The sequence below is a fragment of the Ensifer sp. NM-2 genome, from assembly GCF_003024455.1.
Lineage (GTDB): Bacteria > Pseudomonadota > Alphaproteobacteria > Rhizobiales > Rhizobiaceae > Ensifer > Ensifer canadensis.
In genome coordinates this window covers 1-57,671 of the sequence record NZ_PVZR01000036.1, presented here as the reverse complement: position 1 = coordinate 57,671, position 57,671 = coordinate 1, and the positions used below count along the sequence as shown (strand labels likewise).

45 protein-coding genes, 1 tRNA gene and 4 pseudogenes (1 of these 50 running past the window's edge) are annotated in these 57,671 nt (G+C 58.4%); 20 read left to right on the top strand and 30 right to left on the bottom strand.

Going from position 1 to position 57,671, the window contains the following annotated elements:
* The 7 genes from C6558_RS36930 to C6558_RS36900 form a co-directional block, all read right to left on the bottom strand.
* Positions 1–483, bottom strand: the 5' portion of a protein-coding gene (locus C6558_RS36930; protein WP_107028689.1) for an ABC transporter ATP-binding protein. Its footprint begins 327 nt before the window's first position; the window shows 483 of its 810 coding nt (coding positions 1–483); its start codon is at positions 481–483; its stop codon lies beyond the left edge, outside the window.
* Between the two features lie 22 nt (positions 484–505).
* Complete coding sequence (locus C6558_RS36925; protein ID WP_107028688.1) at positions 506–1,198, bottom strand: ABC transporter permease; 693 nt, start codon at positions 1,196–1,198, stop codon at positions 506–508.
* Between the two features lie 2 nt (positions 1,199–1,200).
* Complete coding sequence (locus tag C6558_RS36920) at positions 1,201–1,914, bottom strand: ABC transporter permease (RefSeq protein WP_107028687.1); 714 nt, start codon at positions 1,912–1,914, stop codon at positions 1,201–1,203.
* A complete protein-coding gene (locus C6558_RS36915) occupies positions 1,911–3,077 on the bottom strand; it encodes an FAD-binding oxidoreductase (RefSeq protein ID WP_107028686.1) in 1,167 nt (388 codons plus the stop codon). The genes C6558_RS36920 and C6558_RS36915 overlap by 4 nt, the downstream gene beginning before the upstream one ends.
* Positions 3,070–4,557, bottom strand: a complete 1,488-nt coding sequence (locus C6558_RS36910; protein ID WP_107028685.1) for an NAD(P)/FAD-dependent oxidoreductase — start codon at positions 4,555–4,557, stop codon at positions 3,070–3,072. The genes C6558_RS36915 and C6558_RS36910 overlap by 8 nt, the downstream gene beginning before the upstream one ends.
* Before the next feature lie 38 nt (positions 4,558–4,595).
* Positions 4,596–4,901 (bottom strand): (2Fe-2S)-binding protein, encoded by a 306-nt coding sequence (locus C6558_RS36905; RefSeq protein WP_107028684.1) that lies wholly within the window; start codon positions 4,899–4,901, stop codon positions 4,596–4,598.
* Positions 4,902–4,993: 92 nt separating this feature from the next.
* A complete protein-coding gene (locus tag C6558_RS36900) occupies positions 4,994–5,845 on the bottom strand; it encodes a transporter substrate-binding domain-containing protein (RefSeq protein WP_107028683.1) in 852 nt (283 codons plus the stop codon).
* Between the two features lie 127 nt (positions 5,846–5,972).
* On the opposite strand from C6558_RS36900, the gene C6558_RS41260 reads away from it, so the two are divergent.
* Entirely contained in the window at positions 5,973–6,866 is an 894-nt protein-coding gene (locus tag C6558_RS41260; RefSeq protein WP_107028696.1) for a LysR family transcriptional regulator, read from the top strand.
* A gap of 438 nt (positions 6,867–7,304) precedes the next feature.
* On the opposite strand, the gene C6558_RS36890 is transcribed toward C6558_RS41260, so the two are convergent.
* Together C6558_RS36890 and C6558_RS36885 are read right to left on the bottom strand one after the other, a co-directional pair.
* Positions 7,305–8,039 carry a hypothetical protein gene (locus C6558_RS36890; protein WP_107028682.1) on the bottom strand — a complete coding sequence of 245 codons (735 nt, stop codon included), beginning with the start codon at positions 8,037–8,039 and terminating at the stop codon, positions 7,305–7,307.
* A 614-nt stretch (positions 8,040–8,653) separates the two neighbouring features.
* The gene (locus C6558_RS36885) at positions 8,654–10,018 is read right to left on the bottom strand and encodes a hypothetical protein (RefSeq protein ID WP_107028681.1); all 1,365 of its coding nucleotides are present in this window, start codon (positions 10,016–10,018) and stop codon (positions 8,654–8,656) included.
* 774 nt (positions 10,019–10,792) lie between these two features.
* Between C6558_RS36885 and C6558_RS36880 the strand changes: the two genes are divergently transcribed.
* Entirely contained in the window at positions 10,793–11,878 is a 1,086-nt protein-coding gene (locus C6558_RS36880; protein WP_107028680.1) for a hypothetical protein, read from the top strand.
* Between the two features lie 998 nt (positions 11,879–12,876).
* Here C6558_RS36880 and msuE read toward each other — a convergent pair.
* Positions 12,877–13,437, bottom strand: a complete 561-nt coding sequence (msuE, locus tag C6558_RS36870; RefSeq protein ID WP_107028679.1) for an FMN reductase — start codon at positions 13,435–13,437, stop codon at positions 12,877–12,879.
* A 601-nt stretch (positions 13,438–14,038) separates the two neighbouring features.
* Between msuE and C6558_RS36865 the strand changes: the two genes are divergently transcribed.
* Entirely contained in the window at positions 14,039–14,680 is a 642-nt protein-coding gene (locus tag C6558_RS36865; RefSeq protein ID WP_107028678.1) for a hydrolase, read from the top strand.
* 425 nt (positions 14,681–15,105) lie between these two features.
* Here the strand turns inward: C6558_RS36865 and C6558_RS36860 are convergent, their stop codons facing one another.
* A complete protein-coding gene (locus C6558_RS36860; RefSeq protein WP_107028677.1) occupies positions 15,106–16,005 on the bottom strand; it encodes a LysR family transcriptional regulator in 900 nt (299 codons plus the stop codon).
* Here C6558_RS36860 and C6558_RS36855 point away from each other — a divergent pair.
* The 4 genes from C6558_RS36855 to C6558_RS36840 all read left to right on the top strand — a co-directional run bounded on the left by C6558_RS36855 (position 15,952) and on the right by C6558_RS36840 (position 19,316).
* Complete coding sequence (locus tag C6558_RS36855; protein WP_245449331.1) at positions 15,952–16,848, top strand: alpha/beta fold hydrolase; 897 nt, start codon at positions 15,952–15,954, stop codon at positions 16,846–16,848. The genes C6558_RS36860 and C6558_RS36855 overlap by 54 nt on opposite strands.
* Positions 16,849–17,065: 217 nt before the next feature.
* Positions 17,066–17,141 (top strand) — tRNA-Ile (locus C6558_RS36850).
* Positions 17,142–17,322: 181 nt separating this feature from the next.
* On the top strand, positions 17,323–17,997 hold the full coding sequence (locus tag C6558_RS36845; RefSeq protein ID WP_107028676.1) for a response regulator transcription factor: 675 nt from the start codon (positions 17,323–17,325) through the stop codon (positions 17,995–17,997).
* Positions 17,997–19,316: a HAMP domain-containing sensor histidine kinase gene (locus C6558_RS36840; RefSeq protein WP_107028675.1), complete on the top strand. Its 1,320-nt coding sequence runs from the start codon at positions 17,997–17,999 to the stop codon at positions 19,314–19,316. The genes C6558_RS36845 and C6558_RS36840 overlap by 1 nt, the downstream gene beginning before the upstream one ends.
* Before the next feature lie 1,407 nt (positions 19,317–20,723).
* Here the strand turns inward: C6558_RS36840 and C6558_RS41255 are convergent.
* Positions 20,724–21,003, bottom strand: a pseudogene (locus tag C6558_RS41255) (dienelactone hydrolase-related enzyme); the annotation flags it as partial.
* A gap of 581 nt (positions 21,004–21,584) precedes the next feature.
* Here C6558_RS41255 and ssuD point away from each other — a divergent pair.
* On the top strand, positions 21,585–22,754 hold the full coding sequence (gene ssuD, locus C6558_RS36820) for an FMNH2-dependent alkanesulfonate monooxygenase (RefSeq protein WP_107028672.1): 1,170 nt from the start codon (positions 21,585–21,587) through the stop codon (positions 22,752–22,754).
* A 73-nt stretch (positions 22,755–22,827) separates the two neighbouring features.
* Here the strand turns inward: ssuD and C6558_RS36815 are convergent.
* The 10 genes and pseudogenes from C6558_RS36815 to C6558_RS36770 all read right to left on the bottom strand — a co-directional run.
* Positions 22,828–23,118: pseudogene (locus C6558_RS36815) on the bottom strand (ABC transporter permease subunit); the annotation flags it as partial.
* Positions 23,119–23,364: 246 nt separating this feature from the next.
* Entirely contained in the window at positions 23,365–24,780 is a 1,416-nt protein-coding gene (locus C6558_RS36810; RefSeq protein ID WP_107028693.1) for an FAD/NAD(P)-binding protein, read from the bottom strand.
* Positions 24,781–24,791: 11 nt separating this feature from the next.
* A complete protein-coding gene (locus C6558_RS36805) occupies positions 24,792–26,018 on the bottom strand; it encodes a monooxygenase (protein WP_107028671.1) in 1,227 nt (408 codons plus the stop codon).
* A gap of 37 nt (positions 26,019–26,055) precedes the next feature.
* Positions 26,056–26,838 (bottom strand): ABC transporter ATP-binding protein, encoded by a 783-nt coding sequence (locus tag C6558_RS36800; protein WP_107028670.1) that lies wholly within the window; start codon positions 26,836–26,838, stop codon positions 26,056–26,058.
* A gap of 58 nt (positions 26,839–26,896) precedes the next feature.
* Positions 26,897–28,243: an ABC transporter substrate-binding protein gene (locus C6558_RS36795; protein WP_107028669.1), complete on the bottom strand. Its 1,347-nt coding sequence runs from the start codon at positions 28,241–28,243 to the stop codon at positions 26,897–26,899.
* 21 nt (positions 28,244–28,264) lie between these two features.
* Complete coding sequence (locus tag C6558_RS36790; protein ID WP_107028668.1) at positions 28,265–29,593, bottom strand: ABC transporter substrate-binding protein; 1,329 nt, start codon at positions 29,591–29,593, stop codon at positions 28,265–28,267.
* Between the two features lie 35 nt (positions 29,594–29,628).
* Positions 29,629–30,675, bottom strand: a complete 1,047-nt coding sequence (locus C6558_RS36785; protein WP_107028667.1) for a branched-chain amino acid ABC transporter permease — start codon at positions 30,673–30,675, stop codon at positions 29,629–29,631.
* A gap of 3 nt (positions 30,676–30,678) precedes the next feature.
* Complete coding sequence (locus tag C6558_RS36780; protein ID WP_107028666.1) at positions 30,679–31,560, bottom strand: branched-chain amino acid ABC transporter permease; 882 nt, start codon at positions 31,558–31,560, stop codon at positions 30,679–30,681.
* Positions 31,557–32,348, bottom strand: coding sequence for an ABC transporter ATP-binding protein (locus tag C6558_RS36775; protein WP_107028665.1), 792 nt, complete (start codon positions 32,346–32,348; stop codon positions 31,557–31,559). The genes C6558_RS36780 and C6558_RS36775 overlap by 4 nt, the downstream gene beginning before the upstream one ends.
* Before the next feature lie 127 nt (positions 32,349–32,475).
* The gene (locus C6558_RS36770) at positions 32,476–33,882 is read right to left on the bottom strand and encodes an LLM class flavin-dependent oxidoreductase (protein ID WP_107028664.1); all 1,407 of its coding nucleotides are present in this window, start codon (positions 33,880–33,882) and stop codon (positions 32,476–32,478) included.
* A gap of 258 nt (positions 33,883–34,140) precedes the next feature.
* On the opposite strand from C6558_RS36770, the gene C6558_RS40475 reads away from it, so the two are divergent.
* Entirely contained in the window at positions 34,141–34,710 is a 570-nt protein-coding gene (locus tag C6558_RS40475; RefSeq protein WP_199197116.1) for a hypothetical protein, read from the top strand.
* Positions 34,711–35,255: 545 nt separating this feature from the next.
* Here the strand turns inward: C6558_RS40475 and C6558_RS36760 are convergent.
* Positions 35,256–35,966: pseudogene (locus C6558_RS36760) on the bottom strand (IS5 family transposase); the annotation flags it as partial.
* A gap of 582 nt (positions 35,967–36,548) precedes the next feature.
* Positions 36,549–37,466, bottom strand: a complete 918-nt coding sequence (locus C6558_RS36750) for an AraC family transcriptional regulator (RefSeq protein WP_107028663.1) — start codon at positions 37,464–37,466, stop codon at positions 36,549–36,551.
* Between the two features lie 96 nt (positions 37,467–37,562).
* Here C6558_RS36750 and C6558_RS36745 point away from each other — a divergent pair, with 96 nt between their 5' ends.
* The 4 genes from C6558_RS36745 to C6558_RS36725 all read left to right on the top strand — a co-directional run bounded on the left by C6558_RS36745 (position 37,563) and on the right by C6558_RS36725 (position 40,994).
* On the top strand, positions 37,563–38,318 hold the full coding sequence (locus C6558_RS36745) for an SDR family oxidoreductase (protein WP_107028662.1): 756 nt from the start codon (positions 37,563–37,565) through the stop codon (positions 38,316–38,318).
* A gap of 53 nt (positions 38,319–38,371) precedes the next feature.
* Positions 38,372–39,319 carry a dienelactone hydrolase gene (locus tag C6558_RS36740; protein WP_107028661.1) on the top strand — a complete coding sequence of 316 codons (948 nt, stop codon included), beginning with the start codon at positions 38,372–38,374 and terminating at the stop codon, positions 39,317–39,319.
* Positions 39,320–39,703: 384 nt separating this feature from the next.
* Entirely contained in the window at positions 39,704–40,297 is a 594-nt protein-coding gene (locus tag C6558_RS36730) for a TetR/AcrR family transcriptional regulator (RefSeq protein WP_107028660.1), read from the top strand.
* 295 nt (positions 40,298–40,592) lie between these two features.
* On the top strand, positions 40,593–40,994 hold the full coding sequence (locus C6558_RS36725) for a RidA family protein (RefSeq protein WP_107028659.1): 402 nt from the start codon (positions 40,593–40,595) through the stop codon (positions 40,992–40,994).
* Positions 40,995–41,359: 365 nt separating this feature from the next.
* Here C6558_RS36725 and C6558_RS36720 read toward each other — a convergent pair whose 3' ends face one another.
* A complete protein-coding gene (locus C6558_RS36720) occupies positions 41,360–41,743 on the bottom strand; it encodes a hypothetical protein (protein ID WP_107028692.1) in 384 nt (127 codons plus the stop codon).
* Between C6558_RS36720 and C6558_RS36715 the strand changes: the two are divergent.
* Positions 41,737–42,294, top strand: a pseudogene (locus C6558_RS36715) (IS110 family transposase); the annotation flags it as partial. The gene C6558_RS36720 and the pseudogene C6558_RS36715 sit on opposite strands and share 7 nt — an antisense overlap.
* Before the next feature lie 786 nt (positions 42,295–43,080).
* Positions 43,081–43,506 carry a PaaI family thioesterase gene (locus C6558_RS36710; protein ID WP_158269004.1) on the top strand — a complete coding sequence of 142 codons (426 nt, stop codon included), beginning with the start codon at positions 43,081–43,083 and terminating at the stop codon, positions 43,504–43,506.
* Here C6558_RS36710 and C6558_RS36705 read toward each other — a convergent pair.
* The 4 genes from C6558_RS36705 to C6558_RS36690 form a co-directional block, all read right to left on the bottom strand.
* Positions 43,493–44,287, bottom strand: coding sequence for a fatty acid desaturase CarF family protein (locus tag C6558_RS36705; protein WP_146160964.1), 795 nt, complete (start codon positions 44,285–44,287; stop codon positions 43,493–43,495). The genes C6558_RS36710 and C6558_RS36705 overlap by 14 nt on opposite strands.
* Positions 44,288–44,389: 102 nt before the next feature.
* Complete coding sequence (locus tag C6558_RS36700) at positions 44,390–45,637, bottom strand: hypothetical protein (RefSeq protein ID WP_107028656.1); 1,248 nt, start codon at positions 45,635–45,637, stop codon at positions 44,390–44,392.
* Positions 45,634–46,806: a caspase family protein gene (locus C6558_RS36695; protein ID WP_107028655.1), complete on the bottom strand. Its 1,173-nt coding sequence runs from the start codon at positions 46,804–46,806 to the stop codon at positions 45,634–45,636. The genes C6558_RS36700 and C6558_RS36695 overlap by 4 nt, the downstream gene beginning before the upstream one ends.
* Complete coding sequence (locus C6558_RS36690; protein ID WP_107028654.1) at positions 46,803–47,966, bottom strand: hypothetical protein; 1,164 nt, start codon at positions 47,964–47,966, stop codon at positions 46,803–46,805. The genes C6558_RS36695 and C6558_RS36690 overlap by 4 nt, the downstream gene beginning before the upstream one ends.
* A 612-nt stretch (positions 47,967–48,578) precedes the next feature.
* Between C6558_RS36690 and C6558_RS36685 the strand changes: the two genes are divergently transcribed.
* From C6558_RS36685 to C6558_RS36665, 5 genes are all read left to right on the top strand, one after another.
* Complete coding sequence (locus tag C6558_RS36685; RefSeq protein WP_146160963.1) at positions 48,579–49,205, top strand: hypothetical protein; 627 nt, start codon at positions 48,579–48,581, stop codon at positions 49,203–49,205.
* A 102-nt stretch (positions 49,206–49,307) separates the two neighbouring features.
* The gene (locus C6558_RS36680; protein WP_107028652.1) at positions 49,308–50,972 is read left to right on the top strand and encodes a DUF2272 domain-containing protein; all 1,665 of its coding nucleotides are present in this window, start codon (positions 49,308–49,310) and stop codon (positions 50,970–50,972) included.
* A gap of 103 nt (positions 50,973–51,075) precedes the next feature.
* Positions 51,076–51,537 carry a hypothetical protein gene (locus tag C6558_RS36675; RefSeq protein WP_107028691.1) on the top strand — a complete coding sequence of 154 codons (462 nt, stop codon included), beginning with the start codon at positions 51,076–51,078 and terminating at the stop codon, positions 51,535–51,537.
* 50 nt (positions 51,538–51,587) lie between these two features.
* On the top strand, positions 51,588–52,985 hold the full coding sequence (locus C6558_RS36670; protein ID WP_107028651.1) for a hypothetical protein: 1,398 nt from the start codon (positions 51,588–51,590) through the stop codon (positions 52,983–52,985).
* Positions 52,986–53,476: 491 nt separating this feature from the next.
* The gene (locus C6558_RS36665) at positions 53,477–56,953 is read left to right on the top strand and encodes a hypothetical protein (protein ID WP_107028650.1); all 3,477 of its coding nucleotides are present in this window, start codon (positions 53,477–53,479) and stop codon (positions 56,951–56,953) included.
* 404 nt (positions 56,954–57,357) lie between these two features.
* Here C6558_RS36665 and C6558_RS36660 read toward each other — a convergent pair.
* Positions 57,358–57,671, bottom strand: a 314-nt coding sequence (locus C6558_RS36660; RefSeq protein WP_371412336.1) for a LysR substrate-binding domain-containing protein, incomplete at its 5' end; no start/stop codon positions are given.

Sequence of the window (57,671 nt, the reverse complement as noted above, 5' to 3'; positions counted from 1 at the left end):
GGGATAAGCCCCCGCCCTGTCCGCCAACCCGACCCGTTCCAGCATTGCCTGCGCTTCCTCGCGCACTTCGGCGCGGTTGCGCTTTTGCACATGGACGGGTGCCTCCATCAAATTGTCCAGCACGGTCATATGGGTCCAGAGGCAGAAGTTCTGAAACACCATCGACACCTGCGTACGCAGGCGATCGACCTGTTTGCGGTCGGCAACGCGCAGCTGCCTGTTTCCGGCCCGAAGCCTGACCTCTTCGCCAAATATCCGCAGTCCGCCGGCAGACGGCAGCTCAAGAAGATTGAGGCAGCGAAGGAACGTTGACTTGCCGGAACCCGAAGCACCCAGAATGGAGATGACCTCGCCTTCCTGTGCCTGAAAATCAATGCCCTTGAGGACCTCGACGATCCCGTAATGTTTGTGAAGACCTTCGACGGCAATGGCAGGATGGGCCTGAGCACCGGGAATGCCGACTGAGCTGGGGGCGGAAGCCATGTTTTCTCCGTTCGATGTCAGGTCACGTCCGGCGATGGGCGTGATGCGCCTGCAGCCTGCGTTCCATGACGGAAAAGGCGGCGGTCAGGCAGAAGGTGAGAGCGAGATAGATCGAGCCAGTCACGATGAAGACCTCCATCACGCGATAGGTGGATGCTATCAGGTTGTGGGCAATCCCGGTCAGTTCGGTGAGGGTGATGATCGATGCCAGCGAGGTCGCCTTAATCATGAGTATGGCTTCGCTGGCATAGACCGGCAGACCCTGCCTGAGGGCGATCGGCCAGACGATCCGCCGGCGAAGCCGCAAACCAGACATGCCGCAGGCCTTGCCCGCCTCGATCTCGCCGGCCGGAACCGCCTCTATCGCACCCCTTATGATTTCCGCGGTATAGGCCGAAGTGTTGAGGGCAAGCGCCAGCACCGCACACCAATAAGGCTCCCTCAGAAGCGGCCAGAAGAACGAGTGACGAATGACACCGATCTGCCCGAGTCCGTAGTAGATGAAGAAGATCTGGACCAGCAGCGGCGTGCCTCGAAACAGCTCGACATAGCTCCCGGCCATCCAGCGCAACGGCGCGATCCGGCAGCCGGCCGCGGCGGCCACCAGGACGGCCAGAACGAATCCGATCGACAGGGACGCGGCGGCGAGCTGAAGTGTCAGCGGCAGGCCCGACAAAAGTTGACGCAGGACGTCCGTGAGAAATGGCCAATGCATGATCAGCGTCTCCAGGGCCGGGCGAGATGATATTCCATGCGTTTCAGCGCAAGGCCCGTCACGCGCCCGATGATCAGGAACATCAAGGCGGCAACGGCGTAGAAGAGCAGCGGCTGCCGGGTCGATCCGGCCGCCACGCCGGCCTGCCTCAAAAGCTCGGTCAATCCGATGACGGACAGCAACGCCGTTTCCTTCAGCGCGGACTGCCAGATATTGCCGAGGGCAGGCAGGGCGAAGCGCAGGGTCTGCGGGGCGATGATGCGCCGCAACAGCAGCATTGTCGGCATTCCGCAGGAGGCTCCGGCTTCGATCTGACCGCGATCTAGCCGCAGATAAGCGGAACGGAACGCTTCCGTCTGATAGGCACCCGAGACGATGCCGACGGCGATGACCCCGATCACGAAAGCGGGTAGCGAGTAAAAACCCGGCCAGCCGCCCAGATTCATGACACGGGTGAAAACGACGCTACCACCGAAATAGAACAGGTAGACAACCAGAATTTCCGGCACACCCCTGAACACGGTGGTGTAGAACTGGCCGACGACGCGCAGGCCCGTCCATTGCGACAGCTTTAGAAAGGCACCGCCGATGCCGAGCACGCCGCCCAAAAGAAAGCCGCACAGCGCTGCGGAGACCGTGACCCCTGCCGCACTTAGCAAGGCGAGGCCCCAGCCTTCGGGCCCCACACTCAAGAGACCCCAGATCGAAAACGTCATGACAAGGCCTCCCCGACGGGCGCGATAGGAGTGGCAAAACGATCCACCGCGAAGGGTCTAAGGGCGTCGTCCAGCTCTCCCGAAAGAATGGAGCGGGCAACCGCCTCGCCGACCGCCGGGGAAATCTGGAAGCCATGTCCGCAAAATCCGAAGACATGCCACAGGCCGGCATGACGACAGCTGGGACCGATATAGGGAACCCCGTCGAAGGTCGCGCCCTCGAGGCCTGTCCAAGTCCTGACGATCGGCACGCCGGAAAGAGATGGAAACGCCGCGATGGTCGCCCTGGCGGCGGAGGCCATGCGGTCCATCACCGTGAAGGATGTGCCTTCCTCAAGGCAGGGTTTTCCAGAAATTCCGCCGCCGATCACAAGCGAGCCGACGGCGCTCTGCTTGAAGGAGAGCGGCTGATCGATGCCGATAACGACGGGCGTCACGAAGGGTTTTACCCGCGCGGTCACCATCATCGTAAGTGCCATGACCTTGATCGGCAGGTCTTCGCCCACGAGCGCGGCGACCCTCGATCCCCATGCTCCGGCACAATTGATCACGACGTCCGCCTCCCGCCTTCCGTTATCGGTGGTGACGACCCACGGTCCGGCTTCCGTCCTGCGCAGGCCCCGCAGGGTGCAGTTCTCGACAAAACGCACCCCGGCGGTCTCGGCCGCCTTGCGGAAAGCACGGACGCTATTGGCCGGATTGGCATGTCCGTCTCCCCGCGAAATGAGGCCGCCGAGTGCCCTTGGAGCAAGGCCCGGAAGCCAGTGCTGCAGCTCTTGCGGGCCGATCAGTTCCTCGGAATGAATATTGCGCCGAGTCATGCTCCGATGTCGCTGACGAGCCCAGTCCATTTCCCCTGCATTCATCGCAAGCGCGATCTGGGCGGATCCCAGTCGAACCTCGCAGCTTAAGGCTGCGTCTTCGCCGACACAGTCGCCGAGTGTCGCCCACATCTCCATGGCGCGCTGCGACAAGGGATATTCGCGCACGTCGCGCAGGAGCAGACGAAGCCCGCCCGCATTGACACCCGATGCGTGGCGACCAGCCACAGTCTGATCAATGACCGTCACCTGCCTACCAGACCGCGCAAGGAACAAAGCAATCGAACAGCCCTGAAGGCCGCCACCGACGATTAGGACCTCATCCCCGACCGCGCTACGCATGGAGAACATCCTCGATTGCGGCGTCCGGCTTGTCCTCGAGCGAAACAACCTGAGCAAGTTCGGGATCGACGCCCGACAGATTGGCCAGCGCTATCAAGGGGAGCGGGCGGACCGGCGGTCGCGCGCGGAACGGGCCCGGCGGCATGGCGTTCTGCGGCGCCGTCTCCGCAACTAGCCGCGCCAATGTTGCAGAACAGGTCCGGCCCTGGCATGGACCCATGCCGCAGCGCGTCAATCCCCGGATGAAATTCATGTCCCTTGCGCCCGCACGGATCATCTCGCGCAAGGCGCCCGCCGAGATCTCCTCGCATCGGCAGACGATGGTGGCGTTGTCCGGCAGCCGGGCGGACAGGCCGGGCGGAAATGCCGCATCGATGAAAGGACGGGCGGCGAGACTCTTCTTCACCGCCGCCTCGGCTGTGGATGTCGCACCTGTTCCAAGCGGGAGCCGTTCCCGCTCTGCAAGGATTGCTCGCGCCGTCCGACGACCATGGGCGATGGCGGCATCCGCGCCGCCGATCAGTCGCGCATCGCCCGTGATTCGCACCCGACAGGGTCCCGATGTCAAGGCCGGACCGGCCGCAAGCCGCGCCTCACCGTCCGGGGCCGTGCTTGGACGCCAGCTTGCATCCGCTTCCACCCAGTCAAGCGCGATGCCCGCGCTATGGGCCAGATCTGTCAAGGGCACGATGCCGTCATGGACCACGAGAAGATCACAATCGAGTTCGAGTCGCTTGCCGCCCGCCGTCATACTGACGGAGGTAAGGGCTTCGGTGCCATAGGCTTGAAGGTCGGTAATGCCGCACGGCATGGGCACGCCGGCAAGGCGCAACCGGGCAAGCCATGACAGTCCCTTGAGCAGGGTGGGCAGTGCGGAGAGGCGTAGCTTTGGCAAAGCGGCGAGCTTGTCTTTCACCGTATCAGTGCGCGCGATCAGACGCGGCCTGCCCCCCAGGCGGCGCAGTTGGTCCGCCAGGAGGAAAATCAAGGGACCGGTACCGACAAGCACGACGCGGCCATCCGGTTGCAGGCGACCCGATTTGATCAGGGTCTGAACGGCGCCGGCGGTCATGACGCCCGGCAGGGTCCAGCCCGGAAACGGAACGGGCCGCTCCATCGCGCCGTTGGCGAGAATGACGTGCGGCGCACGTAGGTAGCCGGCCTGGTCCTGCTTCAACCATCCGACCGTCCCATCCGCCCTGACATCCCAAACCGTGGTACCCGGACGATAGTCGATGCCCGGCATCTGCCTGAACCGTTCGAGGAGGCGCTGACCCGCGCGATAGGTCGGGCCCAGCGCCTGAAGCAGGCCGTCCGTCCCCGGCCTGTCCGCTAAATTGGTTTCCAGCGCCCGGAAGATCTGCCCACCGGGCGTTGCCTGCATGTCGAGGACAATGACGCGCAGGCCTGCAAACGCGAGATTGATCGCCGCCGACAGGCCCGCCGGGCCTGCGCCGACGACAATCGCATCGGTATCCATCGAGGGGGGCTCCGCTTGCACAGGCATTGCCGTTGCTATCATGGCCTGACACCTTCTTCGATGGTGGCCGGGCCCCATTGCGTGCGCAGCCTCATTCCGTTTTCGACATACACCAAGCAGGCCTGACGACTGCCGACCCCCTCGATTTCGATCAGACAGTCGTAACAATGACCGATCATGCAAAAGGGCAGCCGCCTCGCGCCGCTGACGGGCGTCGTACGGAAATGCGGCACGCCCGCTCTCAGCAGACAGGCAGCAATCGTCTCGCCTGCACGCGCAGAAAGCGGCCTGCCATCGAGAAAAACAGTGATCGTCGCCTCGGCGGAACCGATAGGCCTGAACATGTCGGCACCTGTTTATGAATCCATGAACGCCGGCACCGTGATGCCGGACGGGACGGCCCCCTCCCCCAAAGGACGAAAGGGGCCGGACTGGCTTATTCGTGGATGGAAATGTCCACGCCGAACCATTTCTCCGTCAGCGCCTTGTTGGTTCCGTCGGTATTGAGGGCATCGATCGCGGTATCGAACGCCTTGCGCAGGACGTCGTCGTCCTGACGGAGAGCGACGTTGATGGTGCCTAGACCAAGAACACCGCCCGCAAAGGTCGGCCCGGTCAGAACCAGAGCGCCCTTGGCATTGGCATCGATGACCGCCTTGAACGCGGTCACGTTTGCCACGGCAAGATCGATCCGGCCGGCGGTCAGTTCCAGACCGAGCTGCTCGAAGGAGGGATAATCACGAATATCGAGATCCTTGAGATATTGCTCGGCGAATTTGGCGGCGGTGGACCCGGTCTGCACGCCGACGATCCTACCCGCCAGTTTTGCCTTCAGCTCGGCGATTGCGGCTTCCGCTTCCTTGGGAGAGGCCGCAAGATCGAAGGCCTTGCCGGTTTCCGGCAGGTCTTTCAGCTCGCCGTCGCCTGTGGCCAGAAAGCCGTTAGGCGCTTTTGCGTAAGGTTTGGAAAACGCAATGACCTTCTTGCGCTCTTCGGTTACTCCCATGGAGGCCATGATGGCGTCATATTTGCCGACCGTTAGACCGGGAATAATCCCGTTCCACTCCTGGGCAGTCACGGCACACTCGATCTTCATTCGCGTGCAGAGCGCCTGGATCAGATCGATCTCATATCCGTCGAGCCCGCCATCGGCCTTTGCAAAGTTCCAGGGCGGATAGGCACCCTCAGTCGCGATGGAGATTTTCGTTGGTAATTCCTGTGCGCCGGCCCCACCTGCGAGACATGGCGCCAGGACAAGGGCAAGCAGTATGCTGCGCATCGTTCCCATAATCGTTCCCTTTATTTTTTATGCCAGACTTTTCCTAAATCTGATGCGGCACGATGCCATCGAATGGAGATGAGGTGGATATGGTATCTTATTGATCTCAGGCTAAGCCCAACTTATGCTCGGAGTCATGAAGGCGCCTCTCATCCCCTCTCTCAACTGGCTCCGTGTCTTTGAAGCCGCCGCCCGGCATCAAAGTTTCGCGCGCGCCGGCAAGGAGCTGAACATGTCCGCGGCGGCTGTCAGCCAGCAAGTACTGGCGCTGGAAACGCATCTGCGTAGCGCCCTTTTCGAGCGTAAGGCGAACCGGATCGTGCTGACGACGGAAGGAAGCGATTTCCTTCCGACCGTTCAGGTCTCGCTGGGGGCCATCGAAACCAAGGCGGCGTCCCTGTTCGCGCTGGCTCGGGTGGAGCGGGTCTGTCTTCTCGCCAGCCAGTTGATGGCCATGAGCTGGCTCCCCCAGGTGCTGGCAGAGTTCGAGACTCGGCATCCCTCCATCCGTGTCGATCTCCTGATGGAGGGGACATTGCGCAAGACGGAATCCGACATGATGATTCGGTTCGGGGAGGAGCCGCATCTGGTCCGCCATCCCATGTGGCTCATGGGCATGTCCCACGTCGTCGTGTGCCGGGAGGAGGATCTGGCGCGCGTCGATAGTCTTGAAGCATTACTATCGTTCAAGCTGTTCGACGTGGCATCGCATGCGGTGGGGTGGAGCACACTGCTCAGACATAATTTTGGCCCGGTGGACGACCGCCGTCTGCGGCTCGAGACCGTCGATACCACGCCGCTCGCACTAACCATGGTCAGCCAGGGTCTCGGCCTGGCGATCGGCCACTTGCCGGTATGCGGCCCGCTGCTGACCGCATTGAGGCTGGCGATCTGTCCCCTCGTCCCAAGAATGGCTGGTCCGGGCCACTACTATCTCGAACGTCCCACCGGCCGGCCGCAACGCCCGGCCATCCTACATTTGGAAAAAGCGCTGCAAGAAGCAGCGCGCACATCGATGAGAATGGTGTGAAGCGCCGAACGAGGATATGCGATCTACCCGTCCGATAAAATGTCGATCCGCGAGCGTTTCGTCGGGCTCCTGTCAAATCGACCATCCGCCATCATAAATGACGAATGCATGCGATATAGCTCTTTATGAACGTGCAAATAAATAAACAAACTTATGACACCCGCCTGTATCCTGCCTCTGCCTCTGTGCCGAGACATCACGTGGCGGCCCCTTCTGCCAAAGACCCTTATGACGACGCCAAGCCTAAATTCTATTTGAACCTCGGCATCTAGATCCCTGGAACATCACATGATCACAATCGGCAGCCGGTTCATCAGCTAACACACGACATGGGCATAAGCCTGAAATTGCTCGAGCGGAAAAGGGCATGATCACGCGATGAACGTCAAAATGGAGAGACATGAGATTTGTATTGAAGAAAGATCTTAGCAACACCCATCAAAAACCAGGACGCCAAGATCCAGTGGGATTAAATCCCCGGTTCCATCCTGCAAAGCCGTTCCTGTTGCTCGGCCCGCCAAATCCCCCCCGCCTGCCTCCGCGTGCTTTGTTCCAGTTTCCACGCTGATTTCCCGACCCGCGATTGCTTTGGGAGACCTGTGCCGCGACACGATCCGCAAGCCGTTTCTCCGCCTGGTCGTGCTTCTTCTTGATCAGGAAGCGAATGGAGTTGTTGACGGATCTTGGTGAGACGGGACGGCCGAAATCCTTGGTGAATTCGGTTGCAGTTTCCGCACTCATTTCCCCTGGGAACACGTAATAGGTCGCCCCCTCCACCAAAACCTGTCCTTGAAGACTGAGGGCCATTTCCTGCTTCACCTTGGTTTTGATACTGAAGATCGGGTCGTTCAAGCCTTGGCCGCCCACTGCCTTGATTGCAGCCAAGCGCCACTCATCAGGTGACTGATCCTTCTCCCTCTCGGGCAAGTCGGGTTCGTCCTCATCGTCGTCAAGCTTGTTGGTGACGTACTTCTTCAGGGCAGGGCTATTGAAGACCTCGCCGATCTCCTTTTCGAGTGGCGAAAGAAGAGACATGATGTGAGGCACTCGGTTTGCGAATGAGACTGTGATCTGGTGTGGAAAAAAGATGGGAAGAATGACTTCCGGAATGATGAAGTTGTTTGTCGATGAAGTCAGCTTGAGCCGTCCGTGAGCCACGTTTTTATAGACCAAAACGCCTCTAGCAGGTGTGCGGTATCGGATGCCGACCTAACCGGAGCCAAGGCCTCCAAGCGCCCGTGAGGTCAGCTCCATGTTCGAATACGAGGCAGAATTTCACGCTGTTGGCTTGGCATCATCCTAAAAATCCCGCAGCTTCCCTATTGGGTGTTCAGCTCCGGCGAGGACGCTGACGTGGCATACGAGGCTGGGGCAGTGCATAACGGATGACGTGGCCGTCTCAGTTGCGCCTTCGAAAAAATGCCTCATGCCGCACTATTGGCTTGGCGAACAAGGTCACACGCATGTGACCAAAGATCATCGGCAACAGATTTGGCGCGGCCTGAAACAGCCATTCTTGAGCCATCACGCCATGGTTTCGATCACGGGACATGCCACATATCTTCAAATATCATGATTGAGACAAACAAGATTTTATTCGTCTACTTCCTATGAACGGCATAGCTAAAGGGTGTGGGGGCTGATGAGAATGTCAGCGAAGGAAAATCCCATTTTAGATGTCTCAGGTCCATCATGTGCTCATGTCAGACGGTTGAGCGGCTGACGGTTGTTTTCGTGAGGTGTTGATATCCTCAGCTTTGCCGAATGGCGGCAATGCGAGCTTCTGTTCAATGTTCGGCAAGTTCATGTTCTCCGCCCTCGACGGCCGGATGTTCCGGGCGAGGACGCAAGTGGGGAGGATCGGCCCAGCCAAGTTTCTCACAAAGGAATAACAGGAAGGGCGCAATCGCGTCCGAAATGGTCAGCACCAGAAGGGCCACCAGGGCCATCAACAACCATCGGGCGATGACGCTGTCGAAGATCAGGAATTTGGTCGAAACGAGAGCAATGGAGAAAGGAAAGTCCGTCAGGCCCGTGGCAACGACGATGGCAAAAATCTTCGCGACATCCCCGGTCGATTGGTTGGGTGAAATTGTGGGAACACCAATGCGAAGCATGCATCGCAATCCCCAGGGAATAGCACTGGCCATGACGATCTCGAAGTTAAAAAATGGCGCGATGGCGAAGGTAAGGACAAGGAGCGCCAGAAAGGCCATGGAGAGCTTGGGTCCACGGGGATATTGCCCACCAAACAGCCATTTCTTGATGGTGGACCACCAGGATGGCTTGGCCTCAACAACCGCCGGTCGCTTTGCGCGACAGCCAAGCCCGTCCTGAAGATCGCCAATATCCTCCTTGAGAAACGAATTGCGAATGGAAAGATTGGCGCTGAGCTTGCTCGGCTCCCAGATCATTTGCCAGTAGGTTGAAACGAACTGATGCCGGTCGATCAGGTTCAAGACCTTGTTGCTGGGGAAATGCAGTCGCTCATGGACCCGGGTGATCTCTGCGATGAAGTCCGTATCGTAGCGTTTCCAACGAAAGCAAAGCTTGAGCAGCGCGTTGAAGATGAGACGCCGGAGGGAAACGACGAAGACGAAAACACAGGTGGAGCCGACAATGGTCCAGGTGAACCATTTTTCCTCGTGCAGATAACGCCAATCGGGCGTTTCGTTGACCACCATATAAGTCATCGTCGGGATCCAGAGAGCGAGAAACTGGTCTTCCGTCGTCCTCATGAAGAGTTCGTTCGTCATGGCCCAGCACGAGAACAAGGCGACATAAATGCCGACGGCTCGGATGTGTGAGGGAACAAGACGCACAACAGCACCCCATTCCGGGATGCGAATGGGAACGACGAGCGATCCGACAAACAACCACAGGGCCTGGAGAGCGTGAGGAACGAACCCCCAGTGAAACCTGGTGCCGCTCTGCACAATGTCGAACTTGTGGAGGATCTTGGACGTGTACCAGTTCAGATAGAAACGGAGCGCCCAGCCGGCACGGGGGTCGCGCGCAAGAATGGCGACCTCCCCGACAAGTTCATCGCGAAGGTCCTGGCTGACACCAGCCTCCTCGTTGCGGAAGTCTCCATCCTTCGCCGTCTTGCGGTCGAAGTCCTGGTAGATGCTGACCCAGCGAAAGTCCCACATGGTGATTTCTTGAGCGCGGGTCGAAATGGTCGACGTGAAAGCAACAGGTCGAAATGGTCGACGATGAAGGGCGTGTGCTAAATCGTAGCACGATGATGGTTTGGTGATCTCAAATCGTTGCGGGCCTTCGCGCAATATAACTGCAAGGCAGGCCTGCCCCAGGCCAGCGGGAGCGATATCGGCCCCTTTGACAATGCCAAGAAGCACTTCAATGGGTTTTTTCTAGTCTGCATTGTCTCGGCACTTCCGATTGGCAATCAAAAGGGGTGAGCGATTTTTGCGCCAATAGCGTGATGCCACGCCACTGTCAGCCGTGTCTCGACTGAGTTGATCGATGTCCAGCTGACCGGACATGTCAGCTGTGCTGACGAATACGACCTGCGCCTCCCTTGGCCTTTCGCCATGAAACGGGGCAGACAAGACGCTGGCCAACCAAAGGCTGCCGGCGGGCGGATCCCAATGTTCCAGGCAGACAGATATGTGCTCACGGGTTACATCCAACAGGCATGCTCGTCTCACCCTTGCAGTCGGATAATGGGAGATGCTCAAATCCCGAAAAGCCGATAGCATGTGAAGAGGTATATAAAAAGCGGCCAATCTGCCTGTCTTCTCAACCTCAGCCTGCAACACCACATCTCTCAAGCATCAATCGGCAAGCCGCTCTTGCCATCTGCTCTTTGTGCCCATTGCACGGTACGTCATTGAAGCCGATCCTTGCTAGCAAAGCTGACAGAGCCAGAAAAACAACTTGCGCCATTCGCAACAACCATCGCCATGGAAGCCATTCTTCCCTCGCTCAAGACCAAGATCATCGAATTGGTCAAGGCGGGTAACAAGGTCGAGGATGTAATCCTCCCCTTCCACTGGACCGAAGCATTTCTCGCCCAGTTTGGCGTGGTCGCCGACGTGGAGTTCGTCGCCAAGGCTCTCGAAGGTTTCTACGAGAAACACTCCGCGGGCATGACCACCCATGCCAAGAAGTACGCCAACTTCGCCGGCTCCGACCCCTGGTCCATGGGCGCCATGGTCGGGAGCGTCAACGAGATTTCCGGCGCCAAGGTTATTTCCTTCGGCCGCGACAACAAGCCGAAGAACCTGCCCGTCTCCCATGCCGATGGGTTTCTTGCCGACAAGGACACCGGTGTGCGTAAGATGACACTTGAATGCATCAGCCCCTCCGATCTTCGCACGGGCTGGTTTGCGCTCGTCTTCTTCGACCTCGTCTTTAAAAACAAGATCGACGTCGAAGTGCTTGTCATCGGATCCTCCGCCATCGCCGAAGCATGCATCCGCATGCTCAACTACGGTGCTAGCGACAGGATCAAGCACATCAAGGTGCTCAGCAAGAGCGGCACCACCAACTTCGAACTTGTCGAGAGACTACAGAAGGAAGTCAAGATCCTCTTGACTGCGACAAACGACCGCGCCGAGATCCCTGTTGCCGCTTACCTCATCACCGCCACCAATGCCGGCAAACCCGTTGTCGAGGAGAACGAGATCGGCCCCAATGCCAAAGTCCTCTCCCAGGGCATCGACGATCTTCCCGCGGCGTATATCGAGCGCCTCATCACCAAGTTCGGCGCTATGATCGGCGACGACCTCGACGCCATGGAGCAGCGCAACGTTGATCCACTGGCTCTCTTCTACTCCCGCAAGGGAGAAAAATTGACCGGCCAAGGCAAGCGTGACGGCGCTGTCAACATTGGCGACGTCCTCGCCAATCCGGCCTTTCTGCGCATGTTCCACGTCTGTGTCTGCGACGCCGCCTTTTTTCCTGTCGGGCTCGTCGGTTACGACATTGCCGTCAACGAGGCGATCATGGCGGCTCTCACTGCCGCCATCCGCGCCGCCGCCGCCTGAAGGGCCGGCATGAACGCATAATGGCCGGAGGGGACTTCAACAAGAAATCGGCCTAGAGGATTTCTTTTGTCAACGTGCACTCAACTTGCACCCTATTAACAGACGTGCGGGATCACAGGCCTATACCTGCCCCTTACGTAGCCGGTCAACTTAACACTTGTTTAACCCAATAAGAAATATTTACTCCAAACATCTTCTCCATGCGCGTCGTGGAAAGTGATTATCTCCTGTGAAGCATCGCGATTGATCTCACATGCCTTGTGATCGATGACCCCTGCGTCGTTCATGGCTTGCATCCTCGAAAGATACCGAATTGTCGCTATAGGTCACATTGTGAAAGTTCGCTCAGTCATTGGTGGTTACGGTCAGGAAATGTTTACTGCGGCTTTTATCCTGCCAATCTCAATATAGGAAAATTTGACAAAAGGGTTTTCTCCAGCCGCTCCGAATAAAAGACAGACACCCTATGCATCCCATCAGGCGATCTCGATCAGGTCGCCCGTTTTGGCACGGGAAACGTAGAGCGAGCCATTGAACGGGTCATGGTGGCTTTCGCGCACCAACGCCATATTTCCTCTCTTACGGTTACGCGGAGCTCCGCATAATTGCGCAAGTCAATTGGATCTCTGGGGAGAAAGACCTTCGCACCAGAGGGTATCATGCAGAGCGCACTGCGCGGATCAGCCTGACAAGATAAGACTCGTCGATCCCGACATCCACGGGGATCACTGCGTCGCCGATGATGATCAGACGGGTATTTCGCTACCAGGTGAACAGCTGCGAGGGATCAATCCCAATGCGTCTCGCCCCAGCGTCCATACTCGCCGCTACCTCCTGAGCCTTGAACACGCCTGACCAGCGTCAAAAACTGCCGCAGTGCCCCCTCCAACCGATCCGCATCCGCAACGGCTTCGATCATATGGAACGTTATATGTCCGGACCAGAGATGGGTACATTGAAGTCGGAATTCAGTTACCGACACAGCGTCAGAGCGCACCTCACGCTGCATAGTCGATCCTCGCATCGAGGGCCGAAAAAATGTTCGCAACATCAGACAGGAGGTCGTCGAGGCGTGCAGCCAGACGCGATGGCGCGACGTTGTAATCCTTGAAATCGACATCCGATGCGTAGACCGCGGTGGGAAGTGTCTGCGCGCTAAAGAACCCGAAGAGGGGGCGGAGCTGGTGCTCAACCACCAACGCATGCCGGTCGCCACCACCGGTCGCAGTCAGGATTATCGGTTTGCCCTTGAGTTCGTGCGGATCGATCAAATCGAACAAATGCTTGAACAATCCGGGATAGGAGCCCTTATATGTCGGGGACCCAACGATAAGGACATCGGCCGAAACGACGGCATCGACAATCCTTCTTGCCTGTTCGTCCAGGTCCTTGCGCCAAAGCGCACGTCCAAGTGACGGTCCGACATCGGTGAGATCATAGAGTTCGGTCTCGACCGCGTGGCGTTCACCGATCAACGATGCGATATGCTCCGCGAGAACGTAGGTTTTTGATGGGCGATTGAAGCTGCCAATGATGCCAACGAGCTGGGGTATGGACATGGGATCCTCCGAATTGCCAAATAATTCTCCATATTTTTTATGGATTAAAGAAACTCCACACTCTTTCTTGTGCGCTTCGCGAAAAAGTTCACTCGCGCCGCTTGTTCCACGGTGAGCGTCCGGCGAGCGTATTCTTTGGCTTAAATCGAAGCAGGATTTAGTGGATCAGCACTCTGGCTCGTCTGCCATTACCAGCGGGCCTAAATCCCCGCTGTCCTAACCGTGCCCGTCCACTTCGAGTTCCGGGGGCGTCATCCGACACTCCAAGATCGCCCGTCCCAGATTACGGCGGCTAAGGTTTCGTTCCTCATTGTGCGACACAGTTAGTCGTCCCTCGCGACTACAACAGCGCATACTGCGTCGATACCAATAACCTGCTGAACAGGGGAACTTACGTGCGTAACAATCTCGCCATCAATAGCGGGTGTCCGGCCAAGGGTCCGCCGGCGCCAGTCTATGCTGCACGCGTTGCAGTTTTCCGCACGGTTAGATCTACCATCGAGCAACCTCTTACCTGTGGATGGGAATGCGCTTGCCCTTTCATTTGATAAAGAGCCTATTTTCAACTTAAGCGTGCATCAATCAGCAAGGGAGACACGTCATGACCAGTGAACCAATCCGTAATTCCCACACGGACCATCTTCTCACACCGGAAAATTCCGCATTTGTCATCATCGACTACCAACCAATCCAGGTCTCATCGATCCGTTCGATGCCGCGCGAGGAACTGGTCTTCAACATCGTGAGCACGGCTAGGGCCGCAGTCAATTACAACCTCCCGATCATACACTCGACCGTTAACGTCAAATCTGGACGCAACAAGCCGCCAATTCAGGAACTCCAGGAGGTAATAGGTCACCTGCCGACTTACGACCGGACCTCGATTAACAGCTGGGAGGACACTGAGTTTAAGCAAGCTGTCAAGGCGATCGGTCGTCGCAAGCTCATCATGACGGCGCTCTGGACAGAAGCGTGCCTAACCTTTCCCGCACTAGATGCGCTTCAAGAAGGTTATGAGGTCTATGTTCCGGTAGATGCAGTCGGCGGCACTTCGCTCGCCGCGCACGAGGCCGCGCTGCGTCGCGTCGAACAGGCGGGTGCTAAACTGATCAGTCGTGTTCAAATGTATTGTGAACTTCAACGTGACTGGTCGCGCGAAGCAACCGTTCCAGGCTTTATGGGAGTGTTCGACAACGCCGACGGTTTCAATCCGGAGAAAGTCAACCACTCGGCGCAAGACTGACATTTGAACATTGCACGCGGCGGCCGCAAATGCTGTCGCCGCACTTTCCAAAGAAATCGGGTGAGGACATTTGGAGCCGCAGCATTACAGAACTGGGTCGTTCTCCAAGGACGAACGCCTCAGCGCTTACGACAGCTTCCCAGCCTGAGAAGAACCAATCATTGTCTTTACGGAGGACGGGACATCTTCGGCACATTTTGCGCAACGAGATGGGCGACGCGCCACCCAAGCCTGGCACCAAGGTTAAGGGCTCGGATCGTAAACGCCGCGGTCCTCAAGGGACGCATAGTTCGCATCGTTCATAAACCGGAACGAACACCCAGGGGCGCCTTCCGCCGCTTTTGACGTCGGCTGAGTAAGCCAATATCGGTTCCTTTTTCTATTATGCAATTGGTAGGTGCCAACGCGAGTGAGGCTTCGCAGACTCATCGCTTGCGGGTAGCCCTCAAATGGTCGATCATCGCTCTAAATGCGGGGGCTGTCCTCGCTCTGTCTGGGTAATAGAGACTGAAGCCGGGTAAGGTCGGGAGCCAATCCGTGAGCACCGGCACCAACTTCCCTGAAGCAATGTCGTTGTGAACTTGCGACTCGAACAGATAAGCCAATCCGAGACCGTCGAGCGCCGCGGCGCGGATCGCCGCGCCGTCATTAAACACCAATCCTCCGTCATTCCCGTACTCAACGTTCTTTTTGCCCTTCGCCAACGTCCATCGATAGAGTCTGTTCGAGCTGACAAATCGGTAACCAATGCAGGCGTGATCTGCGAGGTCGTCGGGTTTGGTCGGAAGTCCTCGTTTTTCGAGATAGGCGGGTGAGGCAACAATCAATACTGCGGTGGACTGTGTCAGGGGTACCGCAACCATATCTTTTTCAACGAGTGTGTTAAATCTTATACCCCCATCAAAACCTTCGGAGATTATATCATTCAGACCTTCGTCGATCGAGACTTCGACCCTGACGTTCGGGAACATGTCCTTGAAGGATTTCAAGGCCGGCCCGAGTATCGTCTCAAACGCGACAGGGACCATGGTCAGGCGGACCGAACCCGAGACTGTGGCGCGCATCTCCTGAAGGCTTGCCAAACTGTCTCCGATATCTCTGAGAGCCGGCGCTAACGTGTTGAGCAGCCTCTGCCCTGCCTCGGTAGGCGAAACGTTCCGAGTGGTGCGCGCGAGGAGTGCCATGCCGATCCGTTGCTCAAGCTGACCCACTGCATAGCTGAGGGAGGATTGGGAAATCCCAAGCTCTGCCGCCGCCGTGGTGAAGCTCCGATGCCTCGCGACGGCTTCGAAGACGGCAAGGTCACGCAGGACAAGGCGATCCATTTATTCAACTCATCGATATCTTTATGCAAACTGTGCGGACTAATAGATAATCGGTTTAATCGTTACCTTCTAGTCATCACGATCTTAAACACCGAGGAAAAGATGACTTTAAAGAAACTGATATCGGCTCTCATCGCCGGGATGGCAGTGTCCGGTCCTGCTCACGCTGATGCACGGAACGTCGTACTCGTCCATGGTGCAACCATGGACGGTTCGGGGTGGCGGCAGGTCTATGACATCCTCAGGACCAAAGGTCTCTCGGTCAGTGTCGTACAGTTGCCGCATACCAGTCTCGCCGACGACATAGCGGCGACCCGTTTGATTCTGAAGCAGCAGAACGGTCCAACGGTTCTCGTTGGTCACAGCTATGGTGGCGCGGTCATTACCGAGGCGGGTGACGAGAATAATGTGAAGGCGATGGTCTACGTCGCCGCACTTCAACCAGACGCAGGTGAAAATCTCACCGAGCTTTCCCAACGCTTTCCAATGAAGATCGACATGAAGATGTTGGACGGCCAGAGCTTCGTTCCCTCTCCCGATACTTACCATGACAATATCGGTGCGGACCTTCCAGACGACGTCACCGCCTTCATGTCAGCATCGGCAAAGCCCATGTCGCTTGAGCCCTACCAGACGCGAATTCAGCATGCCGCTTGGCGTGTGAAGCCTACGTTTGGCATTGTGACGACCGAAGATAAAGTGATCCCGCCTGCCCTGTTGCGTTGGATGTACAAGCGCGCCAATACAGGCACTACCGATATCATGTCGAGCCACATGGTCTACATGTCTCATGCCAAAGAGACTGCAGACGTCATCCTCAAAGCTGTGGCTTCAGTAGATTGAGGAGCGGAGTCGAAAGTCACCCGCTCACGGTATCATGCCTGCGTCGGAGCGACATCGCATTGCCGTTCGAGCTTCCCGGCTGTTCGTATCGGCTGATTCTTTGTCGTTCCCACCGTCGACGGCTCGAACCTGCTTTCCATGCCAGCAAAGGTTGCGAACAAGTTCGTCACGACACGCGCTTGATCAATCGGCTCGCTGCCCTTAGAAACTTCCTGTGGGGCCTGTAGCTCAATGGTTAGAGCCGTCGGCTCATAACCGATTGGTTGCAGGTTCGAGTCCTGCCGGGCCCACCATTACCACTACGCCGATCGCCAAACGGCCATCCTCAACTGGGCTGCGGCAAATCCGGAGTTCAAGAAAAAACTTGATTGATGCAGTAGCGATTAACTCGCGAGTGGCCTAGGCCTGCTCGGTGCCCATATGTTTCAGGAATAGCCCGCGCAGACCGGTGCGCCATACGAGGCCGGAGGTAACATGAGAATCTTGCTCGTTGAGGATGAGGCGGAGTTCGCCAAAGCTTTGCGCGGCGCGCTCAATCGCAACCGTTTTGTAGTGGATTGGGTCGATAGCGTTTCTCTCGCCAGGGAAGCTTCAAAGTCAGGCGTGCACGAACTCGTCTTGCTTGATCGCACGCTTCCCGACGGAGACGGCCTCAACCTGATTTCACAGTTTCGAGTCGACACTCCGGGCGTGCCGATCATTGTGTTGAGTGCACGCGGAGAACTGTCTGACCGAGTAGCCGGACTCGACGACGGCGCCGACGACTACTTGGTGAAGCCTTTTGACCTTCAAGAAATGCTCGCTCGCATTCGTGCGGTGCAGCGCCGCCCAAGTGTGCTTGCACCGGACGAGATCAACATCGGTGATCTCGTTTTCGACATGGCGTTCGGCGAAGCACGGGTGCGAGAAACGCGGTTGAAACTACAGAGGCGTGAAGTGAGAGTGCTTACCGCACTGCTACGTCGGCGTGAGCGCGTTGTCCTGCGCGAGTCTCTTGAGGAAGCTGTCTATGGCTTCGACGACGCGATTGAGTCAAATACACTCGACTCTCACATTTCACGGCTCCGCCGAAAATTGAGCGATGTCGGCGCCGGCGTCGAGATCCGTAACGTCAGAGGAGTGGGCTATTTGCTCAGAGCCGCGGAGTGATGGGAAGTCAGCCATCACTGAAGGCGCGCCTCATTTTTCGGCAACTTATCCTGCAGTTTCTTACGATCGCTGCAGCGGCCTCCGGCCTCATTGTCTTTTTCGTCAACTCGACTCTCGACGGTATGTACGCCGATGAGGCGGTCGCGAAGGTCGCAGCGAATGCCATCGTCCACGACGGACACGGAAAGGTCCAAGTGGAAGTCACACCCGAACTTGCGAAAATTCGACAGGAATCACCGGACCTCTGGTTCGCGGCACGGCTTAGCGACGGCAGCGTGATTACTTTCGGCCAAGTTCCGGGGGAGTTCGCTCCCCTCGTCCCCCACCTCCACAAACTATCTTCTGCAGACATGCGCGGGCAATTCGCCCCATTTACCCTTTCCGCTGTTGTGAGACAGGAAACGGGGCCCTTAGGTGATATGAACGTAATCGCACACGGCAGTGTCCAACCATTCACAGTGCTGATCACGATGGCGTCGAACATCGTGGCCGCCTCCATTTTCCTGGCCTTGGCAGTCGTCTCTGTCGTCGCGACGCCAATGATCGTCAAGCGCGCTTTGGTCGGCGTCATAACGACTGCAGAAGAAGTTGAGCATATCAACGCCGAGCGTCGCGGTTTCCAACTTTCGGAAGACGTGGTCCCGCGTGAGATTGGGCCGCTGGTTCGCGCTTTCAACGGAGCTCTCGGCCGTCTCGATGCTGGCTATGACCGCCAGCAACGTTTCATCGCTTCAGCCGCCCATGAGCTTCGGACACCGATTGCGATATTGCGCATGAAGATAGATTCTGCGAACGAAAAAGGTACACGCTCGCTTTTGCCGGATGTGTTACGCCTCGCGAACCTCTCCGAGCAACTGCTCGATCTCCATCGATTGGAAAACGGAGCGCCAACCGACCGGATCGATCTCTCAGTACTTGCACGCAACGTCGCCGCTGACCTTGCGCCGATGCTGTTCGATTCAGGAAAGGCGATTGAGGTGGTCATTGAAAGGTCTGGGACAATTTCAGGCAATGTGGGCTCGATAGAGCGCGCGCTCACAAACCTCATACAAAATGCGGTTGAACACGGGGGTGACGAGGTCATCGTGCGGATCGATGGCGCCTCTCTGGAAGTTGAGGATAATGGCTATGGCATCCCAGAAGAAGAGCGCGATCGGATATTCGAGCCATTTTACCGACTGCGGCCGCGCGCTGGCGGCGCTGGCCTAGGTCTCAATCTGGTCAGACAGATCGTAGAGCATCATGGCGGCCTCATTAAGATCGCGACGGGATCAGGCGGGGGAGCGATCGTCCGGGTAGAGTTTACCGCGGTTCGATAAGCGTGATCCAGCCAATGTGGGCGCAATGTTGCCCTGCGCATTTATCCGCATGGCGCCAGGCTGCCGGCTCCACAGCCGCAGTATGCCTTATAGCTCAACGTTTGTTTTGCAGCGCACTACTGCCGTAGGCGCTGTTCATCTAAGGGGTCATCATCACAGCCGCTCCAGGGAACGACTCGGTCGGTATGGTCCAGACCGGAAAAAGCGGCTTGTTGGAAGATACCGGATTGTTAGCTGTCCGAACTTAGACAATGTTGCCGCAACCCTCCCCTGATTTATGGCTCGGATTGGTCATACGGTCGTGCGGGCGGCGATGGAACTTGCCCGCGCGCCACTAGACCGTCAACGCTCAACCAACAACGGAGATCAATCCAATGCTGAAATACCCTCCCGTGGGACAAGATCGTCTAGCCATCTCGATATTGTCAATGGCTCTGCTGGGCATTACCCTATCAGGGTGCGTTTCCGGCGAGGAGCGGCAATACATACGTTCCCAGCGAGACGCGAACACCTGCCAAAGCTTTGGAGCACCCTACGGCTCGTCTGCTTATAGCAACTGCATGCTCGAACAACAGCGCCGACAGGACGTCCGGCAGCTGGAGTCGCTGGAACGGACCCGATTGACCATGGACATTGCCAGAGACGCCCAGGTTATGGCCGATCAAGCGCGCAGGGAGCGTTGCATGCGGGACCCTGATCGGCGCGAGTGCCGTCGGTAAAGTCGATCTCTGGCTGCATGTCACTGGACACGCCGAGTGTGTGCTCGCCTATCCGCCAACGTCGCCGTCCAGGCCGTCGGCGGATCATGGTTTATGAAGGTGAGTGAAAGCGATTAAAACGTCGTTGCCAAGCATGAAAAGCTTGCACCGGCGACCGGCCTCAGAGTTGAGGCGGACCTTATCGTGATGCGCATTCCCATTTTTCAGAATTTAGGCAGGCGTCTGGGCGCAGGTACCAACCCTGGCGGCGGGCGGCCTGCTGACAGCCGCAGGGATATTCGTTGCAACAAACCTTATAAGTGTTTGAATTGACGATGATTCTTCCTCGGTGCGATGCTCAAGGCCGTTGGGGCACCACTCATCGCCGTCCCGACGATGGTTGCCATTACAGAGGATATCACCTTCCCAGAAATTCCGTGGATCGCATCGTTGGCGCACATTGTCAGAACGGTGGACAGCGCCGTCGGTATGGTGCTTGTGACCACTCTCGTCAGGGTTCGGGAACAGGTCCATTCCAATCTGCTTGGTCTGCATGTCCAGAGCGGGAACGTGGATGTGACGGCCCGTCTGAAAACGCTTGCTTCTCAATTTCGATCTCATGGCTCAGGAGGCTAAGAGGGCCTCGCTCAGGCGACCTTTCTTGACGCCGACCGGAGTACTTGCTGGTAAGTTGACGGCAGCGCCAAGCTCATATTCGCAGAGCCGATTTGTCAGCACGCGATAGAAACCGCTTCAAGCTCCAACCGGCCGACAAAAGGAACGGCGGCTTGGCGAGCGAATAGTGACCACAGTTTAGTTTCAGAATATTTGGCCTGGCTCCGGCATACGTCAGCCTTTGCATGAACCTCTCCGATAACTCTGGCAACACCACATTGTCTCTTTTCGCCGAGATCAGCTCGCGACAAACGATGCGCGTAGTTCTCCATGTTAAGTGGACCCCAGGCCCTTCTTAAATCGGCCAGCTCAATCTGAGACTATTCGCCTTGGTGATCCAAAACCATCCGCACTGCTCGGGCGCGGACTTCCGGTGAAAATTTGTTGGTTGTCTTGCTCATATCGGCTCCACTTTCTCAGAAGTTGGAGCCTCCGGCAAACCGGCGCGGTTCAGATCGAAAGATGAGCGAATGCGTCGATCAGCGGATGGCCGGCAAAACGTATCACTGACTAGCCAAGCCACAATGTGCGATCTGACTCGGCTCCTCAAACGCACGACGCCAGTCGAAGCGTTGCAGATGCTACCGCGATGAACACGAGCGAGGACCGCTAATACGGTTTCCCATTAATCAGAACCCACATGCCCAATCTCTTCGCTCGATGGACATGATGTGTTTCCAAAAGCCGGTCTCACTATGGAAATTCTTTAGTCAGGATGAATGAGGCTGCATCGGGTTAGGTTGAACAGTATGTCGAGAAAAAATTCCGAACCGTTCAAGCGCAAGAGAACATAATTCCTTACTAACCCTATAGTTTTGATTATTGTTTCGAGCGTATGGCTCGGGCGCAATGCCCCTGAGCGGAAAACTTAAATGCTTACGGCAGGAATTTTCAAATGAGTGACAGCGAGAAACCCCTCGACTTTCTCTGGTTCATCCCGTCTTCGGGAGACGGCTCCTATCTCGGGTCGGACGATCTTAGCCGCCCCCCGGATCCCGGCTATTTTAGAGAGATCGCGGTCGCTGCTGACCGGTTGGGATATTCAGGCGTCCTGATCCCCGTAGGCGCCGCGTGCGAGGAATCTTTCGTGTTGGCCGCCGACCTTGCGGCAAGGACGGAGAAGCTGAAATTTCTCGTCGCGATCCGGCCCGGCACGGCGACGCCGGCCTATTATGCACGTCTTGCCTCGACGCTGGACCGGGTCTCGAACGGCCGGCTCCTGTTGAACATCGTGGTCGGCGGCAGCAGCCAGGAGCTTGCAGGCGACGGCATCTTCTTGCCGCATGACGAGCGTTATGATCATGCTGCGGAGTTCTTCCAGGTTTTCAACGAACTTATTGAGACCGGACGATCAACGCTCGACGGAAAGTATATCGTCGCGAAGGACGCACGGCTCGGCCTGCCTCCGGTCCAAAACCCGCGACCGCCGATATACTTCGGCGGATCATCTGACGCTGCCATCGAATTCGCCGGCGGTCTCGTCGACAAGTATCTGACATGGGGCGAGCCACCGGCACAGGTTGCCGAAAAGATCGCCCATGCAAGAAGGGTCGCGGCTGCCCGCGGACGCAAGGCGACGTTTGGCATACGCCTGCACTTCATCGTGCGCGAGACCGACGAAGAAGCCTGGGAGGCCGCCGATAAGCTGATCTCCAAGCTGTCGGACGAGGCCATTGCGGCAGCTCAGGAAGTGCTGACGAAGAACTCCGACTCGGTCGGACAGGCGCGCATGGTCGCACTGCATAACGGCCGCCGAGACAAGCTGGAAGTATCTCCAAACCTTTGGGCTGGCGTCGGACTTGTCCGGTCTGGTGCCGGCACGGCGCTTGTCGGTTCGAAAAAGACGGTTGCGGCACGCCTGCGCGAATATCAGGCGCTCGGCATCGATACGGTGATCGCGTCGGGTTATCCCCACCTCGAAGAAGCATACCGCGTTTCCGAATTGCTTTTCCCTGAAATCGGCCTCTCCGAACCCCGCAATCAACTGCGCGCATCCTTCGGAGAACCCCATGTTTTCGGCGGAGGCGGCCATGGTGGAAATGTGAAGCTGAAAACGGCACGATAAGCCACCCGACACCGGGTGAACTATGTGTCGCCCATACCCCGCATGGCCGACACATAGTCGCACTCCTATGATATCAGCTTCGGTGATCGAGCCGTTCCACAAGACGGTCTCCGAACCACTGGATGCCACAAACCAGACTATCAGGATCGCTACGACGGCGATCATTATCGTCGTCTCAAAGCGCTGGTAGCCGTATCGGACGGCGGATCGTCGAGTCCACTGGCACCGATCGCGCCGGCCATGGCAGCCCTCCGATCAAGGTGACGAGCGTGACCGTCAAACCTGCGACGATACTGGGCTAAGCTTCGGGTACCAACACCTCGCGAATGCTCGTCCAGCGGCTGCCTGCCATGGCCCGCACGGCGCCGCATCCAGGCGCGAACTACAGGACGCTGTTCGATGATAGGAACCTGCTACGGGCATCCTGCAAACACTGCGTGCCGTGCAGGTGCAAACAGGTGCAGCTAGTCACGAACGATCCGTTGATCACTGATCTGTCGCATCCGCGACCCATGGCATCCTTGATCGATTGAGCTGAGGTTCTGAAATCGAGCTACAAGAGGTCGAGTTTGGATCGTGAATACTATTTCGACCCTTGGACTGCGCCGCCTCATTTTGACGCGACATCTCTCAGAAGTTCGTAAATTTTCTCAGCAACAAATACAGCGTGCGACGTCACCTGTGGCAGCCCCATGAGTTCCCCGAAGGTACCGCGTGCGAGGGGGCCAGCGATCAGTACGTTGGTGAGGCTACTTCCGTCCCGATCGATAGGATGGCTCTCGGCATCGACTTCGATACCCAGACCCACGGCGTCGGCTTGCAGAAATCCGGACACTTCTAGAGCTGCGAGAAACGTTTGGCTCGACAGGACTGCATCATGTCCTGGCCCGGTCGTCAAAATGACGGCATCGAAGGCGTGCCTTGTTTCGCCATGCCCGTGACGATGGCGAAGCGTCACTAAAATCGTGCCATCATCGGTAAGAGCCGCTGCGACGACGGATGCAGCGGAAAATGACAGACTTGCGGATGCGAGCCGGTGCCTAATCACGTCCTCGAGTTGTGGCGCTATTCGAAAGCGATGAACATCCCAGTACGGCCGCAGATATCGAACCAGGCGCCGGCGTTGCTGGATCGACAAGGCGCGCCAGATTTCGCGTCCTTGGGCACGCAGACCGTCAAAAACGGCATGCCACGATATACCTTCGGCCGACGCCTGTTGAATAGTTCGCCTTACCCGCCGTAACAAGTGAACGACGGTCAAGCTGGGCGGGTTGATGAAGTCGCCGTATGGTTCCACTGGCAGGACAGGGTGGCCACGGGAACGCAGTCCCCGCCGCGAGATTGTGGTGATGACGCCCCTGTGGCCATTGGCATCGAGCGAGGCAATGACGTCGGCGGCTGTCAGTCCGGCGCCGACCAACAAGACGCGATCGTCGCGACGAATGACCGCAAGCGCACCGGACTCCATTGCATCCGGCACATAACGGGGATGGCCGCGCAAGACACGATCGATCGCGGCTAGCGCGCGCGGCTTCGGATGCGTTGTTGCGATCACGAGAATGTCTGCGACGAGACGTGCGCCGCCCTCCGCCTGGACCCGCCACCGGCCATCCGATGCCTCGACCAGCGACACACGCGCCCTGATATGCTCGACCGCGCCGCTCTCGACAAGCGGCGCAAGCTGCTCAGCAACATATCGTCCGAAGACGCGGCGCTGTGCGAATATTCGGCCGTCCTTCGTAATGGACTCCGGATCCCCATCGTCTTCCCTGCGCGAGTGAAGCCAGCGCTGGAAGTGTTCGGCGTCGTCAGGAATGAATGTCATCCTTGCGGCGGGGACATTGATGCGATGCACGGGATCGTCGGTATCGTAGGCGAGGCCCCTGCCGAGATCGGATCGTGGTTCGAAAACTGCGATCCGCGCAGTGCCCGCGCCCAGTTTTCCTACAAGATGATACGCAACCGCCGCTCCGGTGAACCCGCCGCCGATGATCGCAACCACGGGTCTCCCGTCGCGCTTGGGCATGCCGACGCCGATCACGAGGCAAGACCGATTCGCCACTGGTAGGGCGGTGGCGTTCCGTTGACAGCGAAATCGCCGACGATGCGATCCTTGTAGATGCGGGGGTTGTGCGACGAAAGCGTCCGCGCATTGCGCCAATGACGGTCGAGGCCGAGCGGCTTGCGCGTCGACGAGGCACCGAGCGCATCAAAGGCGATGGTAGAGGCTTCGAGGATAAGATCGGTCACGACGGTCAGCGCCTGCGAGGTTTCGAGTTCGGCAATGGCATTGGCCTGTTCTTCAGCGGCGGCATCACCAGCGAAGTGGGCACGGTAGGCGCGTTCGATCGAGCGGGCGACCTGCAGCACGATGGCAGAGGCGGTGTATGCACTGCTGCGGATACGGCCGACGACTTGCAGGACCTGCGGGTCCTGGCTGGAGCGCGGGCCGGCGGCATTGGTGTAATTGCGGACGCGCTTGGCGACTGCGCTCGCGACCTCTTCGGACAGTACGCGCCCGATGCCTGCTAGGGTGGCAAGATGCACAACCTGATAGAAGGCCGCACCGTAGCGGAACTGGTTCTCGTCAGCCACGATGTCGGCCGGATCGACAGTCGCACCGACGAAACGCGTCGTGCCGCTTGCTGTCAATATCTGTCCGAAGCCGTCCCAGTCGTCGACGACCTCGACACCGGGATCGTCACGGCGCACCTGGACCGCGCTGCCGACGCCGTCGAGGCCGGTCACGCCGACATTGATCCAGTCGGCGAAGAGAGAGCCGGTCGTGTAGAATTTCTGCCCGTCGATGACATGCTTGCCATCGGCCTGCGAAATCTTCGTGGAAAAGCCGCTTTGCTGCGCATTACCAATCTCCGTCCAGGCATTGCCGGCGATTTCGCCACGCGAAAGTCGCTCCGTCCAGCGGGCGCGATCCGGACCTGCCGCCTTGTTGACGACATCCTCGACGAAGCCGAAATGGCCGCGCAGCGCCTGAGTGATGTTGGAGTCTGCAGCCGAAAGTTCGATCAGGAGGTTAAACAGTTCGGGCAGGGTCGCACCAAAACCGCCCTCGGCTTCTGGCACGCGCAAAGCACCGAAGCGCGCAGCCTTCAACCGAACGATCTCGGCATCGGGCAGTTTCCGGTTAAGCTCCCGGTCCAGCGCTCCGGCAGCGATTTCGACAAAGAGCGGGCGGAAGTTTTGCGCGAGGGTTTCGTAGCGTTCGGAAGGGCCTTCGCCCCAGCCAAGGTCGATCTGCGTCATGCGAATATGGTTCCTGTTTGATGGATGGAGGCGCGCGTCAGGCCGCGTCGCCGAGATAGAGACGGTGGAGATCGTCACGCCGCGCGAGGTCTTCCGCCGTGCCGCTCAACACGACACGGCCGCCTTCAAGGATGTAGGCGCGTGACGCGTGTTTCAGCGAAAGCGCAGCGTTCTGCTCGGCAAGCAGGAAGGCCGTGCCACGCTCCCTGTTGAGCTGGACGATGATCTGGAAGATTTCCTGCACGATGCGCGGTGCCAGTCCCATCGATGGTTCATCGAGCAGAACGAGACGCGGGCGCGTCAGCAGTGCCCGACCGATGGCGAGCATCTGCTGCTCGCCACCGGAGGTGAAGCCAGCTTGTGTGCGCCGCTTCTCCTTCAGCCGGGGGAACCATTCGTAGACATCGTCGAGCTGTTCCTGCAGCGCGCGACGACCGGGACGGCGAAGGAATGCGCCTGCCTGCAGGTTTTCCTCGACCGTAAGATGAGGAAAGACATGCCGCCCTTCCAGAACATGGACGATGCCGCGCTTTGCCAGTTTGTTTGCCGGCAGACCGAGAATGTCTTCGCCATCGAAACGGATATGGCCGCGGCGTACACCTGCGCGATCCGCTGATGCAAGCCCGGAGATGGCTTTCAGTACCGTGCTCTTGCCAGCGCCGTTTGCCCCGAGGAGCGCCACGATCTCCCTTGCCCCCACCGTCAGCGAGACGTCGGAGACGGCGAGGATCGCACCGCCATAGACGACCTCGATTCCAGATACATCGAGCTGCGGATTGTCCGCCTTGTCGGCCTGTGTCCCATGCGCCAGCGTCGTCATCGTTTCATCTCCGTTGAAATCCGGGGCGACGGAGAGCCGCCCCGGATTTGTTCACCTGTCAGTTCGTGCCGACGTCGCGTGGGGTGATGCCGTGTTCCTTGGCATAGGCCTCGGACTTGGCGTCGATCAGCGGCCGCAGCGCCTCGCGATCGGCCTGCACCCAATCACTGACGAGGTTCCAGCCGGCACCATCCCACTGTTGCACACGCACGGCACCGCCGCCTTCATGGTCGGCCGGCGTCAGTTGCAGGTTCTGGACAAGACCGAGGAAGCCCGCCTTTTCCAGCGCCGGATTATCCAGCTTCAGGTGCTCCAGCGCCCATTGCCCTTCTTCGCCGGTTATCGGCCGGTTGCCAAATTTCGCCTGTGCCTGCCGCACGACCTCCACCGAGATGAGCGCGTTCACCAGACCGGAATTGTAGTAGACGCTGCCGAAGGCCTTCGGATCGCGAAGGTCGGACTTGCCGGCATCGACAATGTGCTGCTTCAGGCGCTTGTGGATTTCGAACTCGGTGCCTGCCGGATACGGCGTGAGCGCCAGATAACCTTTGGCCGCATCGCCCGCCGGAATCACGTCTTCTTCTGACGACGCCCAGACATCGCCGATGATGCGGTCGGCCGGGAAGCCGAAGCGCTGCGCGCTCTTCACCGCAACCGGCGTCGAGACACCCCAGGTCCTGAGAAACACCCAGTCCGGCTTCTGCTCACGCACATGCCGCCATTGCGCCGACTGTTCGCTGCCCGGATCGGGAACCGGGATCTGGATATTCTCGAACCCGTATTTTTCCGCGAACAGAGCCAGCGGATCGAGTGTCTCGCGGCCATAGGCACTGTCATGGTAGACAGTCGCGATCTTTTTGCCCTTCAGCTTGTCGAGCCCGCCTTCCCGCTCGGCGATGTAGTTCACCAGCGCGGAAGCCTCGCTGTAAAAGGTCACCATGACCGGGAAGATATAGGGGAAGACGCGGCCGTCAGTGGCTTCCGTTCGACCATAGGCCATCGTCACGAGCGGTAGCTTGTCCTGCGCCGCGCGATCCGACAGCGCGTAGGCCGCCGGTGCGCCGTTCGGGAAATAGGATGCGACCGGCGCGCCGTTCAGGCCGCGCTTGAACCGCTCGTAGCACTCGATGCCCTTCTCGGCCATCCATTCCGTCTCGCATTCCTGCCAGACGATCGGCACGCCGTTGATGCCGCCTTCGACCTCGTTGATGTAGCGGTAATAGTCGATGATGCCCGCCCAGATCGACGTGCCGGACGCAGCATAGGGGCCAACGCGGTAGCTGGCGATCGGGAAGAACTGCTTGTTGCTGTCCGGCCCCGGCGTCGTATCGACGGCATGGGCGGTGTCGGCAAGTAACGCCAGCGATGCGGCGGCGATCAGGGTGCGTGTAATCTTCTTCAACATGATAAGCCTCGGTGTCGTCGATCAGTTGGTTTCGGTCTCGGGCGTGCGCGGCGTGATGCCGTGCTCCTTGGCGTAGGCCGCGGCGCCTTCCTTGATCAGCGGATTTAGGAGTTCGTGGTCCGCCTTGATCCAGTCGGTCTGCAGCACCCACTTCTCGCCGTCCCAGCTCTGGATACGGGCAGCGCCGCCGCCTTCGTGGTCCGTCGCAGTGATGGCGATCGGCTGCAGCAGGCCCTTGAAGCCGATTTCCTCGAGCCGCTTGTCGTCGATCGTCAGGTGTTCGAGGGCCCAGCGGCCTTCCTCGCCGTTCAACGGCCGGGCGCCGAAATGCTGGTAGCCGGTGCGCAGCGCCTCGACGGCGAGCGCGGCATTGACCAGGCCGATATTGTAGTTGACGGCGCCGAAGAGTTTCGGGTCGCGCAGGTCCGACTTGCCCTTGTCGAGGATTTCGGCCTTCAACTTGTTGTGGATTTCGAAATCCGTGCCGCCCGGATAGGGCGCGAGCGCCGAGTAGCCGACGGCAGCCGCGCCCGCCGGAATGGCGTCGGATTCGGAGCCGGCCCAGACGTCGCCAATGATGTGGTCGGCCGGAAAGCCGAAGCGCTGTGCGGTCTTCAGCGCGACGACGGTCGAAACGCCCCAGGTGCGCAGGAAGACCCAGTCCGGCTTCTGCTCGCGGATCTGGCGCCATTGCGGCGACTGCTCGTTACCAGGATCGGCGACCGGGATCTGGATGTTCTCGAAGCCGTATTTTTTCGCGAGAACCTCGACGGCGGGCTGGCTGGCGCGGCCATAGGCGCTGTCGTGATAGACGGTCGCGATCTTCAGGCCCTTGAGCTTGTCGTGCCCGCCGACTTTGGAGGCGACGTAGTTGATGCCCGTCGATGCCTGGCTATAGTAGCTGAAGAGCAGCGGGAAGGCATAGGGGAAGACCGTGCCGTCGACCGTCTCCGTCTTGCCGCCGGCCGGGTCGATCAGCGGGATATTGTCGGCAGCCGCCTTTTCTAGCAGCGCATAGGTCGCAGGCGTGCCGTGGGTGAAGAAGAAGGCGAGCGGCGAACCGTTCTTGCCGGCCTTGACGCGCTCGTAGACCTCGACGGTGCGGTCCGGGCTCCATTCCGTCTCGAACTCTTCGTAGTCGAGTTTCACACCCTCGACGCCGCCTTCGACCTCATTGATGTAGCGGAAGTAATCACGTTCGCCAGCCCACCAGAGTTCGCCGGAGGAGGCATAGGCGCCGACGCGGTAGGTCGGCAGCGGGATGTACTGGCTGACATCGGCCGCGAAGGCGGATACCGCGTGGGAAATGACGGTGCCGGCGAGAAGGCCGGCGACGAGCAGGCGTTTCATGGTTTCAGGCTCCAGGGTTCAGATGATTGGAAATGTCAGGACGGGAAAAGGCGACGGCTGGCCGTGCGCCGGATGGCGAGAAGGCGCGACAGTCCTTCCGGTTCGCGGATCAGGAACCAGATGATGAGGATGCCGAAGATGGCTTTCTGGATGTTCTGCAGCAGGCCGGCGTCGACCTGGCCGCTGAAGAGATATTGAAACAGCCAGTCCAGCGCGAGCGGCAGCAGGCTGACGAAGGCAGCCCCCAGATAGGCGCCGCGGATCGTACCGAGCCCGCCGATGATGATGATGAAGAGTATCTGGTAGGACCGGTGCAGGCCGAAGCTCTGCACGCTAGCCGAACCGAGATAGGCGAAGGCCCACAATGCGCCGGCGATGCCGAGGATGAAGCTGGAGACCGCAAAGGCCTGCAGCTTGGCGCGCAGCACCGGGACACCGATCACAGCCGCCGCCGTGTCCATGTCGCGGATCGCCATCCAGTTGCGGCCAGTCTGGCTGCGGATGAGGTTGAACGACAGGAAAGTCAGGAGCGCGACGATGCCGAGCGTCAAGTAATAACGTCCATGCGGACCATTGGCATCGAGACCGAAGACGGACAGACCACGCGACAGCGCGATCGTCGCCGACGAGTTGCCGTTGTAGAACCACGGAAACTTGAGGAACAGCCACTCGAAGAAGAACTGCGCGGCGAGTGTGCTGACGATCAGGTAGAAGCCCTTGATGCGGGTCGATGGCAGCCCGAAGATGAGGCCGACGGCACCGGCGATGAGGCCGGCAACGATCAGAGCCAGCAGCAGCGGCAGTTCTGGCACGCGCAGTTGCAGCGCGAAGGTGGCGTAGGCACCGACCATCATGAAGGCGCCGGCACCGAGGGAAAGCTGCCCCGCATAGCCCGTCACAAGATTGAGACCGAGGCCTGCGAGCGACAGGATCAGGAACGGCACGATGATCGCGTTGATCCAGTATTCGGAAGCGAGGAAGGGTGCAGCAAGCACAAGGGCGGCGACGGCGACCAGCCCGACAGCCCTCAGGCCGACCCGATCGACAGGTTCGGCGGTCGCCCGCAGATCGAGTTCAGCCATGGATCAGACCCTTTCGATGGAGCGTTCGCCGAAGAGGCCGGCCGGACGGATGAAGAGGAAGAGGAGCGCCAGCGCATAGGCGAACCACGGCGTTATGCCGCCGCCGAGGAAGGGGCCGACATAGGTTTCCGCGAGGCTCTCGCCGGCACCGACGATCACCCCCCCGACGATCGCGCCGGCAATCGAGGTGAAGCCGCCGATGATGAGGACGGGCAGGGCCTTGAGGACGACCAGCGACAGCGAGAACTGCACGCCCTGCCGCGCGCCCCAGAGCAGGCCGGCGACGAGGCCGACGAGACCCGCCACGCTCCAGACGATCTGCCAGATGCGGTTGATGTCGATACCGAGGGAAAGCGCAGCCCGGGTATCGTCCGCCACGCCGCGCAACTGGATGCCGATGCGCGTCTTGTTGAATAGCAGCGAGAGGACCACGACCAAAGCCAGCGCCACGCCGGCGGTGACAAGATCGAACTGGCTGATCAGGATATCGCCGAGAAAGATCGGCAGGTCCTCGACGCCGAGGTTCAGCGCCCTGACCTGCGATCCCATGATGCCCTGCGCCACGCCCTCGACCACATAGGACAGGCCGAGTGTCGCCATGAAGAGCGTCATTGGGCTGCGGTTGGTCAGCGGCCGCAGGAGCAGCTTCTCGATGGCGATCGCCGTGGCGATCAGAAGCGCGATGGTGATCGCGATGGCGCCATAGGCAGGCACGCCGTTTTCGGTCAGCGTGACGAAGGTCAGCGCCCCGAAGAGAAGGATCGAGCCCTGCGCATAGTTGAAGACGCCGGACGCCTTGTAGATCAGCACGAAGCCGATCGCGACGAGCGAGTACATCGTGCCCGCCAGCAGGCCGCCGATCAGCGTTTCGAGGAACGTGCTCATGCCACCTCCGCATGTTCGGAGCCGACATAGGCGGCGATGACATCCGGGTTGTCGCGGATGGTCTCCGGCGGACCGTCGGCCAATTTTCGCCCGTAATCGAGCACGACGACCTGATGGGCGACCTTCAGGACGATGCCGACATCGTGCTCGATCAGCACGATCGTCAGCTTCAACTCGGCGTTCAGCCGCTGGATGACGGCGGCGATTTCCTGCTTCTCACCGGCATTCATGCCGGCCAGCGGTTCGTCGAGCAGCAGCAGCTTCGGCTCGCCGACGATGGCGCGCGCCATCTCGACCTTCTTCTGCACGCCGTAAGGCAAGGTTCCGACAGGCGTATCCGCGTGCTTCTCGAGATCGAAGAGATGCAGCACGCCGCGCGCGCGCTCACGCAAATGGCGCTCTTCGCTGAGCGCGCGTGGCAGACGGAACATCTCCTCGACCAGCGTTACGCGTGAATGGCGCGACAGGCCGGTGATGACGTTGTCGATGACGCTCATGCCGGAGAACAGCGCGTTGTTCTGGAAGCCGCGGCCGATGCCGCGCCGTGCCGCCTCGATCGGCTGCATGCGCTGAAAACGCTCCCCCTCGAAGACGATCTCGCCGGTGTCTGGCACATAAACCCCATTGATGATGTTGAGCAGAGAACTCTTGCCGGCCCCGTTCGGGCCGATCAGCGCACAGATTTCCTGTTGCTTCACCGCGAAGGACAGGTCGGAAATCGCATTCACGCCCCGGAAGGACAAAGATACATTCCTGATCTCAAGCGCCGGCGTCGCGGATGTGCTCATCGGCCTGTTGCTCCATGGTTCCGGCAGGCAAGCCCCGCCCCTTCGCGTGACTGACAGTCACGGCGTTCGTTCATTTCGATGCTGGTTTTTGGGTCGGCGCGCCCGCGCCGGCTTGGAGAAGCGACCGTCAGGCCGCCTTTTCGTCTCCCTTGGCGGCTTCTTCCCGCTTTACCTTCTCGATATCGCGGAACCTATCAGCCGGATGCGTCGCAGGGAGATACGGGCCTTCACCGAAGAGCTTTTCGCGCAACGTTCCCTCGCGATAGCCGGTGGCATACACGCCGCGTTTCTGCAGTTCCGGCACCACGTAACCGATCACGTCGGCAAAGGTCTCGTGAGCCAGCGCATAGGCGAGGTTGAACCCGTCGATGTCGGTATCCTCGACCCATTCCTGCAGGATATCGGCGATTGTCGAAGGCGAGCCGACGAACAACGGCCCCATGCCGCCGATGCCGCCCCATTGCGCCAGTTCCTCGATCGTCCAGACCTTCCGGCCATCCGAAAGGCGCTCCACCGCCGAGGTGATGGCGTTCGTCTTGACATGTTGCACGGTGTCCGCTGGCTTGTAATGACCGAAGTCGATGCCGGTCCAGCCGGACATCAGGACGAGCGCGCCGTCATAGGAGGCGTACTTGACATATTCCTCGTACTTCGCGCGCGCCTTCTCGTCCGTCTCGTCGACGATGATCGTCGCCATAGCGTAGACGAGCAGTTTCTTCGGATCGCGTCCCTGCGCGGCCGCGCGCTGACGGATGTCGGCGACATAGGCGCGCGTTGCACCTTTCAACGGCGTCGAGATGAACACGCATTCGGCATGTCCCGCGGCAACGTCCTTCCCGGCATTCGAGGCTCCGGCCTGGAAAAGGACCGGCGTGCGCTGCGGCGACGGTTCACACAGATGGTAGCCGGGCACGTCGAAATATTTGCCCTTGTGACCGATCTCGTGGATCTTGGCCGGATCGGCGAAAATGCCGCGCTCCTTGTCTCGCAGGACGGCGCCCTCTTGCCAGCTACCCTCGAAGAGCTTGTAGAGAACCTCCAGATATTCCGACGCGACATCATAGCGATTGTCGTGGGAGCGCAAGCCGCCCTGCCCGACGTTCTTAGCTCCGCTTTCGAGGTAGGAGGTAACGATGTTCCAGCCAATCCGCCCCTTGGTGTGGTGGTCCGCCGTCGAGAGCCGGCGCGCAAATGTATAGGGATGCTCGAAGCTCGTTGATGCGGTGATGCCGATGCCAAGATGCTTCGTCGCGAGCGCAATCGGATTGGCAAGCTGCAACGGATCGCTAACCGGTATCTGCACGCCCTGGAGAAGAGCGTTGTCAAGATTGCCCTTGTAAACGTCGTAGTAGCCAATGACATCAGCGATGAAAATGGAGTCGAAGAAGCCGGTCTCCAACAGCATCGCGAGGTCAGTCCAGTATTCAAGATCCTTGTATTGCCAGGACCGGTCGCGCGGATGGCGCCAAAGCCCTGGCGACTGGTGGCCGACGCAGTTCATTTCGAAGGCATTAAAGCGAATGGTTTTGGTCATCGGCGATCCCGCAGTTTGCGTTTCCGGGAGACTAGGCGGGCGCGTAGCCTTATGGTAGAAAATTTATAGTTTTTATAGCCTATTGGAGAGAAAATTATTGCATTTCTGCTGAGGACCGGTTTGCCAATCTTTTAGAGGCGCAGTCACCACTGCTGATCGCATAGCGGCCTAACCCATCGATCGTACCGGCAAAGGGACCTTTCTCCGGAGGGCTGATGGCTGTGCCCTTTCGAAAGCCTGTCTTGTCGTCCTACGGCCATGGCCAAGCCCCATGAAAAACTCGCAGAATCACTGGCCGTCCTCAAAGCGCTGCAGGACGGCAGGCGGCGCATATTCAACTCAGATGAGCTGACCCGCGTCCACCGGGAGCGGCTGCTGCACAACGGGTTCCTGCGCGATGTCATCAAGGGCTGGCTCATGTCGACCGGCCCGCAGGCACAGCAGCAGGACACCACCCCCTGCTACGCGAGCTTCTGGGAGTTCTGCTTTCTTTACTGCAATGACCGGTTTGGCAAGGACTGGTTCCTGTCACCGGAGCAGTCGCTGCTTCTGCACGCGGAAGCGCCCACCATTCCGCCTCAGGTGGTGGTGAACTCCCCCAAAGGCACGAACAACAAAATCGACTTGCTGTTCGGCACTTCGCTCTATGACCTCAAGGTCAAGGAGATGCCGGCTGAACTGGACAGAGAAAAACGGCCAGCGCGTGTTCACTGTCGAGGCCGCCCTTATCCGGGTGCCGGAAGCGTTCTTCCAGCGCGCGCCAATCGAGATGCAGGTCGCCATGGCGTCCGTGCGCGACGTATCAACCGTGCTGGCCCTGCTGCTTGATGGTGGCCATTCCGCCGTGGCGGGACGGCTTGCGGGCGCCTTCCGCCGATGAAATCCTGGCAGCCTTCAAAGCAACCGGGTACGACGTTCGCGCGTCAAACCCCTTCGCCGGACAGACGGGTGTGACCACCATTGCAGCAGGCGCACCCCCGTTGGTGGCCCGCCTGCGCGCGATATGGGAATCGCAGCGCGAAGCCTTGATTGAGATATTCCCGAAAGCGCCGGGGCTGCCGGCGGACAAAGACGCCTATATGAAGTTCGTCGAGGATATCTACGAGAGCGACGCGTATCACTCGTTGTCGATCGAAGGCTACAGCGTCACACCGGAACTCATCGACCGTATACGTGAAGGAAGCTGGAATCCCGATATTGATGAAGAGGACCGCAAGAACCGGGATGCACTCGCCGCGTGTGGCTACTACCTCGCATTCCAAAAGGTCAAAGACTCAGTTGCCGCGATCATCAACGGCAAGCCGGCCGGCACGTTGACGCGGGAGACCCACAGGGAGTGGTACCGGGAGCTGTTCGCGCCGTCAGTGACCGCCGGCATTGGCGCGAGGCGGAATGACGATAACCGCCGCCGCGCTGTGATCGATGACTGCATCATAGGTTGGCTTTCCATCATAGGCACCGTCGGCAGTAAACTGTCCGATCGGACCCTCAATTTGGTCGAGCAGCGGCGCAACCTGAGAGACGTCACCGGTATCCTGATCAGTCAGGGTATGCGCAACGATCTCGCCACTATCGGCATTCAACGCCAGATGCAGCTTGCGCCAGCCTCGACGGGATCTGGCGCCATGCTTTTCCTCCAGCCACTAGCCCGCGCCGTAGATCTGGAGGCCAGTGCTGTCGATAAGAACGTGCAACGCTCCGTCCGGTCGACCCTCTTGCTGATGTCGCTTGTTGCGAGATTGCCATGTCCGCGCCCGACGGCTCAGGGTCGTATGCTCGGGCACAGCAAGCTCCAGCCCCATCAATTGCAGCACCGATTCCAACAAGCCTTCTGCCTGGCGCAGCCGCAGGCCAAACACCAGGCCCAGCGTCAAGGTGGTTTCGATCGCCAGATCGGAATAACGGTGCTGGCCGCCCCGGGTCTTGCGTCTTGGTGCTTGCCATCCGGACAGGGCATCCGGTGTCAGCCACAAGGTCAGACTGCCACGCCGACGAAGTCCCGCCTCATACTCCGGCCAGTTCGCCACCCTGAATTTCATCTTCTCGATGCGATGACGGCCGGCGCTATTGTGTTTGAAAGGCATGACTAAACGACAAGGGCTGTTGCGGTTCCGTCCGGCCAACTCAGACCGCTAACGATCCGTGCACCAACGCATTCCGAACGACAAGGGCGTCAAGAAGCGCTTCTGATTGCCCGATCCCTGTGGTGGAGATGCCTTCAGAGGAGCAGGTCCTTGCAGCATTTCGTAAAGCACACGCCGCCTCACCACTCGTATGGGATCGAAACAACCTGCTCGACATTTCCCTGAAACGTGGCAAGTGCGACAAAAGTGTGTGGCCTGCATGACGACTGTAAGGATGTCTCCACAAGCTCAGCCTTTAGATCGTGTCGTCGGCTTCTTGAAGTCCGCAACGGGCGAATGGATGGCAACGATTAACTAGCCCACGACCCGATCGATGCTGGGCTGAAAGCGCCTCCATATCAGCAGCCGGCAGATCCCTTGCCGCGCCGCCCACTAAGGGTTGCGTGACCTGGTAGCCATTTGCGAGAAATCGGGCCGTACCCGCTGGGCCTTGGGCATGCTGTGCGGCACAGAGCGCCCGATCCGCAAGCGCTACCAATTGTCTGCCGCTCAACTCCGACCAAAAAAGGCATGTCGCTGCGCCTACGCAGCTCGTCGCTGCGAAGCGAATGCTCCCGGCGGTATTCCGACATGCCGGGAAAACGCCATGCTGAACGCACCCGTGGACGCATACCCCACGCGCTGAGCGATCTCCACAATGGCTAGGTCGCTCCGCAGCAACAGGTCTTTGGCCACCGCCAGCCGCCAGGCCGACAGATATTCCATGGGCGCCATCCCAAGCAGGCGGCGGAACCGATCGAAAAAAGTCGAGCGTGACATGCCCGCCGCGCCTGCCAGTCCCGCGACGGACAAGTGAGCGCCGGGATCGGAATGGATCTTGCGTAGCGCCAGGGCAAGCTGAGGATCGGCAAGGCCGCGCAGCAGGCCGGGTTCGGCCATCGTGCTACTATCGACACATCGTAATGCTTCGATCAGAAGCACCTCCAGAAGCCGCCGGAGCACCATATCGCGCGCGGCACGATCGTTCTGCGTCTCCTCCTGGATCATCTGCATGAGCGCGATCAAGCGGCCCGGCGTGCGCACATGGATCACGTCGGGCAGGAGCGAGACGAGCAGATCCTTGTCCGGCGAGGCAAAAGTGCAGTGGCCCACCAAGCAACGCGTCCGGGTGGGGGCGCCCAGTTCTCCTAGCCGGAACACGCCCGGCCCGGTCTCCAGCGGCACGCGCAACGCGCCGCGGCGCGGCGGATCGATGCTGGACATGGTGAAGTGGAACACTTCCGGCACCAGCACGAAGTCACCAGCTTCGAGGACAAGGGGCGAGCGTTCCCGGATCGTCAGCCGGCACGTTCCCTCGGTCACGGCGCAGTAGAACGGGCTGCGCATGTTCTTGCGTTCGACCAGCCAGCGACCGCCCCCGCTCACCAGCTTGGAGATCGAGGGTTCGGGCTTGAGCAGCGCAACGACGCTGGCGAGCGGGTCGGAAGGCGGATTGAGCAATGTCGGACTTTCACTGAAAGGATTCGGACAACTGAATATAGAAAGTCCAGCGTCATTGGTCCATCTCTAGGAACGGAAAACGATAGGAGAACCATCATGCCCAGCATTCTCATTACCGGCACGTCCTCCGGCTTCGGCTTCGCCACGGCGCAACTGTTTCTCGCCCAGGGTTGGGAGGTCATCGCGACCAGGAGAAGCCCGGACAAACAAGCGATGCCTCGGCACGAACGCCTACACATCCTGCCACTCGACGTCACGGATCGCGCGAGCATCGCGCAGGCCGTTGCAGACGCCGGTCCGCTCGATGCGCTCGTCAACAACGCCGGGGTCGGTATGCTCAATGTGCTCGAGGGCGTGGATATCGCCAAGGCCCGCGAACTGTTCGAAACCAACGTCCTCGGCGCGATGGCCGTGACTCAGGCGGTTCTGCCCGGTATGCGGGCCCGCAAAGCGGGCGTGATCGTCAACATCAGCTCCAGCATCACCCTTCGGCCGTTTCCGGCGCTCTCGGTCTACAGCGCCAGCAAGGCGGCGATAAATGCGTTCACCGAAAGCCTCGCGCTCGAGGTGGCGCAATTTGGCATCCGCACGCGTCTTGTCCTGCCTGGTTCGGCCCCGACCACCTCCTTCGGAAAGAATGCCGTGGCGCGGATGGGGATGGAGGTTCCGGCACCCTATGAGGCCTTCGTCCAGGACTATCTCGCGACGATGCGCCGTTCGACCGAAAAGACGGAGCCAGACGAGGTGGCACAAGCGGTCTGGCGGGCGGTGACCGAGTCAGAGGCGCCGATGCGCCTCCCAGCGGGCGTCGACGCGGAGACGATCTTTGCGGAAACCGCCGCCGCCCACTGAGCAGCTTCGCCCCCGCGGCCAGGCCGCAGGGGCATCAACAAGGACCACGATAAATGAACAGCCTTATCGATCTCGCGCGCACGATCCCTGCGCCGGAGCCCCGGTTGACCGTGGCATATACGCCGATCACCCTGCCCATGGCAGCTCGTACGCATTTGGAGCTGCGCCTGACCGCACCTGCGGAAGGCGATGGTCTGCCGATCGTCCTGCTGTCGCACGGCGGCGGGCCGTCGAAATACCTTCCGTCGAAGGATGGCTATGCCCCGCTCGCACAGTTCTGGGCAGAGCGCGGATTTGCCGTCATTCAGCCGACCCATGGAAACTCCCCTGTCGCTGGGCTACCACGTGACGCTCCCGGTGCTCCCTATTTCTGGCGCGAGCGCGCTTCGGAGATGATGGCTATCCTTGACCAGTTGGACGAGGTAGAACGGCAAGCACCGGCGGTGGCCGGTCGTCTCGACCATCGGCGCATCGCGGCGGCCGGTCATTCATTCGGCGGCTTCACCGTCGGGCTGCTTCTGGGGGCGCAACTGCAGGGGGAGAGCTTTGCCGATCGGCGTATCTCCGCCGGCGTTCTGCTGGCGGCGCCAGGGCGTGGCGGCCGCGACCTGACCGCGGAAAACGCTGCGCGTTTCCCGTTCTTTGATGTGGATTTCTCGCACTTGAGCACACGAAGTCTCGTGGTCTGTGGTGCCGACGACAATCCACACTTCACCTCGCGCGGCGCGGAATGGCATGCCGACGCGTTCCATGACAGCCCCGGTGCCGAGGCACTCGTGACCCTGTATGGCGTTGGGCACGGCTTGGGTGGCATCGCCGGACTGGACGCAAAGGAGACAGAAACCGAAGCGCCAGACAGCCTTGAGGCAACGAGACGTCTGAGCCTGGCTTGGCTTCGTACTGCTCTTGGCGTCGAAGCCGGTGCCTGGGTCAGCGCGGTCAATTCGCTTGATGGTCCCGCAGGCAAGCTGGCCCATGTCACGCTTGTCGCCGACGCCTGAGGCATGTTCAATTTTCGGTCGACCGGATCCTGCCGCACGAGAGATAGCGGCTCCATTGTTCGGTGGGCGTGTGTGGACGAGGCGTCTCTCTGCGGGCCGGGATCGTCAGGCGTTGCGCTTCTTTGGCCGCGGCGCCGCTTCGGCAGGCGCAGCTCTGTGTGCACGCCACCAACCCAATGAATGACGAGGACGATCTCAGAGGTTCCATCATCGATGATCGGCGATCCCAGCATATATATCGTCAATTCGCCGCTAAACAACCAGTGAACAGAGTGGGCTCCACGCTGGGTTCAAGCCTTGTACCCGGCGTTGCGTTGATATACGCCGCGTATAATAATGCGTGATCTATCGCTATCCAGCGGTACAAGTTTTGAGGGGCAGCAAATGAAGCCGGCGAAGACACGGGCGGCTATGATGGCGATGACCCGCGCAAAACTGATAAGCTCCGGACGAAAGGCGTTTGCAGAAAAGGGATACGCATCGGCATCCATGGATGACCTGACTGCCGACGCTGGATTGACCCGTGGTGCTTTATATCACAACTTTGGCGACAAGCGAGGATTGCTTGCAGCCGTCGTCGACCAGATCGACACGGCGATGGCTGAGCAGGCAAACGAAGCCGGCCGCCGGGCCGGGGGAGGATGGGATGGGCTAATAGCTGAGGGCGTCGCATACATCGAAATGGCGCTTCAGCCGGACGTGCAGCGGATCGTGCTGCTGGATGGCCCGGCAGTTCTCGGTGACCCATCTCAGTGGCCAAGTCAGGGCCGCTGCCTCCGCGCGACAATGTCGACGCTCGAGGCCTTGTCAAAAGATGGTCAAATCAAGCCTATAGACATCGAGGCGCTGGCACGTCTCTTGAATGGTATGGCTCTGAACGCGGCGCTGTGGGTCGCTGCAAGTTCTGAGCCTCACTTGACTTTGACTAAAGCTGTCGCCGCCTTCAAGTGCCTCGCGTCCGGAGCATTGACAGAGTAATGCCCCAGGTGAAACACGGGCTGCCTCATCGGCGATCGGCCTGGCGGGCCGCAGTTCTGTCCTGCGTGTGTGAAAGACATTTGCAGCGAAAAGACTTGTGCGGCGAAAGGTGGGATATCCGCACCGCTTAAGTCAGCGCGACACTGTTCTCTCCAACGCTGTTCCAGCGTTGTGAAATGGCTCACCATTCATCTCAGATACGTCGCGTATGCTATTGACATGCGGCGCGTATGTGTGCACTTAACATACGCCACGTATGTGAGCTCGTTTTAAGATCTAAATCGCAGGAACAATCATGTCTAAGCCCGAAGTCTTCCTCACGCCTGGATACGGCGAGAAACTACATGCTCTCCTCCATTACTCGCAGGCGCTCAAGATCGGCGATCGCGTCGAAATCTCGGGTCAGGGCGGATGGAATGACGATCTCGAAATTCCTGTGGCCATTGAGGCCGAGATCGAACAGGCGTTCGAAAACGTTGAGCGGACATTGTCCACGGCCGGCGCAAGCTGGAAGGACGTTGTACACGTCAATTCCTACCATGTCGGAGGGTTCCCGGCCGTGGTCAACGAAACGATCACGCGCCTTTACCGCCGTTATATGCCAGATCGCGCTCCGATTTGGACGCAGGTCGGTGTAGAAGCGCTTGGGCTCCCCACAATGCGTATCGAAATTCGGGTCACCGCTATTTTGACTTGACTGTCAGCCGAAAACCACGCGCCAATTGGACTTGGAGCAGCGGCCGCTCAAATCAACAATGCCCGCAAAAAATCGTCGAGATCTCCAAAACGCAGGTTGTCTGGCTGCGGGTAATGGGCTCCAGAGTGACTGATTAGTATCAAAACTGATCGTTGACGGAGCGTACCCTTGGCGCAGCTCAAGCTTGGGATTGGATTGGGGCGCCGAAACCAAATTGTCCTAGCGCAATGGTCACCTTACCTAGCTATGTGTTGAATGCAGTAACCGGCAGTACTGCCGCAAAAGCAGATTTTCTGCGGATAAAACCGACCGCGCCGCCACCCGGGCGCGGTCGTATATTTTGCGACGAAAGCCCGATGGTCTCGCTAGTAATGAATCCCTCTACCCATGGAATTCAATGTAGCCTCGTGAATCATCTCCGAAAGCGTTGGATGATCGGCGATCGTTTCGTTGGTCGTCTCTGACGACTTTCCCAGCGAATAGCTGCCAATCATCTCGGTCGCTTGATTTCCGAAGATATGGGCACCGAGAAGTTCTCCCGTTTCCTCATCGAAGATGGTCTTGACGAAACCATCGCTTTCTCCCATCGCGAGGCTTTTACCGTTGGCGCGATAGGGAAAATTTCCGACCCGCAGCTTTAGGCCCAAACCACGCGCAGGGATTTCCGTCGAACCAATCGAACCGATCGCCCAAGGCCCTCCGGATTGCCGATGCCTTGCGACGGAAACTTTCCGGCATTCAGGAGACAAGCATCGCCAGGCTCATCGTCATTCTACGAGACGATGATGACACCCGTCTCCCATCGGCGGCCCGGGCTGCATTTCTGGAGATGGCGGTGCAAATTGAGGTGCTGTCGGCTCGCATCGAGGCGCTCGATGCGAAGATAGCCGCGGCAGTGAAAGCCGATAGCACCGCTAGACGACTTACCAGTATCCCGGGCGTCGGCCCCATCATCGCCGCAACAGTTCGAGCGACGATCCATGATCCGGCAGCCTTCCGAACGGGACGTAATCTAGCCGCCTGGATCGGGATTACCCCGAAAGTGCACTCGAGCGGTGGCAAAGAGCGGCTGGGCCGTATATCGAAACGCGGGAACAAACAGTTGCGAACGCTCCTGATCGTCGGCGCGACATCCATTCTGAAGCAAGATCGCAGAGGAGTGAAGCTTCCCTCTTGGATCGTCTCGCTCATTGCACGAAGACCTTACAAGGTCGCCGCCGTTGCTTTGGCAAACAAAATTGCTCGAACAATCTGGGCGCTTCTCGTCAAGGGCGGGACCTACGAGATGCCAGCGATGTAATGCGAGCATAGAAACAGGAGAGGTTCCGGCGTTCTGTCGCCGGAATCAAGCGGCAAGGTGCCAAATGCGTGATGAACCCAATGGGCGAAATCTCGATACTGATCAGACCGTCTTCCCCAATGCGCCATCGAGCGCGGTAAACTGATAGGGCGATCGGCATCGCGGATCTCATCGTGACCAGCGGCCATAGACCGCGCCAAATAGGCCGGACATATGACTGCACCGCCCGACGGGGATTCGCGCAATAAATACCTTGCTAACCGGGCCGTTCCACATATGGAGAAGATTCAAACGGCACTTCTGGGGAGTATTGATCCGGCATCGACAACGTCGCCATAGACCGGTCGACTTCAAAGCGGGATCGTGTCGAAGAGTCTGTGAGCGACCGTAACGGTGAGTAAGCGTGCCGAGGATCGAAGCCGCGCCACTCGTCTTCTTGTTACACTGGGCGAAGGTCGGGGAGACTCCGGACGCTAAGTCGCCGCGCCGTCACACTTCATCCAAGCGCCCGCACAGCAGGGGTTCTACTTCGCGCATAAGTATTTGGATATGCTCAGAATACACGATATCATCGACTGAGAAGTATCAGAGACCGCAAATGACGGTAAACGGTAGAGATGCACTGCGGAACACTGAGTCGGCACGTGGTCTGTTTGCACGGGCGCTCTATCGGTGAGTAGCTGCTCGGACTGGCCCGCATTCCCGGCAGGCGGCATCATTTCCATGTTACGGCGGTTATTTCCGGTGATCTACAAGTTGGGCCCAAGGATGGTCAACAGGCTGATTATGAACAAGATGTCCGAACTAATCCCCTTCAACAAACTCCTGGGAATTGAGCTACAAGAAGTTGGAGATGGTTATGGTCGCGCGTATCTTCCTCGACGTGAAGATCTCTTGAACCATATTGGCACTGTCCATGCCACGGCCATCTATGGCCTTGCGGAAGCCGCCTCTGGATGCGCGATGGCCGGAGCGATGGCGCCCTTTATTGCAGGCCTCAAGCCGATCGCTGCGTCAGCTAAGGTAGATTATCTAAAAGCGGCTAAGAGTAACCTTACGGCAATTGCCAAAACCGCCGAACAACCCGCCACCCTGCGCAAGCAGCTAACATGTGAAAGGAAGATTCGATTTGCGGTGGACGTGGAGGTATTCGACGCGGAGGATAGCCACGTTGCATCCATCTGTGTCCAATGGCATGTCAGCCTTCGCTAGGCTCGACTCGAGCAGCGTTCTTTTTCTTGTAGTACCGAGCAATGCGCTTGAATAGCGGGTTGGTGAGAGGATCAGACCATCCGTTCACGCTGGAAAAGTCGGATTCGAACTTGACGTGATGAAGGTTGTGAACCGCCGGATTCAACAAGATCCTCGAGCGCTGAAGCAACCTTATTATTCTTGGGATTGGCAAGGTGTCGAATAGCAAATCAAACTGCCGGACTTGTTCGCGCTGATCTGCTAGTTGCGCAATTTCAGCGACACGCGCGTTGAACTCTTCCGGATGCAGATGGGAACCCATATGGGCGTAGGCGTGAATCTGGTGGAAGAACAGCGCCCAGAAGCTCATTCCTACCATGGCCCCACTAACCAGAAACGCTCCTAAATCTTCCCCGTTCCAGCCAATGAGGATACCAAATATTGATAAGGGAACGCTAGCATAGGCTCCCTTCGTGAGATTCACGGCATAGTTTGATGGATCCAACGTGGGTTGCTCATGATGCTCACGAAACTCGCGCGCAATAGGCCCGAGAATCGGCAACCAGTAGGGAAAAACGTAATCAAACCCGAAATGAAAAAAGGCGGTCAGCATATCGCCGAAGAAGGCGCTGAGAAAGAAAAGCAACAAAGCCGTGACGAGGGTAAAATGTGGAGATCCCATGATGGTCGTCGACGCATAGACAACAAGGCCTATTGCCACGGCAATCAGTGGTTTTAGCGACTGCGGGAGTTCGAGCATGGCCAAAGGATTCCCATCACAAAAGCCCGGAATTTCAGCCAACTCGCCCACGCCAAGGCAGCTGCCTGCATTTTTGAGAATATTTCAACCCGCGACCGTGGTGCCAAAACTTGCCACGAACGGGTTAGACAAGCTCACTTCTGTTTAGTCCTGAGCAACGTCCTGCAACAGGATCATCGAAGCTCCCAGCTCGCCGCCCGCGTTCAACCCGGCCTCACCCACTCGCGGCAGCTGCACATTGGACGGAGCACCCCGACGTCTTTCCGGACTTGGGTGGTTTGGATCTTCGCCTGAGAAAGCAAAAACAGCACCCGCCCAAAGGCGCGACGCCACAAGGCGGTCGACCGTTTTGAAGACGCCAGTTTTTCTAGCGCCTGATCGCAAGACCGACGACGATTCGTGTAACAAAGAAATCCCTTCAGCGAAGACGGGAACGCCTCTTTTTAGGCTTTCGGAGAGTCGTTCCAACGCCGTTTTCGCTGTGGTTTCGTCGCGCAGGCCGGAGCGCGTCAGCACAGCGGCGTGTATGATTGCACCATCGGGGATCCATGGAATCTCACGGTCAAGGTTCTCGATCCAACCAAGGTCGATCTGACGCCATTTGTCGACCCGCAATAGGTAGTAGGCGCCGGCTACTGCCGCGACGGGATCTTCGAACTTTCCCTCGAGAAGCTTGATGGCCAGAGGTACATAGCTAGCCATGGCATTCGCCGCGCGCAGAGAATCCCGCGAAAGGAATTCAAGCAGCGTCTCCGTCTCAGAACGGAATCCAGTCACCACGACCTTCAGCGGTTCCCGGCGCGGGTCCGTCGATTCATTCGGCGTGATCAACACACGGCAGCGACCGCCCGGTGGTAGCGAAATAATCATCCACGGAATCGTTTTTCCGCCAAGTTGTAGGCACCAGGGGTGCTCATCCAGAATGAAGTCGAGTTGGACCGCTGCGTCATTCCGATTTTGATCTTCCGGGGCGAGTAGCCTATCCGACCACTGGCCGTTGCGAAAGGTCCAAAGGCGAAGCCACGCACGCTCGTAACTATCTATGGCATCCCGGCCAGGGATCGAGGTGCTAACCGCTTGGCTAGTCCTCTCATTGAGACGTGGCACCGCCCAAGCCGCCCATTGGTCGCGGCTGATCGAGGAATAATCGAAGACAACTTCCGGACCATCCGCCCGTTTCGTTTCTGTCTTTCCGGAAGGCCAGGTCAGCCGTACAAACAGCGGGCCACTTGAGGAACTGATGTCACATCGCATTGGTTCCGAGAGACTCGCCGCGCCTGTGGCGACCACTCCACCCTCAGCATCGAGGACCCGTAAAGGCAACGCCACGTCGGGGATACCGATGCCCTCGAGCGCTGCCTCATGTTTGAACGAAACTTTGAGCTCACTCATGACGAGATACTCAATGTCAGGTCGAAGATTGGCGGAATGAGATCCTGGTCTTCGAACTTCAAGGCCACGAACTCGCCCGACTTGGCCTCCGCCTCGACTGTGTAGAAACCGCGTGGAAGCGCAATTCGGAAGACGCCCTGGGCTCCATCATGTGGATGTTTGACTCCCTTCGCGGAAGTAAGAGATATCATGGCAACTTTACGCTTGTCCTCCGGGGAAAGATCGAGTTCGACAGCGACATTCGGAACAACAGTTGATTTGGTTAAAGCTACAGACGCCCCGCTGATTTCCTGCGAACTCACCTGGCGCCGCTTTGCAGATTTGTTCCCATTTTCCAACAGCCGACGCACGGCATTGGCAAGTGTCTCGCCATCAACATCCCAGGTTGCAGCCCCTGCAGCCTTGACGCCACAGTGACCAGCAAGCGCCGTGTACAGCGCTTCCGTGAACCGCGACACCTTGTTGTCGAGCGCAAAAGCAAGTTCTCCCTCGCCGGCCGCCCGGATGACCGACAACGACTTGCGGACTACCTCCTTCCTGAGATCGACGGCCTTCAGAGCCATCGGGTTTGCGCCGAGCGTCACTGCGACGTCGAGAGCGATCATCCGGCAGGCGTCGATGAGGAAGAACACGGAGCCCTTGACCTCACGCTCAACGGCTCGAATTGTGTTGGAGATGTCGAATGCGCGTTCCCAGGGCCTGTTCTTGCTTTTCCCGAAATCCTCCGCGAGGAGATAGTGATCTGCGACCATGATCCCGTGACCACAGAAGTAGAATAAGCCGATGTTGTTTTCATTGCTTTGCATACGGTCGAGCCAAAGCGCGAAAGCCGCATCAATTCTCTCGAGCGTCGCTGGCTCGGGTCCCATGGTTCCAGTCGGGGTTACGAAGGCGACCGGAGTGGTACTGGAGATAAGCGCCTCCACAGATGCCAGGGGGCAATCGGAATTTTGCAAACCAATCGCGTTGGGGTTGAGTGTGGGCGCGAGACACCACTCCAGCATCTTCGCTGCGGAAAGTGGTGGTGAACTCAGCTGTTTCAGGCCGAGCGGCTTGTTCGCCAGCTTTGCTGTTTCGCCTCCGATCAGGTGTGGGTACCGGCCGATGCCGATGACCAGCACATGCACGCCAGGCCCCGAAGCGGGCATCTGTTCAAAGAGCGTGGTCAATTGTCCCCCACCAATTCCTTAAGACGCGCTGCCAAACGCACATAGAAACTCGGTCTCAGAAAATAGCCGCCATGGGCCTGTAGGGAGCTATATCCGGTGTTGTACTCGAAGTCGGACGTGTCACTGAAGACAGGCGCAACGCGAAAGCTCAGCACGTCGTTGATGTCGAAGACGTTCAGCCAATGAGCGACGTTCGCGGGTTTCGCCACCTTTTCCGGTACCTTGACCTTCCCACTAGCGATATAAAGCTTCATTTCCTCGAACAGCCCGACTTGCGAGCCAACCGTGACGAGAACATCGACTTTCAGATCAGGGGCGAAGTGCGTGAGGATGTCATACATAATCTCGCCGCCAAAACTGTGTGCGATGACCACGAGTTTGCTATCACCATCCGTCTTGGCGGCAGTTGCCGCCTTGAGGTCGTCGAGCACAATCTTCACGATTGTACCAGGTACGGCCACTGTCCCGCGCTCCTTTAGATAGACGAAGGCGTCACCTGCAAAGCGGCTGATGGTGGCATTAAGCTTCTCGCGCGCAACATTGACGAAAATATTGGAGCCGGCGTTTGGAATGGCATTCTTGATCCGTGAGGCGCCTTCTTTGAGGCGATCAAGGAATCCGCCAGAGCCAAAGCTCTCTTCCTCGTCATCCTCGATTTTTGCGGCCAACACATCTGCAAAGTTGTCGTCGTTGAGGCTGGGATCATCGAGCCAATCCGGATGCGGATGCCTCTCGGCATAGGCAAGCGCAAGCCTGTACGATTGCGCGATCTCGCGCGCCTCATCCTCGTCTTTCGCGCCAGCGAGCGTCGCCCCGAACAAGAGGTCCACGGCCCCCACCAAATTCTTGCGGGCTCGCTCAACGAGCCCGCCATTGTTCGGGTCGGCACTGACCAGATCAATCGTCCAGTTCTGGGCGTCCACTTCCGGATCGGTCCCGAAGGACTCAAACTTCTCATTGGAATCAGGCAATACCGCCATGTTCCAGGCAAATTTTACAGCATCGCCCCCCCAGTAGGGGTTTTTAATCGTGAGGCTGTCCGGCGGCAGGTTAAGCGACTCTGCAACAATGTCGCGCAAGAAGCCGTTTCTCGCGGCCTCATTCTCTCGATAGCCGTCATCTCGTCTGTTGTTTACGCCGTGCACAAAGACTATGGGCATCCGCGCAACTCCCCATCATGTGTAACACAAATGAGCGTCCCTAGAACGTGTATTGAATGCACGGTCGACATGTGTTTGCTTCAACGAGAGTCTTGTTTTGATGCATCCCCGCTCTGCCCTGGTGACAGGGTACCGCCCCCCAGAGAAACTGCGACAATCTCTTTGGTCCAAATTCAACGTCGCGCAATTTGCGCGCAGAGAAACATCGTCGGCAAACCAATATTGCAGACCTAAATCAACCCTAAGCGTACAATTCATGCGATACTACACCAAAACTTTATACTTGCGCTATAGCTAATTTAGTCGCAATCTACGGGTGGGGTCGCAAAGAGCGAAATCCTTGGTTGCCGGATTCCTGGGAGGACTGGGATCATGGGACACGTACTTGCTGCACGAGAATACAAACTACTGCTTAAGGCGAGTGAGTTTCAGGCAAGACCAACGCTACAATCCGCCAACGCGTTTTGGACGTCGCGGATCGCGGGAATTGTGTCGCTGATAGACACGGATCCAGAGCCCTTCGAAAGGGTAGTTCATAGAACCATCCGGTTCTGGGATACGGCAGATTGCGTCCTGTCGAGAAACGATCTCATCTTGCGAACGCGCGAAGAGATGGATGAAAACTTTGTTTCGGCCGGTACACTCGAGACGACCTTGAAGCTACGCATGCCCGATCAGTTCGTGGTCGCGACGACGTCCTTCGCTGAGGACGGTGAAGGCATAGAGACAAAGTTTGAGGAAGACATCGGTCCGCTCGAAGTTGCCGGTCCAGGCGCGGGCGCTCGCGTCATCGTTCCCGTCAAGAGGTCGACGAGAAACCGGTTTTCCCTCTCTACGACCATCGAAAGCAACCCGCAGCAGCGGCCCGTAAGGCTCGCCGATGTTTTTGGAATGTTCCCGGGGGTGGGAGACCTGATCGGCGAGCAGGCGACCAGTGCCGATTTGGTCGGCGGATCAATGATCCACGAATACGCATTCAAGAGAGCTAAGGCAAAGTTCAGCGATAACATCGATGGCAAATTCACGTTGAGCCTTTGGTGCTTCGATGGACCTGGGGCCAAGCCGAGCGTCGCAGAACTCTCCTTCACGTGCGAAACGCAGAACGGAACCATGCCGGGCAAGGCCGCCCACGGAGCCTACCGTCTCTTCATCGCCTTCCAGAACCAACTGGCCGACATCGTTGACGCTGAGAATACCAGCAAGACGGCGCTGGCACTTCCGAAGGGGTGTGCCGGCTAAACTGTCTTCATTCGGCGGGAACGACGGCTGCTCGAACAGCGGTTGTGGCGAAGTGTGCGTTGCCGTCACCTCAAGAGCAATGACGTCAGCATCGCAGATAGAATGCCGCATCCGGACTACGCCCGTAAAGGCCGTGGCGCCACGCCGTGGATCCAAACGATCTCAACCATCGAAGAGCAGCGCTCCGATGAACCAATGGAGAGTTGGATGACCGTCAAAGATGAAATCAAATGGTTCAAGAGCAACTTTGCGTCAGATGTCATTCCAGAGCTCGCGGGAACACCGCTCTCATTCGATTTAATCTGCGCTATCGCGTTCCAGGAATCCGGCGAACTGTGGAGCAAACTTCGGCTCCATCTGCCGCGCGAGGAGATCTTGAGATTGTCGGTCGGCGACACGCTTGATGCGCCGAACCGTAGCGCTTTCCCCAAGACGAGGGACGATCTGGTAGAGGTCGAAGGCGGCGAGGAGATGTTCGAACTCGCGCATCAGCTTCTTGGCGAAATGGCCGAAGCAACCGGCATTGAAGCGTATCAACGAGTGGCGGCGCGACCGCACAAATTTGTCCACGGCTACGGCATCTTTCAGTATGACCTGCAGTTTTTCAAGACAGACCCGGACTTCTTCCTGGAGCAGCGCTGGAAAAACATCGACGCCAGCGTTGGCAAAATGATGGGGGAGTTGAAGCATGCCCTCGAGCAACTCGGGTTTGCCGAAAAGCAATCGCTGACAGACTTGGAATCAGCCTTCACTGCAATCGTCTACAATACGGGCTTCGGCAACTTCCGGAAGAGCCGCGGCCTCCAGCAGGGCCACTTCGACGGCACGCATTTTTATGGCGAGAATATCGATCAGTTTATCAAGATCGCACGCACAATCCCGACTCCAGGTCTGGTTGAGCCCGAGGCGCATCGCCCCATCAGGGCCACTGCAGGTCTTGAACCATCAGTCGTCACCATTGCAAAGGCGGAGTTCGATCAATTCGGGGGCATCGACGAGGGCGATGATCCGTTGCGCAGTCGTATAGCCGACTACTATCAGGCTGGCGGTGGCAGCCGAAATCTCGATCCAACGCTCAACGTCAATGCCTGGTCCGCAGCCTTTGTTTCCTTCTGCGTCAAGCAATCCGGTGCCACACCCCAGCAATTCAAGTTCAACTTGAGCCACAGCGTGTTCATTCATGCTGCCATCGCCAATGGGCTTGCAAACACCGGCGTGTTTCGGGGACACCGCATTGGCGAGTACGCCCCGAAGTTGGGTGATCTCATTCACCATAACCGAGACGGAGCCACGCTCACTTTCGATTTCGCCCGGCGCAACACAGGATATCCCTCGCACAGCGCCATCGTTGTTGATTTTGAAACGCGCAACGGCGTGCGCCACGCCGTGACGGTTGGCGGAAACGAACATATCCGCGGTGGCTCGGGCACCGTTGGCAGGAAGTTCTTTGCCGTTGACAGCAACGGTTTCCTCCACCAGCCGGACGGTGGACCAAGGCTCATTTGCGTCGTTGAGAACCTGTTGGAAGGTGGGGCGCTGGCGATGACGCCTGGGCCCTACATAGTCCGGGTTCGCACCGACCTCAAGCTGCGAGGGGGGCCTGGGCCGGCGTTCCCGATCATCAAGGCGCTGGCTGACCAGACACCCGTAAATGTCCTCGAATTCGAAGACAATACTACCGGCCGATGGGCCCTCGTAGATTTGGAGGGTGACGGCGTGAAGGATGGATACGTGTTCGCAGCGTTCATAGAGCCGATGATCTCATGAACAGGCAAGCGAGGAATGACTGCGGCTTCGGATGAGGAAGTCCAGCAAACAGGCACTCGTCAGCAATGTAAACGTGCCGAGAACCACTAAGGAGGGACCCAACATGACGCACGCACTCAACCTTGTTATCCCCATCAAACAAGACGCGGAGACGAAGGAAAAACTCCGCAACCTGGAAGCCATTTTTGCCTCTCAGGTACAGGGGGAAATCGAAAGAGCACTCAAAAAATCGGAGCTCGTACATTTCGCACGCGTCTTTGTAATCGACGATAAATATATCCTCGTCATTACCGAATACGAAGGTGACCATGAGGAGTACACCGAGTTCTTCAGAAATGAACTGCCAGGCGTATTTGGTCACATTTTCGCGTTGGCGGATCTGCCGGTGGATGTGAGCAATCCGTCCGCATTCTGGGAGGCCTCGCTGAGTTGCAACAGGCGCTCGCTAGGCACGGCCACAGATGGATCAAAAGACTTCCACGGCAACGCGGCTGGGTGGCTGTTCTCTGCCTATGATCATCGCACGGTCAAGAAGATGAAGGAACTCGCGGGCGAGGCTACGTAGTAGTCCGCGTTTCTGTTGAGGAATGCGACGGAAGAAGGAAGGGGAGCTCCGTGTCGTATCCAGAACTCGCAAACGTTCAGGGGATAGTTCAGCATCGCTTCGTGCAACGACACTCTGCCGTTTTGCTCTTCTCCATTCGAGAGGTCCTCGGTGCGAAACGCTTCCTGGCAACATGGAAACATCGAGTACCAAGCGCGGATACCGCGCTGGCTGATTTAAAGGCCCCGCTCATAAGCTTCGGTCTCACGTGGCGGGGTCTCACCATTTTGCTGGAGAACGCGCCGTCGCTGGATCCGTCTGTAGGAAGGATCGAATTGGACCTGGGGTTCACTGAGCGCACACCGGATCATCCCGGTCTAAGGGACCAGCTAGGCTTTACCGGATCAAGCTCTCCCGAGCTTTGGTGGAACCGGCAATTTGCGAACTCCGACATTCACCTCGCCGTGTTTGCCTCATGCGATAGCGAATCGCAGATGGCAGAGGCCCTTTCCGCCGTCCGTGCAGATGCGGATAAACTCAGTCTGACGGAGTTGAAGCTCGGCACGTTCGCAAGCGCTGCCATGAGTGGCGAACGACCAGAAGGCGGAGTACTTCATTTCGGCTTCCGAGATGGTATCACCTCGCCCACAATCGATTGGTCCGATACGAAAACGGCCGGAGGTGTCGACTTCAGGGAGTTCGTGATGGGCTATCCAAGCGATTCCTACAAGGTCGCGCCAATCAAACCCGGCCCCTGGCGCGAACTTGCAACCGATGCGACATTTGCCTGTGTAGCCTGGATCCACCAGGATGTCGCTGCTTTCAACCGCTTTTTGGTCGACAATGCGGCCCTCGGCAACGGAACGGCGCCGGCTGGCCTCGAGAAAGAGTGGCTTGCTGCGAAGATGATGGGCCGATGGCCGGACGGCTCCTCCGTTGTTCGCCACCCCGAAGCCCCGCCGAACCAGACAGACGTCGACAACAGTTTCGATTTCAGCGACGACCCCACAGGCATCCGTTGCCCTCTGACCGCCCACATCAGAGTGGTCAATCCGCGTGGCGACAAACTCACGTTTCCGAACATTTCGCGGTTTCCTGGCGGGCCACCACGGTTCATTCGTCGTGGTTTCACCTACGGCTCGACATTGGAGGGGACCAACGATGACGGAGCCGAACGCGGATTGGTCGGCATCTTCATGTGCGCAAGGATTAATGAGCAGTTCTACACCGCGTTACGTTGGATAAACCAGACAAGCTTTAGCGAGGCACTTCATCGCAAACCGTACACTGAGACAATGCAAGACGCCCTTTTCGGGTCGCGATCTAAACCAAAGGTCGATACACGGCTTGTTATCCCCGGCAAAAGCGAAAGCGTCGTAACGGCTAATCTGCCAAGTTTCATCACCTTTCGCGGCGTTTGCAACTTTTTGCTACCCGGATTGAAATCGCTGACAACATTGGCCGATTAACCGGAACGAATACCTTTGCGTGCTGCACAAAAGCGCGCGGTTCCAAGATTTAACGAGGGAGGACCCTGAGGATGGTTGGGCATGCGGGAAAATCAATCTCAAAGAGGCCCGGCGGATGCTGGATGGTCGCATGCGCCGATAGTTGACCGTGCGACCACACCGGTCACTCGGCTTTCGGTTGAGATCCAATGATTTTGACATTGCTAATACAACGCACAAGTGCTATAGAAGTAGAATGCACTCAACCACTAGAGTCATAAATACAGATCCGTGGTAGAACACGATCCAGAGTTGGAGGTGCGACATGCGATTTCTAGCAATTCTTACGCTGTGCTTGGGTCTGGGGTTGGTTGTCGCCAGCGGCACGAGCAGCGCAGTAAGCGCCGGTCCGTGTCAAATTCAGACATGTGGTTAGGTGATCTGAGCGCGCCTGACATCGTCACAACATCATAGCGTTAGCACCGGCAATCCTTGTTGAAAGGTGCGAAGGGATGAGCGAGGCTTGGCCAGCAGGCGTGCCCGAAACACTGTGGCACTACAAAGATCTCCAACCCAACGACCCACCACACATCCCCATGATGGGCGTGCAATTCGCCCAGCAATTTCTCATCGCGTTCCTGGTGGGTCTGCTCTTTCTCACGTACTTTGCGTGGCAGCGCTTCCATCATCAATCTAACGCTCCGGATTTTCGTTATCGCGTGATGAAAGACGTCGACGTCGCCTCCCTGGGAGGGGCCGGGGCGTTGCGACAAGCCTACCTTATCTATCTCACCACTCTACTCTTTCTGTATGTCACGATGACTTTCTTCGGAAAGCTCATCATTCAGACCCTCAACGAGCTCAGAATCGTCGGAATACAGGTGGACGCGAGCTCGCTGCAGTTCGACAGCCCTCAATGGCCCCTCATGTTGGCGTTCGGCTTTGCCGGGCTCGCCCCGCTCATTCCGCAGCTTAAAGTTGCCGAGGATTGGCTGTTTCAGCGCGCCTATCGGACCGTTGGAATTCCGGTCAGGATAAACGAGACGACCCGTGACCTTGTCAGCCTTCTCGATGCTGCAGCTGCCGACGATCCCATCCGAACACAGTCGTTGAACGACGCTTTGCGGGAGAAACGCGATAGTATCGGCAGGAAGATTCATCCGACATGGTCGCAGGAGAGCCTGACGTCATCAAAGATTGATGACGGGCTGAACATGCTCGCTCAGCTCGAACTCTTGAGCGGGTGGGTAAAGGGACGGCGTGGAAATTGGCCAGGCTCCGAGGTTTCGGAAACTGTCCGTGACGAGGAGCTGAAAGTCGCCGGCCAAGCGAGTGAGCTGCTTGATGGTTTCGAAAGGCGCGTTCGAGTGCCGATATCATCTGGAGAGGGAAAAGCCGCGATAAGGGAGAAGTACGTTGTAGACACGGTTGCTCGCGCACGCGAACTGCGCGACGAACTGACGGCATTTCTAGCGGTTTACATGGAGCGAGATCCGAGCTGTGTGCGACCTCCCGTCGATTCTGAGGAGTTTGTGCGGGACCCTGGCCTTCGAGCGCTGTTGCAGAGGGCGGATCCACCGAATCTTGCTGGCACCGGTCCAGAGTTCGGCATTCTCATTATCATTCTAATCACCATTCCGGTCTACGCAGTATTCACTTGGAAGGAACTCCACCCCCCCTTGTCAACGAGCGCCATGGCAGAAAGCTTGCGCGTCGTTCTTGCGACCGCCGGGCTGCACGCTCTCCTCTTACTCTCGATCTTCTGGCTTCCGCTGCTCGCAGCTTTTGCGTTGCGGCAGTATTACTATGACGAACGAAGGTGGATAGCGACCGGGTGGCATGACGACCACCGCGCGGACTACACCAAACAACGCCTTGCGATTGTTGGAGTAGCGTTTGTCATATCGACCATATGTCTTGGCGGAGTCGCCGCACTCTGGGCATTTTTTATCGCCAGGGACGTGATCAACTTCCAAACCCTTCTTGTCGGCGGTACAGCCCCGTTTCTGCTCTATTACCCGTCATTTGGCATAGTCACTATTCCATTGACATGGCTCACGCTCAATGGGTTCGACACCAGGGTTAAAGGTCGTTTGTCGTTCCGCCATGGTGTATTAAGCGGCATCTTGGTGTTGTTTTGTCTCGCTTCTCTCATCCGCTTTTGGTACGAGGGCCGCGCTTGCACGAGTTTTGCCCCGTTCCTCGCTGATCTCTTCACAAGCGGATGCTTCTCCTATTATGAGGGGCTAAATTTCTTCGTGATGCCAATCTTGGCTTTCCTAGCCGCAGTCGTCCTTGGCGATCCCCACCCCGCGTCCTTCGACCTTCGGCGCGCCGGCGCGGCCCGTCGAGGCATGGCGCAAACGGCTCAAGTCCTGGCATTGGCCTTTTTGATCTCCGCCCTCCCCCCTACGGCCTGGGCTCAGGAGAATCCGAGCGACAAGGCGGTGAACACGTCGGGCAAAGAGCAAGTTAACGTCGGATTCCGTGCCGATGTTGAGCCTTTTTCCTACCTGGTAAACGTGGATGGCGGAACGAAGACACGCAATCAGCCTCTCTACCGCGGTTTCCTTGCGGATCTCTGCTATTGGATCTTCGATGGCGGAGACTATTCGGTGGTAGAAGTACCCGTGACCGCGTCCAATCGCTTTCAGCAGCTGAGAGACGGCAAGATCGATGTGCTGTGCGATCCAGTTACGATGCGTTTTTCCGAATTGGATCCCGAGACGTTGCAGTCCAGGGAGACTGAACGCACCACGTCTGGCGTTTTCTCCCCCATCGTCTTCGCGACGGGGATTTCCTATCTGCAGCGCCGCAACCGCGGGCTGGGGAACCCAGTCTACATCAGCTACGTCGAAGGCACGACGGTGACGGACGTCCTGAGCGATTTGTGCAAACACGACTTCTTCGGGGCCGTCCCCCCCCGCGAGCGAAACGAAATCGCCATCATGTGCCGAACGGCATCTGTGGCAAGTCGTGTTTTTCGCCACCTGCAGGACGCGGAGAAATCAATCCCCAAGCGAGAAAACCTGGTCAGCGAGCAAGGAAACGAAGCCAGTGGAGCGCAGGATCGGTGGCAAGACTGGAGCAAACAGGTCAAGAGCTGCTACGAGGTCAATTGTGTTCCCGACAAGCAACCTCAGCTCCCTGACCCGAGGTGCAGAGATCCTGCGGGTGAACCCGACGCCTCGTGTTTGGCGGCCCAAATGAAGCTTGCCGTGACCCTGTTCATCACCAGCCTCCCGGGCGTGGAGGAGGTGGCCAATTCCGAGAAAACATCCGTCAAACGACGGTGGAGCGACGCAAGCGGGCCGCAAAAGGCGCAGTTCGAGCAAATGCTGCGTATGTGGGAAGAGACAATCAGCGAGATCCAAAGTTGTCGGGAGGGGAAGCCAACCTGCAATCCCGAATGGATTCTGCAACGCCTTGGGAATAGTTGCGACGAAATTCGGCGGCACCCGGACGACCCATCAGCGAATGAACAGGAAAAAAAACCGGATGAAGGCGGTTGGCGACGGACCGCCTACAGGTTCTGTTCATTCGGCAGCTACAAGGAAGCCATCGACCGGTTCTGCGACCCGAAGAACAGGGAGAAAGGCATGGTCTATCTCGGCGATCGGGAGATCATTTTGGGCAAGCTGCAGACCTGGAACACGGAGAACGACTCCAAGTGTGTCGTCGATAGCGAGGAAGGCGGCGCCGATCTGAGCTACGAAGCCTACGCACTGATGGTCGCGAAACCCTCGACGGATAGGCGACAGAAGATAGCGGAACTCGTGCAACGACGCCTGTATGAGTTCTTCTCGTTCAGCGCGCTGGCGCGCGAAAAATTCGATACCTACTTCCTCGGCCCTAAGAAGGACCGACGTATGTCCACGGCGCTTGCGTTCCTTTTCCTGCTAAACGGCGTGGAGCAGGAGCGCCTGTTCACCCATCCTGCAAAAGAAGCGACGGGTTCTGGTGCTGGTGCCGCCGGCTCGCCGGAGTAGCTCGTTCGCGTTGCAGGAAAAGCGGTGCATTGTGCGAGCGGCGACCTCCGACGCTACGATCCGCTTTCCATAGCGCCAAGCGGACCAGCTTGAACGTACACTTGTGTTTCTAGGCCCACAGGAACGATCTGCCAGTCGCTTCCTTCGAAGCGTCGGAAATCTTGGCTTCCGCGATCAGATTTTTCGCGCAACCAAGAGGGAGTGCTGCACGTCCTCTGCTGCCGGGTCATCTCTTGTCTTGTCGACGCCATCAACCGCGCGCAGACTGCTAATTCTACCGAATCGCCCTAATGCTGCGCGCCGTCCAGTCGATGCTGTTCATCGCCGGCGAGGAGGCGGGCGGCAAACCACATTGCCGGTCGCCTCGACGGGAGCTTGCGACGCGTTTGCCTAGGCTGCTTGCTTCAACGTGCCTTCTGCAAAGCGTCTTCTACTTCGGCAATATCGTTGGCGATGACGCTGCGCATCATGCGAGCAAAAGCGATGGCCAAGGCAGAATGCTCGCTACGCGGATAAATGGCTGAAAAATCGAAAGTCAGTTCCGGCGTAAAGCGGCGCATGACGATGTTCATCCGATCAGCGCCGAGCACCGAGAAGATATCGGTGACCCCAATGCCGAGGCCGCGCGCGACATAGCTGGGCACGGTGTTGGAAAAAAGCGTCTGTATGACTGTTCCGCCCCTGATGCCGGCGCTCTCCAGCGCCGCCTCGATCTGGA

What these genes read in the sequence shown, in the direction of transcription:
- C6558_RS36925 (WP_107028688.1), bottom strand. Translation starts at nt 1,198, where the DNA reads ATGCATTGGCCATTTCTCACGGACGTCCTGCGTCAACTTTTGTCGGGC.
- C6558_RS36920 (WP_107028687.1), bottom strand. Translation starts at nt 1,914, where the DNA reads ATGACGTTTTCGATCTGGGGTCTCTTGAGTGTGGGGCCCGAAGGCTGG.
- C6558_RS36915 (WP_107028686.1), bottom strand. Translation starts at nt 3,077, where the DNA reads ATGCGTAGCGCGGTCGGGGATGAGGTCCTAATCGTCGGTGGCGGCCTT.
- C6558_RS36910 (WP_107028685.1), bottom strand. Translation starts at nt 4,557, where the DNA reads ATGGATACCGATGCGATTGTCGTCGGCGCAGGCCCGGCGGGCCTGTCG.
- C6558_RS36905 (WP_107028684.1), bottom strand. Translation starts at nt 4,901, where the DNA reads ATGTTCAGGCCTATCGGTTCCGCCGAGGCGACGATCACTGTTTTTCTC.
- C6558_RS36900 (WP_107028683.1), bottom strand. Translation starts at nt 5,845, where the DNA reads ATGGGAACGATGCGCAGCATACTGCTTGCCCTTGTCCTGGCGCCATGT.
- C6558_RS41260 (WP_107028696.1), top strand. Translation starts at nt 5,973, where the DNA reads ATGAAGGCGCCTCTCATCCCCTCTCTCAACTGGCTCCGTGTCTTTGAA.
- C6558_RS36885 (WP_107028681.1), bottom strand. Translation starts at nt 10,018, where the DNA reads ATGTGGGACTTTCGCTGGGTCAGCATCTACCAGGACTTCGACCGCAAG.
- C6558_RS36880 (WP_107028680.1), top strand. Translation starts at nt 10,793, where the DNA reads ATGGAAGCCATTCTTCCCTCGCTCAAGACCAAGATCATCGAATTGGTC.
- msuE (WP_107028679.1), bottom strand. Translation starts at nt 13,437, where the DNA reads ATGTCCATACCCCAGCTCGTTGGCATCATTGGCAGCTTCAATCGCCCA.
- C6558_RS36865 (WP_107028678.1), top strand. Translation starts at nt 14,039, where the DNA reads ATGACCAGTGAACCAATCCGTAATTCCCACACGGACCATCTTCTCACA.
- C6558_RS36855 (WP_245449331.1), top strand. Translation starts at nt 15,952, where the DNA reads ATGCCTCGCGACGGCTTCGAAGACGGCAAGGTCACGCAGGACAAGGCG.
- C6558_RS36860 (WP_107028677.1), bottom strand. Translation starts at nt 16,005, where the DNA reads ATGGATCGCCTTGTCCTGCGTGACCTTGCCGTCTTCGAAGCCGTCGCG.
- C6558_RS36845 (WP_107028676.1), top strand. Translation starts at nt 17,323, where the DNA reads ATGAGAATCTTGCTCGTTGAGGATGAGGCGGAGTTCGCCAAAGCTTTG.
- C6558_RS36840 (WP_107028675.1), top strand. Translation starts at nt 17,997, where the DNA reads ATGGGAAGTCAGCCATCACTGAAGGCGCGCCTCATTTTTCGGCAACTT.
- ssuD (WP_107028672.1), top strand. Translation starts at nt 21,585, where the DNA reads ATGAGTGACAGCGAGAAACCCCTCGACTTTCTCTGGTTCATCCCGTCT.
- C6558_RS36810 (WP_107028693.1), bottom strand. Translation starts at nt 24,780, where the DNA reads ATGCCCAAGCGCGACGGGAGACCCGTGGTTGCGATCATCGGCGGCGGG.
- C6558_RS36805 (WP_107028671.1), bottom strand. Translation starts at nt 26,018, where the DNA reads ATGACGCAGATCGACCTTGGCTGGGGCGAAGGCCCTTCCGAACGCTAC.
- C6558_RS36800 (WP_107028670.1), bottom strand. Translation starts at nt 26,838, where the DNA reads ATGACGACGCTGGCGCATGGGACACAGGCCGACAAGGCGGACAATCCG.
- C6558_RS36795 (WP_107028669.1), bottom strand. Translation starts at nt 28,243, where the DNA reads ATGTTGAAGAAGATTACACGCACCCTGATCGCCGCCGCATCGCTGGCG.
- C6558_RS36790 (WP_107028668.1), bottom strand. Translation starts at nt 29,593, where the DNA reads ATGAAACGCCTGCTCGTCGCCGGCCTTCTCGCCGGCACCGTCATTTCC.
- C6558_RS36785 (WP_107028667.1), bottom strand. Translation starts at nt 30,675, where the DNA reads ATGGCTGAACTCGATCTGCGGGCGACCGCCGAACCTGTCGATCGGGTC.
- C6558_RS36780 (WP_107028666.1), bottom strand. Translation starts at nt 31,560, where the DNA reads ATGAGCACGTTCCTCGAAACGCTGATCGGCGGCCTGCTGGCGGGCACG.
- C6558_RS36775 (WP_107028665.1), bottom strand. Translation starts at nt 32,348, where the DNA reads ATGAGCACATCCGCGACGCCGGCGCTTGAGATCAGGAATGTATCTTTG.
- C6558_RS36770 (WP_107028664.1), bottom strand. Translation starts at nt 33,882, where the DNA reads ATGACCAAAACCATTCGCTTTAATGCCTTCGAAATGAACTGCGTCGGC.
- C6558_RS40475 (WP_199197116.1), top strand. Translation starts at nt 34,141, where the DNA reads ATGGCCAAGCCCCATGAAAAACTCGCAGAATCACTGGCCGTCCTCAAA.
- C6558_RS36745 (WP_107028662.1), top strand. Translation starts at nt 37,563, where the DNA reads ATGCCCAGCATTCTCATTACCGGCACGTCCTCCGGCTTCGGCTTCGCC.
- C6558_RS36740 (WP_107028661.1), top strand. Translation starts at nt 38,372, where the DNA reads ATGAACAGCCTTATCGATCTCGCGCGCACGATCCCTGCGCCGGAGCCC.
- C6558_RS36730 (WP_107028660.1), top strand. Translation starts at nt 39,704, where the DNA reads ATGAAGCCGGCGAAGACACGGGCGGCTATGATGGCGATGACCCGCGCA.
- C6558_RS36725 (WP_107028659.1), top strand. Translation starts at nt 40,593, where the DNA reads ATGTCTAAGCCCGAAGTCTTCCTCACGCCTGGATACGGCGAGAAACTA.
- C6558_RS36710 (WP_158269004.1), top strand. Translation starts at nt 43,081, where the DNA reads ATGAACAAGATGTCCGAACTAATCCCCTTCAACAAACTCCTGGGAATT.
- C6558_RS36700 (WP_107028656.1), bottom strand. Translation starts at nt 45,637, where the DNA reads ATGAGTGAGCTCAAAGTTTCGTTCAAACATGAGGCAGCGCTCGAGGGC.
- C6558_RS36690 (WP_107028654.1), bottom strand. Translation starts at nt 47,966, where the DNA reads ATGCCCATAGTCTTTGTGCACGGCGTAAACAACAGACGAGATGACGGC.
- C6558_RS36685 (WP_146160963.1), top strand. Translation starts at nt 48,579, where the DNA reads ATGGATGAAAACTTTGTTTCGGCCGGTACACTCGAGACGACCTTGAAG.
- C6558_RS36680 (WP_107028652.1), top strand. Translation starts at nt 49,308, where the DNA reads ATGCCGCATCCGGACTACGCCCGTAAAGGCCGTGGCGCCACGCCGTGG.
- C6558_RS36675 (WP_107028691.1), top strand. Translation starts at nt 51,076, where the DNA reads ATGACGCACGCACTCAACCTTGTTATCCCCATCAAACAAGACGCGGAG.
- C6558_RS36665 (WP_107028650.1), top strand. Translation starts at nt 53,477, where the DNA reads ATGAGCGAGGCTTGGCCAGCAGGCGTGCCCGAAACACTGTGGCACTAC.